The sequence below is a fragment of the Psychrobacter sp. JCM 18900 genome, from assembly GCF_904846625.1.
Classification (GTDB): domain Bacteria; phylum Pseudomonadota; class Gammaproteobacteria; order Pseudomonadales; family Moraxellaceae; genus Psychrobacter.
Map to the genome: position 1 here is coordinate 230,687 of NZ_CAJHBL010000001.1, position 57,671 is coordinate 288,357.

Consider the following 57,671-nt stretch of genomic DNA (forward strand, 5'->3'; position numbering starts at 1 on the left):
ATGCGATCAGACACGATAGACTGCACGCCAGCGGCAAGGCAGATACAAGCGGTAGGCGGGATTGGCTACTGTTATAATTAAAACATACAGATAGAATTAAAACGACGGAGGTCATGTGCAATATACCGCAATCATCAAAGACGGTGGTTTGTTTATCCCAAATGTATTTTCAGACCTAAACGATGGTGGCTCGTATATCGTACAAGTCGAGGTTGATATTGCAGAGGTGCGTCAGCAGTTAGGTGTGAATGAAGCACCAAAGACAACTGTCGCCAAAAAAAGTGTGACAAAAGCGGCCAAAAAACCAGTATCGAGAGCAGCTAAAAAAGACTTAAAAACAGCAGCGGAAGATTCTGATGTGAGCACCCTACGCAAAAGCGCACTTGATGAATTAGAAGCACTCGATGATAGTGAGCTGAGCGAGATATTCAAAGCCTATATGAACGATGGGCAAGAGTCATCACAGATATCACTAGAGAACCTCTAAGCTAAAACGCTATAATCCAAAAACGTGTCATAACCTCAAATCAAAACCAGTCACACCCCTATAAATTAATAACCGTATCAATTATAAAGGCAGTCCCATGACTTACTCGATTTTTTCTCAAACGCCAAACAATGCGCTAAAAGAGCCGATGTTCTTTGGTCAGCCCGTCAACGTGGCGCGCTATGACCAACAAAAACACCCTATCTTTGAGCAGTTGATTGAAAAGCAGCTATCGTTCTTTTGGCGTCCAGAAGAAGTCGATGTATCACGCGATCGTATCGACTTTAGCAATCTATCGTCGCATGAGCAGCACATATTTTTGAGCAACCTCAAGTACCAGACCCTACTCGATTCTATCCAAGGTCGTAGTCCAAACGTGGTGCTACTGCCGCTCGTGTCTATCCCTGAGCTTGAGACGTGGATTGAGACATGGTCGTTCTCTGAGACCATTCACTCACGCAGCTATACGCATATCATCCGTAATATCGTCAATGACCCAAATATTATCTTTGATGACATCATGCAAAACGAGCACATCTTGGGCCGTGCCTCTGATATCGCCCAGTACTATGATGAGCTGTACCGCAACTCGCAGCTATATAGCTTGTACGGTCCAGGTACGCATAATATCAATGGCGAGCAAGTGACGGTTGATTTAAGATCACTGAAAAAGCAGATGTATCTATGCATCATGGCGGTCAACGTCCTAGAAGCCATTCGTTTCTATGTATCTTTCGCTTGCTCGTTTGCGTTTGCTGAACGTAAATTAATGGAAGGTAATGCCAAAATCATTAAGCTAATCGCTCGTGATGAAGCACTGCATTTGACGGGCACGCAGCATATGCTAAACCTCATGCGTAATGGTCGTGACGATCCTGAGATGGTCGAGATTGCCGCAGAGTGTTATGAAGAAAGCATCGAAATCTTCCGCAAAGCTGCTGAGCAAGAAAAAGAATGGGCAGGCTACCTGTTCAAAGATGGCTCGATGATTGGTTTAAACAAAGATATCCTTTGCCAATATATCGAATACATCACTAACTTGCGTATGGAAACGGTCGGCTTGCCAGCGGCGTTCCCGAACTCAAAATCAAACCCAATCCCGTGGATCAACACGTGGTTGTCGTCTGACAATGTGCAAGTAGCACCGCAAGAGACTGAGATTAGCTCGTACTTGGTCGGTCAGATTGACTCTGACTTATCAGACAGTGATTTTGATGACTTTGAATTGTAAGAGCTTTGAGCTGTAAAAGTCTGAATTATAAGAGCTGAGTTGTAAGAGCTTTGAGGCAGAAAGACTTTGAATGATAAGGGCTTAAGCGGTAAAAATTTTAAATTATAAAATTTTTACCGCTGTAATCATCTTATGGGTTAATAGTAGGGATAGCAGTAGCACAGACATATCCCAATAGGATTCACGATGACTTGGGTAATGACCAGTAAAAAGCAGTTCTATCTACACGATGACGAGAGTCTGCTAGATGGATTGCTACGCACCGGACACGAGGTAAACTATCAATGCCGCGAAGGCTATTGTGGTAGTTGCCGAGTCAAGCGTATTGCTAGCTCGCATACAGTCGATTATCCATTTGACCCACTGGCGATGATTGAAGAAGATGAAATCCTGCCCTGCTGTTGCCGTGTACAAGGTGTCATCTACATCAATCATGATCCGATTGAAAAGTTATAGCAGGGTTATAGGCTTAATGACTATGAATAGAGGGTTATATATAGATAAAGATAGCCTTCTAGTTTCAGAAAAATCAGCTCCAACAAAAAGCGCGCTCCTTTAAATAAGGAGCGCGCTTTTTTATGCTATCAGCTAAATGCATGTACTGTCTCATACATACATTATGAGTCAGCACATAGTGGTAACAGTAACTACGACTTATTGCGACGCGGCATCTTGTTCAAACAGTTTCATCAGCTCCTCACGCATACGATCACGCTCTGCCTTTGACATCATCGGCGTTTCTTCATCGCCTTGAATGTTTGGTTGCTCCATTCCACCCATGCTCTCATTTTGTAGTACAACAGGACGCTCAAGTGGTTCTTGTGCTGGACGCTCTTCTAGCGTGATTTTTACTTGGGCGTTTTTACCTTGACGTAGTATCTGCGCATCCAGTTCAGTATTTGGTGGCTTACGAGCAACATACTGAATCAAGGTATTGGCATCTGTCATCTCGACATCGTCGATGGTTAGGACGATATCACCGACGCGTAGACCACTTTTTGCCGCTGGACTATTATCAATGACGTTTAGTACCTCTACGCCTGTTGATGTCTCTAGCTGCGTTGGATCACGTAGCTGTGACTGAATCTCGATACCCAACCAGCCACGACTGACACGGCCGTCTTTAATCAAGGCATTCATCACCTGCTCAACCAGTGCTGTTGGAATCGCAAAGCCAATACCCATCGAGCCACCAGAGCGCGAGAATATGACGGTGTTGATACCGACTAGCTCGCCATGAGCATCGACCAGTGCGCCGCCTGAGTTACCCGGATTAATCGCCGCATCAGTCTGGATAAAGTCTTCAAACTTATTAACGCCCAGTCCAGTACGACCAGTCGCTGAGATAATCCCCTGCGTCACTGTCTGACCTACGCCAAATGGATTACCAATTGCTAGCGCCAAATCGCCCACACGAATCGGATCTTCGCGGAAGCCAAGTGGCGTCAGCCCTGTCATATCGACCTTGATCACAGCTAGGTCACTATCAGGATCTGTGCCGATGATTCTAGCACGGCTCTTACGACCATCATTAAACGCGACTGTGATCTCATCGGCCTTTTCGATCACATGGGCATTGGTCACGATATAGCCATCTTCTGATACGATCACACCAGAGCCTAAATTGGTATTGCCCTGCTCTTGTGATGGGCCACCATGATATTCAAAAAACCGGCGCAGTACGGGATCATCCATATAAGGATGCTCGGTCATCGTTTGTGTCGTATAGATATTGACTACAGACTGCGACGCACGCGCCACCGCATTATGATAAGAAGAGATAGGCGCTGGCGTGTCCGACACTGGTTCTGCTGCTTGCTGCTCAGCAGGCGGGGTTCTCGGCGGCTCCCATGTGGCCTCCGACGTCGACTTCATACTCGTGAACAACCAGATAAACGCTGCCAACACTAGCAGCAATAAGACCCAAGGTAACCATTTTAATAAAGACGCCTTGTTATTGGTGTTCCGGGATGACGACATATAAAACCTCTATAAATTTATTGCAAACAGACAGTGAAAAACAAAGTGAGATAATAGCGACCGCTTAGCTAATATTGACTCATTCATCGGATGGTCGAATGCTATACAGCTAGGCAGACTCACGTGTATAAATTATAACCGCAATACCAGTAAATAGTAACGTATCGTGTACCATTTCAGTTATCTAGCTTGTCTGCTTGCTTACAACGGCATGTTAAAATAGCTTTTACGATACTCGACACTTCAGCATTTCGAGAATTGAACATAAAGTCAAAAGAGCAAAACCAAACACTCTCAAACATGACAGATAATACATAATTTTTGCTTAATTAATCTATAGCACCTTACGACATACATTTTATTGATGACAGGAAAACATAATGACTGCAAATCATACGACAGCTGAATCCAATACTCAAAGCATCAGCGCTCAGGCGTTGACACAGTTCTGTGACGACTACTTATCTACCAGCGCGTTTAAAGACTATGCGCCAAATGGCCTACAAGTCGATGGTGGACAACCGATTCAACGTATTGTCACTGGTGTCACTGCTTGTGAAGCCCTAATTGATGCTGCGATCGCTGACAATGCCGATGCGATTATGGTGCATCATGGATACTTCTGGAAAGGCGAACCTGCACCGCTCACTGGGATGAAAGGTCGACGCGTGCGCAAACTGATGCAACACGGTATCTCTATGATTGGTTATCATCTACCGCTTGATGCACACCCAATCTCTGGCAACAACGCAAAACTTGCTGACATGCTCGGCATGACGATTATTGGTGCGCTCTATCCTACCGAATCCCATCCTGTTGGCAATATCGCCACTTGCACACCGCAAACTGCTGACGATCTCATTGCAACCATTACTCAGGCCTTAGGTCGCGCGCCATTACATATCTCAGCTGAGTATCATGCAGACGCTTCTGCTCAGACGAGTAGCAGGTTGATCGAACGTGTGGGTATATGTACGGGCGGTGCGCAGGATATGATTGAGCAGGCTGCTACTATGGGCTGTGATGTGTTTATCTCAGGTGAGATATCTGAGCGTACTACGCATAGCGCGCGTGAGCTTGGGATTGACTATTTTGCTTGTGGTCATCATGCAACGGAGCGTGGCGGTATTCAAGCGTTAGGAGAGATAGTCGCTCAAAAATTTGGCCTACCAGTTACCTTTATCGATATCGAAAACCCAGCATAAAGTAGCTACTTAAAAAACTAGTTTAAATAATTGTCATTGATAGAGAAAAACTTGTAAAGAAAACGATAGTTTAAAAGCCAAACTAGACTTGTTAACAGCTATAGTCACACCATAAGCATAAAGTCTAGTTTGACTACTATTTGAACTTTGTTATTCTATTTTTGATTATTATGTACCAAATATCTGGAAAATTAACCGTTTATATCTCAATTGTTAAGTTTTATCGCTTTTTTCTTAACTCCACTTGAATAATGCAATTAGTAACCGCATATTACTACCCGTAAGAAAGAACGTTTTGTCATGAAACTTCCCATTATTACAGCTTCCGGTTATGGCACTAAAATAATGCTGGTAGTTGTTTAAGACTTTATCATGCTATATCAGCGATAAGATTTTAAGCCGCTACCCATTGAAATACTATGTTTGCACTATATATGTTAGCGATATGGTATTTTTTATTTTTGGTGTCGCGATGACGGTATGACATAGTCAGTTTGATAGACCGCTATAAACTATCAATCTTGGTTATTTTGCTTACCCTCATTGCTGGACAAACAACTTTAGTAGCCAGCTATCCTATTACTAGTAACTTAATATTAGTGATTCAAAGTATAGCCAGCCATCAAAGTTAGCATAGTTAAAACAGATGAATGTATTTGCCTCATTAGCAAAACCTTACATCAATGTTTCAAGCTATGTTTTTGTCTCAATAACTTAATCATGACCTTACCTATGTTTGATATATAGTTGTTTGGCCACTAGCCATATTTAGTTATCGATGAAGGAATCATCTGATTTATATCCTTCGCGTCGTTGTGCGTTCAGTATTTTAAACCAGTACTTATAAGCACGGTTTAGAACATTTTTATGACATATCGATAGCTGGCTGACGACAAACTATCCCACTAACTCTTAGAGAGAGTACGCTAGTGGCGCTATAATCAAACAAGATAGAGTGGCATTTATCCTATTAAAAATGCCGCTCTATTTAAGACACGATATCGATATATGTCAATATTATGCATATATATTTATACGTGTTTTTGCGGTAAGAAGGATGGCTAAAATCAGGAGACATCCATGCAGCGTATTACTTATCGTGTAAAAGTATCTGCGCAAGGGGCCAAACGCCGTATTTCTTATTTACTGCGTCCATCTAAACGCCTACTAAACACCAAAAGTAACATCGTTTCATCCGTTACCCCTATTGCGTTTAATCGTTTTGCCAGAACCAAGAAGCTGGCACAAATCTCTAGCATCGCTCTACTCTCGTTGCCCGCTGAGAGTTTGACGACCATGAACACATCGGTACCAGCCTATGACAATGTCATGCTGGAAAACACCTTGACCATTGCTGCGGTACCAGGCGATAGCACTTACTTTGCTACCGATGGCTTCCAACATGGTTTTGGGTTTGATCTGGTGCGCACTTATGCCGACGAGCTCGGTGTCGATATCAATCTAAAAGCCTACGCCAGTGAAGAAGCGGCGCTAAAAGCATTAAGAACCGGCAACGCTGACATGGCGTTGACTACGGCTAGCACCAAGCTAAAAAGCCAGCTGAACCTATCGTCTATCAATGTCAGCTGCGGTTATGACTCTAGTCTGACTAAAAATGGTCTACATCCTAAGGTAAGTTGGACGTTCAGCTCATCCAATGACCCACTATCAAGAAAGGCCAGTTACTTTTTGTGCGACAGCATCAAGCTACAAAACACACAGAAACTTGCCGCGTTCTACAATCAAAACTTGCTTAAAGATGCCTATAGTCAGGATCATTTCCAAAGAACGTTGACGGAAAAGTTACCGGACTATCAATCTTCATTTGAAGAGCAAGCACGCAATTATAATCATGATTGGGAACTATTGGTCGCGATGGGTTATCAAGAATCACATCTTGATGCCAACGCTGTCTCGCCGACTGGCGTACGCGGGTTAATGATGCTGACCAACAACACTGCAAAAGCGATGGGCGTCTCAGACCGTGTCGATCCTTACCAAAGCATTGGTGGCGGTGCACGCTATCTAGAGCAAGTGAAAGCGGACTTCTCTGACGTGCCAAAAACTGACCGTATCTGGTTTGCCCTTGCAGGTTATAACATGGGTCCCAATGCGGTAAAAAGAATCCAACGTGAACTACGAGCTCAAGGTATCGATGATAAGAGCTGGGCGAATGTCTATGCTTATTTAGCAGATAATAGAGCGTCGAATAGCCGTTATGGTCAAGCCATGCATTATGTCAGTAATATCAGAAGCTATCTTGAGACTATTAAAACTCAGACGGTCTAGTTTGTAGCTATTACTAGGCGGTTTGCAAGCTAAACCTTCACAGTTATTTATTCTTGTTAAATAAAAAAGCTGCTCTTATAAAGAGCAGCTTTTTTTGTGCGATACGATTAACAGTCAATATTAATGACGCCTTGTTTAAACGGTATCCATTAATATTTTATTCATTAGCGATTTGGAACTGTCAGACGCTGACCACGCTGCAACATCGTATCAGCGGCAATATTGTTCATATCAGCCAGCTCTTGTGTTGATACGCCATATTTACGTGCTAGACCAATCAAGCTATCGCCCGAACCAACCGTGTAGCTTACTGTCGCTTTTGGTACTTTAAGCGTTTGGCCGCGTTGTAGCTGAGCATTGGTCGCTAGATCATTGGTCGCTGCTAAGTCCTCTACTGAGATGCCAAACTGACGTGCTAAAGCAATTAAGCCATCACCAGATTTAACTTTGTAGTTTTCAGTATTACCTAATTTCGTACCACTGCTTGCTGAGCTACTACTGTTACTACTAGCAGAGCTGCTGCTTTGGCTGCTACTAGATGGACTTGCAACACTGCCGCTAGCAGGAATAGTGATAGTACGGCCCAGTATCAGATTCGAGTTGGTATTCAAGTTATTTGCTGATGCCAAATCACTTAAGCCAATATTGTAACGTTTGGCGACACCCGTTAATGTATCACCTGATTTTACTTTGTAGCTGACCGCTTTGTCATTCAACTGACGATCGACCAATTCTTTAGAAGCAGGTACTTTAATCGTTTGACCACGTTGCAAGCGAGCTTTTGCATCAAAGTTGCTATTTACTGCAGCCAGCTCCGTTGCACTCACTCCGATGCTGTTCGCAATACCAATCAGCGTATCACCTGACTTTACTTTGTAATTGGTGGTCGCGACTGAGCTTGAGCTGTTACTACTAGCACTTGTCGTGCTTGCAGCATCAAAATCAACACTGGCTGGCACTTTAAGCGTCTGACCAACATACAGCGAACTTGTGCTGTTAATACCATTTAGACTGGCTAAAGTATCTGTCGACACATTGAATTGACGTGCCAATGCAATTAAGCCATCTCCTGCTTTTACTTTATAGTTTTTGGTCGCAGTGCTTGATTTACTCGGCTTGGTAGAAGGCGCTGCAGGTGTCGTCGCCGGTGCAGTTACTTTACCCGGTATGAGCCATAATTTTTGACCTCTAAGCAGATCAGCACGGCTGCTCAGGTTATTATAACTGGCTAGCTGAGTGACCGATAAGCCAAAACGATTGGCCGTACCAATGAGCGTATCACCACCTTGTACAACATAACTATCAGGCTGACTAGCGGCGGCGTTGTTAGCAGTACTCAATGGCTCGATAGTCTTGGCATTATATAGATATAACGTACTGCCAGAGAGCAGATTGGCACTGGCATCTATCTGGTTCCATTCTGCGATATCACGCCAGCTGACCCCTGCTCGACTCGCAATGTTCGAAAGCGTATCGCCACGTTTTACCGTATAAGTGGTACGCGTGCCTTGTGGTTTTGGCTTACTTACCGAGGTTTTGGCAAAGCTAAGTTTTTTCTCTGCGCCGCTCGCTTCTAAGATAGACTGCTGCGTCTGTACGGCTGATAGATTAATGTTGCCATCAGCATTGATGACATTGGTCTCAGAAGTATTTCTACGGATTTGATTGGCGATGAAATCACGCTCTTCTTTGCTAAGCGGTGGCTCTTGGACAATCGTATTGTTCTGAGTAATCTGAGCTGAGGTGGTCGGTAAGCTGTTACTGCTCTTAAGCTCAGCATTGATTTTGTTAGTCTCTGCGGTGGTCAGCGGTGGCTCAGTACGAGCTGAGGAATTGCCGCTGTATACCGAACTGCTAGTCGGTGTCGCAGATGGTGAGATATAGCTTGTAGTCTGCTGCGGTACACTTGCGCTAGCGGCATAATCAGCCAATGCACTACCAGTCGATGGCAGAGATGAGGCAGTATATGGTTTGTTATTGTAACTTGGCGTAGTCGCTGTCGTACTTGAGCTACTTGCATTGTTTGAAGCGAGCACATTGCCTGTACCGTTACCTCTGAGCCCACTTAGTTTGGCATCGGCATTAAGGCTGACGTCGTTTGGAATGATGATACGCTGTGGACCTGAAGAATCAACACGGCCTGATGTCAGTGCAGTATTTAGACGCTCTAGCTCATCGTAGCTAACGCCAGTCAACTGCGATACTTCTGCCAAGCTCACACCATAGTTAACAGGTACACTGCGGAAATGCTGACGGTTAGCGATAGCTGGTAGATATACACCATACTGCTCAGGCTTAGCGACGATTTCGGCTACAGCTAAGAAACGCGGCACATAGTTCATCGTTTCAGTCGGTAATTGAAGTGACCAGTAATCTGTTGGTAGTCCGCGCGCTGCATTGGCATCGATTGCTTTCTGTACACGGCCAGGGCCAGCGTTATAAGCAGCCAATGCTAGCTCCCAACTACCAAACTGGTTGTGCAGTGCTGTCAAGAAGTCATAGGCAGCACGTGTCGATTCGATAACATCGCGGCGACCATCGTAAGTACTGCTTTGGTTCAAGCCGTAGATACGGCCTGTACTCGGGATAAACTGCCATAAGCCTGCAGCTGCCGCACTACTCGTACCACTTGGATCGTAAGAGCTTTCGATAACCGGTAGCAAGGCAAGCTCTGTTGGGATGTTGCGACGCTCTGCCTCTCGTACCGTATGATAGATATAACGACTGGCACGTGCAGTTAGGCGATTTAGATAATCCTGTCTACTGGTAAACCAACTTTTTTGACCTTCAATACGCTGATTATAGATTGGCTTACCACCATTCATGCGGTAGCCTGCGCGTAGACGATTCCACAAATCACCATATTGCTGAATAGCAAGTTGGTTACCTTCTACCATGGTCATGTCAGTGGCTTCTAACAAGTCAGCCAACTCATCCAAACTCTCTGCATCTAAAAACGCAGTTGAGTAGTCTGCACTACCTGTATTAGCCCCTTGATTGGCAGGACTTTTGGTGATGACAGATGAGCTATTGGTCGCACCTTTGTTTTTTACCGCTGATGTATTGCTACACGCACTAATCAGTAAAGTGGATACCGCAAGCGTCAATGGCAACGCAATAAATGAGCGAGAGTGTGATAGCACAGTAGACATGATATTGGAGGTTTCCTAACGACAGAAATTAATAAGATAAAGTTGATGGATAGTATAGTATGCAATGTAAAGCAAAGACTAGCCTAATATAAAAGATAATAATAGACGCTCAAGTAGCCTATAAAACTAAGTAATGACTATTATTATCCAGCTAAGACTTTTTATAGGTCAAAATCGCAGCTAGCTCAATCAGCTATTGTCTATGTTACCTATTGTATTTTGAGTCTTACTTGCTCGATGATGACTTAATTAATAGCCACCTGAGACACTGCACGCAAGAGCACTGCATTACCAGTAGATAAGGTCAAGGTCACACGAGATGTGGTGACAAATGATACTTGCTGACCATTTTTTACCCAGCTTTCATTGGTCGTCACATTGGCTTTGGCTTGTGAACCAGTAATAACCACGTTGTCTACCGAAATATCATAGCGATAATTAGACGTATCATTCCAACTGTTTTGCAGCAGCTTTAAATACGCATCTTTATCTAAACTGGTAGATTTACCTTTTCTAGATAAAGAAATAAGCGCGTCATCTGACACAAGGCGCGATACCTGATTGATACTTTGGCTATTCGCTGATGCTTTCATTGCGGCGGCATAGTTCTGTACCAAATCTTCGGTCATAGTAGCCGCTTGTGCATTGATACTGATGGTGCTGGCTACTGCTACAATTGCAGTGATGCTGGCGCTTTTCACCAATAGAGCTAATAGCCTATTTCCCAATAATTTTTTCATGATAATCCTTAGCGATATTTTTTTCGTTAGTGTCATATAGTGACGATTAACGCTCTTTTATCATTTATTTTGGCAGTGTATCTGTATAGATATATCTATATAAGTATACTCATATCATATGCCGAGCCTATCATCGAATTCTCACAGCCATGTGACACCCTGTGTAATTATTGCGAATAGAAACCCAAGCTATCAAATCAAATGTTCTTAACATTTTATGCTGTAAATTCTAGCTCAAACGGTTAGATGCTTTGTAGCTCTAGCTTGATAGTCAGCCCATAATGAGCTGACCATTTTTAAACCATCAATCTTTAGAACCGTCAATACTATGGTTAAGCTATCAACGCTAGAGTTTGGCTTCATTAGGGCATAGTTAAGGTTTCGTTAGGACTTAGGTTCACTGTTACTGTCTTCATACTGCTCATCATCGCTGAGCTTCATACCCAAACGCTCTACCCGTCTATCCATCATCTGACGAGCCAAGGCTTGCATGTCTTCGACGCGGTCTATCTCATCAACAATCTCAAGACCTAACAATGTCTCAAACACATCTTCTAACGTGACAAGCCCTTTAACTTCACCATATTCACCGACTGTAATCGCAATATGAATACGGTTTTTTAGCATCAACTCTAATAAATCAAACAGCTTCATTTTAGAGAAAACAAAGGTGATGTCGCGCTGAAATTGCGTCAACGGCTTGTGCATAGCATGGTTAACTTTAGCCAGTAGCATGTCCGTTTTTAGGACAAAGCCTGTAATGTTATCCAAATCACCATCATAGATTGGCAAGCGAGAAAACGTCAGCTTTGGACGATCAACCAATAGCTCAGCGACGGTTTTATTCTCTTCAAATGCGAGCATCACCGAGCGCGGTGTCATGATATCTTCGACTTTAATAGCGCCAAACGCGAGCAAGTTACGAATGATACGCGACTCTAGTGGGTCAATTTGACCTGACTCTTCGCCGATACTAGCAAGAGCAGCAAATTCGCGGCGGCTAAATGTTTGCGGTTCTTTACCACGAACCAATAGTTTCGTCAGACGCTCTGAGAACCAGATTAACGGGTATAGCAGCAGGATGATGCCACGAACGAAATAAGCAACCAAACCACTTAGCTGACGCCAGTAAACCGTACCCAAAGTTTTTGGGATAATCTCAGACAAGAATAAGATAGCAAGCGTCATGAGGGCAGAAAACAGACCAAACCACGCACTACCAAAGACGATCGTAGCCTGTGCACCCGCACCGATAGAGCCAAGTGTATGGGCAACGGTATTTAACGTTAAAATAGCAGCTAGCGACTGGTCAATATTGTCCACTTTGAGACTTTTAAGCATTTCTGCTTTTTTTGGACTGGTTTCTTGCACATCCGCAATAAACGATGGTGTCATGCTCAGTAAAACAGACTCTGCTAATGAACAGACAAAAGAGACACCAATGGCGAGTAAGACAAAAAATATCAATAAAGAAACGCTAAGCGCAGTTGGTGCTGCCGCCTCGCTGGATGTTGATACAGCACCAGCTGCCCACACTGCCTGCGGTAGCATAAGAATTGCTAATGCAGATAGTGCTGAAAAAGAAGTATAACCAAATCGAGAACTAGTCGTCATTCTCGGGGGAGGTTCTGCAGATGCGTCTTTACGATGAGCGCGCGGACGACATAAACGAGGTACAAACATAAAAGTGGTGAACAAGTTAGGTAACCTAAAAAGAGTAAAAGGAAGATAATGTCATGAGCAATTTATATTGATTTTCAGATTATCATTAACAAAATAATAAAAGATATCTGTCTATCGTATAAATAGTTACTCAAAGCTGATTTAATCGCTATTTCAAAGCCATACTATGCTTTAAAAAGCCGTAATATGGTTCAATATATAGCATACTAAATACAGGCAGTCATTGCCATTTGATAGTAGCATTGATGATACCATTTCACAATAAGTCGCCATTTTTAAGTTTTTGTTTTTTGATGACTTTTATTACCCTACTATTAACGGTTGTATGACGACATCTTTACTAGCCAATTCATGACAGTTATTTAGACTGAAGCTTTATATGGATTATCTGAATATAGTAAAAACATTGTTGTCCTATCCGTTGGCTGATAGTATGCCTTACGCTAAGAAAAACACGCTCAGCCTATGATTAACAGTTACCAAGTCTGGGATTTTTTGTTACTATGCGTCTAATTTTATTATTGTCTATGACTTATTGAGAGATATTATGAGCTTATTTATTCAAGCTGCCCATGCTGCGCCAGAGACTGCAGGTGCTGCAGGTCTATTCGGTCAGATTTTACTGCCTGTTGCGTTTTTTGCGATTTTTTACTTCTTGGTCATTCGCCCGCAGTCTAAGCGTACCAAAGAACACCGTGCCATGGTTAACGCATTAACCGTTGGTAGTGAAATCATTTTCGCTGGTGGTTTAATGGGTCGTATCAAAGCAATCGAAGGCGATTATGCCGTTGTGAGCCTAAACAACAATACTGACGTAAAAGTACAACGTGCTTCTGTTATTTCAGTATTACCTGCTGGCACGATCGAAAGCGTTTAATTAGAATGTTCACTGGTTTTTATTAGTGAAAATTTATTAGTGAACATTCGATAGTCGTCACATTAACGAATGTAATGACTAAAAAATGACCGTATATGATTTACGGTCATTTTTCGCTATTAACACAGTAAGGTAAAATTGCTATATAAATTAGGCTTACTGTTTAGATGTCCTATCTTTATCCAATCTAGCCATATGATTTTTGATGACCAGATAAACAGACATCTGTATTATTTGCTTTACTGTTTTATGCGTTACTATCATCGCGGATGATCGCAATGGTGCATGATGACGGCTGCTGAACATAGCACTCGACCGTTGCTATCGCTAACTTCCCATCTGCTAACTTGTGGCCTACGTCGCCAGTCGTTTATCAACTTAAAGAAGTGATTATGCAATATCCCGCTTGGAAATACTTACTAATTGCCGTCGTGCTACTCGTTGCCGGTCTATATGCTGCCCCCAACCTTTATCCTGACGAACCTGCTGTGCAGATTACGAGCGCAGCCGCAGGAACTCAGCTATCTGAAGGCATCTTGACCGAGTCTCAAAGCTTACTCGAAGAGGCAGGTCTAGATAACCACGATGGTACGTTTGAGGGCAACAGCGCGCTGGTACGCCTCAACAACCCAGTCGATCAGCTAAAAGCGCAAGAAGTGCTACGTCAAAACTTGGGCGAAGACTATGTCGTTGCCCTTAACCTAGCACAGACTACCCCGCAGTGGCTACGTGATATCGGTGCAAGACCGATGAAGCTTGGTCTCGATTTACGTGGTGGTGTACGCTTTGTACTCGAAGTCGATATGGACAAGGCGCTTGAACAGCGTTTGACCAGTGCCAGTCGTGATATGCGACGCGAGCTACGTGCTGAGCGAGTAGCAATCAAAGGTATCAAGACCGAAGATCGCGGCGTGGTATTGCATTTTGCTGATACTGATACTCGTAACCGTGCCCAAAACGTATTACAAGGCTCAATGAGCAATACGTTTAACTTGCAGTCTTCTATTGATGATCAAGGTCCTGCATTGGTCTTATCGTATAACGATGCGACACTTGACGAAATCAATAGCTACGCGGTCAACCAGAACTTGACGACTCTACGTAATCGTATTGCTGAGCTGGGTGTTACCGAAGCTTTGGTACAGTCGCAAGGCGCTAGCCGTATCGTCGTTGAGCTACCTGGTGTACAAGATACTGCTGAAGCAAAACGTGTACTTGGTCGTACTGCAAACCTTGAGTTCCGTATGGTGGCAGAAGACGCCGATACCTATACTGGCGGCATACCTCCAGCGGGCACAGAAGCATTCCCATTTGAGACACTTGATGGTCCGCCTGTATTGTTAGATCGTCAAGCGATCGTCACAGGCGACAAAGTAACCAACGCGCAAACTGGCCTAGATGAAAGCGGTCTACCTGAAGTAAGTATTACCTTGGACAGTGCTGGCGGCAAGCTCATGCAGAACGCCACTCGTACAGCGGTTGGTCAACAAATGGCAGTACTGTTCATTGAAAACAAACAAAGAATCACTTACGAAGAAGATCCGGCCACTGGTGAGACGACTGAAGTACGCACACCTTACGCTGAAACAAAGGTCATTAACCGCGCCAACATTCAAGCGGTATTAGGTTCATCATTCCGTATTACTGGTCTAGATAGTAGTGCTGAAGCAGCTGAGCTTGCGCTATTGCTACGCTCGGGCGCACTTGCTGCACCGATGTACTTCGTAGAAGAGCGCACTATTGGTCCATCACTCGGTCAAGAAAACATTGATAAAGGATTGTTTTCTACGCAGGTCGGCTATCTATTAGTCTTCGCGTTTATGATTATCTTCTATCGCCTGTTTGGTGTGATTGCCAACGTTGCGCTAGCCGTTAACGTTATTATTATCATTGCGATTATGTCAATTCTGGGTTCATCACTTACCCTACCGGGTATCGCAGGTATCGTCTTGACCATTGGTATGGCGGTTGATGCCAACGTACTGATTTTTGAGCGAATACGAGAAGAGATTGCCAATGGTGTCCGGCCAAAATCAGCCATTGTGGCAGGTTTCGATCGTGCATTTAGCAGTATTTTTGATGCCAACATTACAACCTTATTGGTCGCGTTTATCCTATTTGCGATTGGTACTGGTCCGATTAAAGGCTTTGCGATTACGCTAGCTATTGGTATTGTCAGCTCGCTATTCACCGCAATTTTGGTGACACGTGCACTGGTACAAATTGCTTATGGTAAGCGTAAATCCATCAAAAGTCTGAGCATCGGTTAGGAGAATATTATGGCGAGCGATAATAACAACCCTTTAGAACAGCAGAATAATCCTGATCGAAATGGCTCAAACGGTGAGACGACCAATGCAAGTACGCGTCGCCGTAACAAACCGCGTCGTGATGGTAAAGGTAGCAATACTAAAACCAATAACCCTACTACCGCAAAATCAGGTAAAAGCCCTAGTCGTCGCGGTGGTAAAGGTCAAAATGTCAAAGACAGTCAAGCACTGTCTACCGCTGTTGATTCTGACGTAATATCAGGTGACGCCGCTGATGATGCCGCAGCCGTCGCTGAAGGTGGCATCAAAGCGGTTGGCAACCAGCGTATCATTCCATTTATGAAGATAGAAAAGCCGATGGCACTACTATCTTTATTTATGGTGATCGGTAGTATCATTGCTATCGCGGTAAACGGTCTGAACTTAGGACTAGACTTTACTGGTGGTGTCTCTGCTGATGTGCGCTATGAGCAGCCTGTTGAGCAAGTTGCTGTTGTACAAGCACTAGCAGACAATGGCTTCGATGATGCGGTTGTACAGTATCTAGGTACTCGTGAAGAGCTATTGGTACGTCTACCCCCTCAGTCTGATAACGTCGATGGGCTAAGTGCAAATCTAACGCAAGCATTGGCATTACCTAACAATACCGCTACGATTAGCAACGTGAATATCATTGGTAGCCAAGTTGGTAATGAGGTTTATCTAAACTCAGTCATGGCATTGGTATTGGCACTGGTTTGTATGCTTGGCTATGTTGCCCTACGCTTTCAGTTCAAACTGTCTCTAGGTGCAGTACTGTCACTATTCCATGATGCCGTCGTAACCATCGGTGTGTTTGCACTATTCGGTTTCCCATTTGACTTAACAGTCTTGGCTGCGGTATTAGCATTGATTGGTTATTCATTGAACGATACCATCGTTGTCTATGACCGTATTCGTGAAAACTTCCGTCGTGTTCGCGGAATTACGCCAGAACAGACGATTGATTTGTCATTGACCGAAACGCTACGCCGTACGATTATGACCATTTCAACTGTTCTATTGGTCGTACTAGCCATGCTCTTCTTGGGCGGTGATGGATTATACTGGTTCTCAGTAGCTCTGTTTATTGGTTTGCTTGCAGGTACTTACTCATCGACTTATATTGCCAGCTCGATTCCGCTGCGCATGGGTCTATCACGTGATGACTTTATCGTAAAAGTAAAACCAGAATTTGAAGAAGAAATCGTTACTTTCAACGATCCAAAAATGTTTGAGCAAGACAACGTTTAGTAAGGTATATTAGATGGATTGATACGTTGAACTAGCGTGTTATCACACTTTATATAATTACTGATTGTACAGCTACAACGTTTAAATAAAAGCACCTGACTCATGAATAATGAGTCTAGGTGCTTTTGTCTTTATAGCTATTTTGTCTCTTATATTAAATGTACTGCCTTACAATTTTATTATCATTTAACGAACACACCTCTTTATCGTTCACGTATAAACGAGCTACCCATGTCAGCTAATTCAGCAACTTCTCAAGCGATGCCACCTATTGACACAAGCTATAAGCGTATTGTCGCGATTGCATTGCCTGTGCTACTCGCCAATTTGGCTATGCCATTGCAGAGCGTGATTGATACGGCCATTGTCGGCAATATGAATGACACAGCGAAACTTGCTGGTATGGGTTTAGCCATACAGCTGCTATCGCTATTGCTTGTTAGCTTTAACTTTTTGCAGTATGCATCATCTGGGCTTGCTGCGCAGGCATTGGGACAGCTGGCTAATAATACTAGCAATACATCGGCCGTATCAGTGCCCACGCCTTTGCTGTCTATCTTACAACGCGCGTTACTATTGGCGTTTGTTATTGGAGCAATATTACTACTCGCAAAACCATGGCTGATTGATTTTGGCTTAAAAGCACTGTCAGCCAATCCTGAAAGTGGACGCGCAGCAAAAACCTACTTAGACGTACGCTTTTGGGGCGTGATTGCGGAGCTGATGAATTTTGCATTTATTGGTTGGTTTGCAGGACAAGGCAAGACCCGTTATATGCTTTACCAGCAAGGCTTTATTGCTGTACTTAATATTGTACTGACTCTGTTTTTTGTATTTGCAATGCAAATGGGATTAGCTGGTGTTGCACTGGGAACGACTATTGCATTTTGGTTTGGAATACTGATGGCATTATGGTTGAGCCGCCAACATTTAAAAATATCGTGGTCTGTATTATTCAAAGCAGATCGTCAATACTTTACGAAAGAAAAGATGCTTAGGTTATTTTCTTTAAACAAAGATATCTTTGTACGTACCCTTATTTTAACGCTAAGCTTTGCTTGGATTACTCGACTTTCTGCCCAAAGCGGTGATGTCATACTGGCTGCCAATGCTATTTTATTGCAAGTATTAAGCATATCTGCTTTCGCTTTAGATGGCGTCGCTGTCTCTGCTGAAACATTGAGTGGACAAGCCGCAGGGCGACGTGACTGGCCACGTTTTCGTATTATTGTGAAGCGTACAGGCGTGGTTAGTTATGGCCTTGCTATCATGTTGAGCGCCATTTGGTGGCTTGCAATGCCTACGTATTTAGGATTTATGACCAATATTGAGTCAGTGTTTGCTCTCGCCTATGATTACCATTTATACGCTGTACTATTGCCTCTTGTCGGCGTCGGTGCCTATTGGCTGGATGGGATATTTTTCGGTTTGACGGCTGGTAGTGTGATTCGTAATGCGGCGCTGATACTGGCTGCGATTTTCTTCCCTTTGAGCTGGTTGCTCTATCAGCAATGGGATATGACAGGTATTTGGCTTAGCGTGTGGTGTCTATTATTATTGAGACTAGTCATCCTAGGTGGGTTTTTGTACCGTGCCAATCAGACTGGCAGTTATGAAAAACCACAACCTGAAACTTAGTTAATTTTATACTATGTTTGCTCTATCAATTTTCGATAAATCATTTTTATTAAGCACGTTTTTTACTTTTTAATTTTGCAGCAATACCGTTTGAATCAATAATTTTTATATCAATAGATTTATAAAAATATCATAAGAAAAATTTAGGATATCGTGTGAATACTCATTCAAATGAATTAAGCCATCAACATGAAAACCGCTACCACTGGGCTGAGGGCTTTAAAAAAAGCTTGCCAGTTGCTATGGGATATCTGCCTGCCGGTATTGCCTTTGGTGTACTCGCACAGGTAGCAGGTATCCCGATATGGGCAACGATTATGCTCAGTATCATTCTCTATGCTGGTGCAGCTCAGTATGCTTGTCTGCCAATGCTAAGCGCTGGCCTACCGATTGGCAATATCGCCACCAATATTGCCGCGATTAATCTACGCCATGTATTCTATGGCATGCCGTTATTACAGTATCTACCAAAAAATAAGCTGACCAAGACGTATTGTCTGTTTGCTTTGACTGATGAGACTTTTTCGATCATGACAAGCTTACCAAATGAGTCGCGACGAGCCCTGATACTTCCTATTAGCTTATTTAACCAAAGCTGGTGGGTACTGGCGAGTACGGTTGGCGTAATGATTGGTAGTACGCTCAGTGACTTGGTACCAAATTTAGATTTTGCGTTGGTTTGTCTGTTTGCGATTCTTGCTTATGAGCAATTTCAAAGTATCAAACGCTACTTCCCTATTGGTATTGCCGTGCTTGGCTTAATCATTGCTTCGCTATTTACCAGTGACTGGTTGCTACTAGTAGCCATCACTATCTGTATGTTTATGATTTTGGTACGTGGGTTTTGGATAGAGCGTCAAAAGACGGGAGACTCTTATGACCAGTAGTTATCTTATTTTTGCTACGCTTGCCATGGCAGCAGTGACCTTTATCACTCGTGCATTGCCAGCACTGATACCTAGAAAGCTACTCGATACACCTTGGCTACATCGATTAAATGAGAGCTTACCGTTGTCCGTGATGGTGCTGCTAATTTTGACTAGCCTTTCCTATCAGGACTTATCGATGACTGTTACTTTATATGACACCGAGTTGCATCTATTAATGGCACAAGTCGGTGCACTTATTTTGGTATTGTTTATTTATCATATCAGCCGTCAGCTTTTGGTCAGTATGGTTGTCGGTATCGCAGCAATCAATGGTCTGTTTTGGTTATTTAACAGCTTCTTAGGCTAAAACTGTTTTGACCATTTATATAAACGTCAGTACCCTTAGCGATACTTTAAACATAAAAAAGCTAGATTCTATTTAGAATCTAGCTTTTTGTTATCTGAAAACAATGGCTTTAGTTTAGCTTAAAGCTCTTCTACGCCCATCATATCAACTGGGGTATCAGCTACTATTTGTACGCCTTTTTTACCAGTTTTGGCAGTATCATTACGCTGCTCTTGCAGGTGATCAAGATACGCTTCATTGATCTGACCAGTGATATAGCAGCCGTTAAATACCGCACAATCAAAACCTTCCACTCGGCTATGCTTGGTATCTTTTACTGCGTCAATCAAATCATCCAAATCTTGGAAGATTAAACGATCTGCACCGATAATATCACGTACTTCTTCGACACTATTGCCTGAGGCAATAAGCTCGCTACGTACTGGCATATCAATGCCGTATACGTTTGGAAATTTCACTGGGGGCGCAGCACTGGCAAAAAACACCTTGTTAGCACCAGCATCTCGTGCCATTTGAATGATTTCATGACAAGTCGTACCACGAACGATAGAATCATCAACCAATAGGACGTTTTTGCCTTTGAATTCTAGTGGCACAGCGCTCAGCTTTTGGCGAACTGATTTTTTACGCTGCTGCTGACCTGGCATAATAAACGTACGACCGATGTAGCGGTTTTTCATAAACCCTTCACGGTACTTGACGTTCATTTTTAGCGCCAGCTCCATCGCTGAAGTACGCGACGTATCTGGAATTGGAATGACCACGTCGATATCATGATTCTCACCCCATTCAGCAAGGATTTTATCTGCCAGTTTTTCACCCATACGTAGGCGTGATTTATAAACTGAGATATTGTCCATAATTGAATCTGGACGAGCAAAGTAAACATATTCAAAGATACAAGGCGTGTATTCTTTTTGCTCGACGCACTGATGCGTATGTAGCTTATGGTTCAAATCAATAAAGATCGCTTCGCCTGGTTTTACATCACGAACGATAGTGAAGCCAGAACCTGTCAATGCAACTGATTCAGAGGCAACCATATACTCAGTGCCGCCATTCGGTGCCATACGCTTACCAAAGATAAGTGGACGGATACCGTTTGGATCACGGAATGCAAGCAAGCCATGACCCGTGATCAAAGCGACAACGCCGTAAGCACCTTCACAACGTTTATAGACAGCTTTTACTGCTTCAAAGATATCATCAGCAGTTGGATGGGTCTTGCCTAGATTCTGCATCTCATGTGCCAGTACGTTTAACAGTACTTCAGAATCTGAGTCAGTATTAAGGTGGCGGCGATCTTCGATGTACAAAGATTTGGCCAAACTCTCAGCATTGGTCAAGTTACCATTGTGCGCAAGGGTAATACCATATGGTGAGTTGACATAAAATGGCTGCGCTTCGGCGCTGCTAGAAGTACCAGCTGTCGGGTAACGAACGTGACCGATACCGAACTTACCAACCAGTTTCATCATATGACGATTCATAAATACGTCACGTACCATGCCATTTTCTTTACGTAGATAGAGTCGCCCATCTTGCAAAGTGACAATACCTGCTGCATCTTGCCCGCGATGCTGTAGCATCGTCAAACCGTCATAAAGAATCTGATTGACTGGTTCGTGAGCTGCAACTCCAATGACTCCACACATAATAGCTATATCCTATTTTGACTCATACATTAGTACGACAATAACGGCAAACTTAACGACAGTATATTGCTAAAACCATTCACTGTCGCACGCCGCTAACCTGATGATATTGTAAGAAACTTAACGAGATTTTTCGATAATCTATTTTTGATTATCAGTGAAACGTGCAAAAACTTAGAAGTATAGAAAGAAGTAAATAATGGACAGTTAGATAAAATAATAGGCAATTCAACAATTACGACTGATTGACCTGATCCCAAGCCATGCCTAATACATCTGATACTAACGCCTTGCCCATCGGTGCATATGGCATTAGCTCAGGCGCTAGTACGGAGGTTTGCCACTGCGGCATCTGTACTAGCAATGGCGCACTGACGCTCAGTACAACCAAGACCATTAGTACGTTTTTGGCAGCACCCAGTACGCCGCCCGCCATTTTATCCAAGACGCCCAAACGTAAGGTTTTGAGCACGCCTGAGAATACAAACGCCATCAGATGCATGATTGCCAATATGGCAATCACTACCAATAAAAAGGCCATGGCCATCTGTAGTACAGGGTTTTGTACGATACCCGTTAATTGGGGCGACACTACTCCTGCCAGCTTAGTAGCAGCGATAAGGGCGATAAACCAACCTACCAAGCCTATTGCTGTTTTAATCAGTCCTACTTGAAAGCCGCGCCATAAGCCAATCAAGACAACGATAGCAATCACAATATCTAAACCACTCATGCTTTACGCCTTATTACCTTATCTATTGGATTAGCTTTCCATGGCATCGTAATAGCCACCGATTGCCTGAATGCAAGACTGCACCAGCCCAGGACCACGATAAATAAGCCCCGTATAGAGCTGTACCATGTCTGCGCCTGCTTCAATTTTTTTGACGGCTTTGGCACCACTATCGATACCGCCCACGCCTATCAAAGCGACTTTACCATCTAACTGATCAGAGAACTGTTGCAAAATCTGGGTACTAATATGACTCACAGGACGACCGGATAGACCACCCATTTGATCACCATCACGCAAGTCTTCGACACCTACGCGGCTCAATGTTGTATTGGTGGCTATCAAACCATCAATTTCAAAGTCTATTAATTGCTGCGAGATATAATCAACTTGTAATGGCTCTAAATCTGGAGCAACCTTAAGCACTAATGGGACATAAAAACCATATTCAGTAGCCAACTGACTGTGACGGTTTTTGATCGTATCCATCAGCTGAGTTAGTGCTTCACCACTTTGCAAATCACGTAAGTTTTTGGTGTTTGGCGATGAGATGTTGACCGTAATGTATGAGGCATGCGGATACACACGCTCTAAGCAATACACATAATCATCAGCGGCTTGCTCTACCGGCGTATCGGCATTTTTACCAATATTGATACCGATATTGCCTTTATATTTACAGCGTTTGACATTGTCGATTAGATAATCAACGCCTTCATTGTTAAAGCCCATACGATTGATAATCGCGTCTGCTTGCTTGATTCTAAACAGTCTTGGCTTGTCGTTGCCTACTTGCGGTCTTGGCGTGACGGTTCCTACTTCTATAAAACCAAATCCTAATTCAGCCAGCGCGTCAATATAATCGCCGTTTTTGTCCAAGCCTGCTGCCAGACCAACTGGGTTAGAGAACTGCAAACCCATACAGTCTGTTGGTTGCATTGACTGACCATACGCCAAGCCTAAAACACGCGCTTTATGCGCTTTATCCAATAAAGATAGTGTCATCTCATGGGCGTGTTCGGGATCCATATTAAACAAAAAAGGACGAAGTAAGGCATAAGACATAGTGATGGCAGACCCTGCTTGGAAGAAATAGTGAATAAAAAATGCGAATGAAATCGGGCGCAGCGATTATATCAGCTTAACAGAAATAAGAGCAAAGTTTCAGTCGCTAAATTTCTACATTTAAGCAGTAACCAATACTGATGAGTCTCTGCTACATAACGATGAATTGTCGTTTTCTAAGTTAAAGACATAGCACGAAGGTACTCTTAAACATCTACGGTACTGGACGCCCATCAGTCAACGCAATCCAACCACGTATAATGCGATATAAATGCCAGATAAAGGTAAAGGTCATAATCAGCAAACCAAGACCAGCCAATAATATTGAGCCAATAGCGATATTGCCACTATCCGCCAATACGCTAACGCCAAAGCCGCCTAATGCAAAGGTAATCAAAATAATGCCAATGACGAACCAAACAACACTGTACCAAAAGGTCTTGATTTGCCAATCGAAATGCGTGGCCAACCATGATCCATTAGCATCATGGCGCTTGGCATAGTTCATGGCAATCGGCACAATCCACAGCAGACCTGCAGTAAAGTAGCTGATCACATATAAGAAATAAGTGATATGGTTATAAGTAATTAAAGAACGGCGCTTATCATTGCTCATACTGTCCCGCATTATGTGAGGTTTTCCTTACTGGTAATATTTTTATTCAATAGTCATATGATTAACTATTTAATGGAGCCGGATAAATGGCTTTTCAATGATACCACCGATAAAGCATTATTTTGCTGTCGAGGATTGAGTGTCGAGTACTAGACACACAGTGTTATAAGTATCTAAAATTTCTATCACAGTCTGACGCGTTTTAAGAAGTGACCGTTGCTTGTACCTGAATAGATTTATTGGTCAGGTCTTGCTGCATAGATAGCTGTGTAAATTGCCAACCTTGCTGTTCAAGCTTACCCAGTGCAGTGCTGACGACCGCTTGACTAGGATGCGTAAAGCTCAATTGCACTGCATCGCCAGTCGCAACCACCTGGGCACCTGCTATACCTGAGTTATTGAGCAGCGCGTTAATACGACTAGCAGGCGGCATATCAGCCTCTCCAGTAGCGTTGTTACCAGCATTCAATGCACTACTATCAATATTACCTGCTTGAGCACGCAACCAAAAATAATCCGCCACTTGTTCCTGATAGTCACTCTTACTATCGCTCGCTGCTTGATGAACGCTATAGCCACCATAGCCGCCTATAAACAACAGTAAAAATATAGACAATATAGCTAATGCTAGCTGATCACGGGGAGGTAATGCTTGCCAGCGCGTCGTTAGTACATTTTGATAATTATTCATACGCTCTGACAATACATGAGCCTTAGTACTGGTTGCAGAGACCGCTGCATGACGTTTGGTACGGCGTTGTAATCGTTTCATGTTGTGACCTTTGTTACCAATACCTTGATGAGTTACGACGCTGCCGCATTATTTGCCATGTCGCTGCTTTCTACAATATTATTTTCTATCACATTGACAGTGACTTGACCACTAAACTGACCTTGGTCATTACTATTCACTTGCGCAAGTTTGGCATTCAAGCCTTGCGCTACCAGTGTGCTTGTGAATTTATCAAGGCTACCGCGATCTGGAGCAATCAAGGTAAAACTGAGCGCTGATGGTTGCATTACCAGTGACTGTGCATGCAATGAGGACTGCTTAATTAATGGTGATATGCGTGACAGTGCGGCCACATGTGATGCAGGTGCTTGGCTATCGCTACGCAGTTTTGGTTGCAGCTGTACTTGCAATTTGGTGCGCGTACTCAGTGGCTCATCGGCGAACCAAGATTGATACTGTGCCGCAATTGCCGTCTTGATTGCTGCGGTCGCTTCATTATACTTATACCACTGCACACCATCGGTTGCCATTTGCAGCACTAACGCTGATAGCGCAACCATCATCGCCACTCGCAAATATGGTGATAATTGTGAGTCAGTAGATTTCATAAAGAAATTAAGCGCATGACGTTCGGGATTGTCAATTGGCTTAGGTACTGTAGGCAGGGTCGTCAGTAGCAGGTGATGATCGGCGATCAACGCTTTAGTTTGCGCCACTAAATTCGTGGGTGATGAGGAATCTAATGAGTCGACCGATGCTTCTATAGATGCCTCAATAGACGGCTGTACCATTACTTCACTCAAATGCGGGAAACGCTCAAACATTAGCGGTAAATAGCTGACGGCCATACCCTGACGCAATGATTGGCGCAGCAGCATAGTCTGCGAATCTTGATAGAGGATCACTTGCTGACCTGCGCCCTCTTCTGGCGGTGGCAACAATAAAAAGTCTGGCAGTAACGCTACTATATTCATACCGGCTAGCTGCGCGCTTTGTTGCCAGGATTCAATATCGTTTTGTGCCAGTGCGTACAGTTGCGTCGTATCAGCATGGCTCAATTGACGGATGTTCAATTGCTCAATAGGCGTTAATGACGTTTCTTCAAATAAGTACTGCTTGCCGCTATTACCAAGCTGTTTGAGCTGAGCAGCATTGAGCGCCGTGTCCACTTGCAATGCGTGACTTGAGGGAAAATATAGACAAAGCGCCTTTGGGCTACTGGACTTATAGTTACCATAAATTGTTTGCAACTGTTGCCAACCGTCAACCATTTGCCATTGCTGTACATCTTCGTGCCAGACAGCTAGCGGGCTATGCTGCGCTCGTAACCAAACATGTAACACTGAACGTGTCCTCAATTATTGCTGCGGTTATCAAAATATCTTTAAGAATTGATGCGGTTTTTGAAAGTATTGGATGATTTTATATGATTGATAAAGGGCTGAACTTTGTACCAATACCATTTTAAATCCGTCATATCTAATCAATTCTGCTCTAGCAAATCGTTTCTAAGCAAAATATTAGAATGTCTAGTCTAATAAGGCTGGTCAGGAACAAAACGATCAACTTCCGTTGCCATGCCAGTCATCACAAATTCCATATCAAACACTCTGGCTTCCGCTAGAGAGAACGACTCTGGATAATCGCCTGTAAGCAATCCCGCGATATAGGCGACGATAGACATATGACAAACAACGACCAAACACTCAGCTTCAATATTGGCAATATCTATCAGAGCTTGGCGAGCATCATCAGAGGGCGTTATATTGTCCTGCACAGATGAGACTACTTGCGGCGCTCGCGACTGGAACGCAGATAAAGTCTGCTGCGCTCTAGTATAAGGGCTGACCACAAAACGATCTGGGCTATAGTGAGTGTTCACATACTCTGCCGTTTGCGCTGCCTGCTGCTGACCAAAGTCCGTCAGCTGACGTGCACTATCTGGACGTGTCTCGTCTTCTGCTTGACCATGACGTACTAATATAATTTTCATAACCTTCCTTGGAGCGCTAAGTTCGACTTTCTTAATACTGATTTTTAACGGTGTGTCTTACTTATCAGCATCGCCGTCTTTGCTTTTGGTATTGCTACCAGAGGTTTTCATATGAGCCGTAAGTGCTGCATTGCTATGATCATGCGCCATGACAAACTCAACATCGCTACGGAACCCAGCTTCCATCAGATGTAGCGCAACGCCTAGAGCAGCTTTGTCTTCATAAATGACTGCATAGAGCGCATGAGTAATTGGCATATAGATACCCGCTTTGGTCGCCTTTTCATGTACTTGCTGAATGGTATTTACTCCTTCAGCAGTTTGGCCAAGCTTTTTGACTGCAGCATCAATACTCATACCGCGACCAAGCATATTACCGATACGATAGTTACGACTTAGCTCTGAGCTACAAGTGGCGTATAAATCGCCTACGCCAGATAAGCCCAAGAAAGTGAGCGGATTGGCACCTTCTTCAACGCCAAAACGACTCATTTCTGCCAAAGCACGAGTAAGAATCATCGCCTTCGTATTCTCACCTACTTCATAAGCGGCCGCCATACCCATAGCAATTGCGTAGATATTTTTTAGCGCGCCGCCAAGCTCGACGCCGCGTATATCATCACTAGCAAATACTCTAAAGAAGGCACTATGTAATGCTGCTTGTACAGCATGACGCAATGGCTCTGACTCACTTGCAATAACCGTAGCAGACGGCATATTTTTCATGATTTCGATAGCGAGGTTAGGCCCCGACATGACACCAAAGTTCACTTCTGGCAGCACTTCTTTGATGATATCGCTCATCATCGCAAAGGTGTCTTTTTCCATACCTTTGGTCAACGATACAATAGACTGACCGCTGATAAAAGGTGCAATGTTTTTTAGCGTTTCGCGAAAGGCTAAACCTGGTACAGCGATAAAAATAATGTCTTTGTCTTTGACACTTGCCGCCAAATCATGGCTGTATTTTAGTCGATCATCAAGCTTATAGCCTGGTAGATACTTTTTATTGGTCTGTGTTTTGGCCATCGCTTTTACCGTACGCTTATTACGTACCCACAGCGTAGTATCACAGCCATTACGGGCAGCTAAATTTGCCATTGCCGTACCGAAGCTACCACCACCTAAAAACGCCAAACGCAGCTTGGTAGGATTGCTATGAATGTCGGCCATATCCTTTGCCACAGCTGATTCAACAGGGCTAGGATTTGACTTTTTACGGCCGAGACCTGACTTGGTTGCTCGCTCAAAAATACCTGCAAGCATACCATTCTGCTTTTCAGACGACTCTTTGTCCGTTTCATTATTAGCACTGCTGTTGTTTTTATTACTATTGTTAGGGCTTGTCATGTTCTTTTATCCGTGTTGACTGACGTATTATCAATAGAATCTATCGTGCTCAGCTACTGGCCTTATTATCTTTGAATTACAACTTTGTGAAATTATAATCTTATTAATAGACAGTACTAAGCTACATTACGACTCGAAGCGAACTAGCGGTTCGATATCAATAGGTTTGCGTTTGGACTCATCCTTGGGACTTGTGCCAGTATAAACAAAAGCGGTCACATAATCATCTGTGCCTACACCGAAATACGCTTTTACTGCAGGCTCATTACATAGCAGCCCAGTGCGCCAAACGGTACTAAATCCTTGGGCCTTTAATGCCAAGATTAGATTTTGTACAGCAGCACCCGCACTGAGCATCTGCTCAAAGGGTGGCACTTTTTTGTGTTCTTGCATTTGAGTCACAGCTGTTATGATCAGCGGCGCTCGCAGCGGCATATTTTGAGTTTTAGTGATGGTCTTTTCAGACAACTCTTCGCCATCTTGTAGCGCTTTTGCTTGGGCTGCTTCGAGCAAGGCACGGCCTAACTCATGGCGCGCCTCACCTTGCGTAACTATGAAGCGCCACGGACGCAATTTTTTATGATCTGGCGCAGTTGCCGCACACTCAATGGCAGCCTCAATCTGCGCACGCGTCGGGGCTGGCTCATCTAGATTGCCCATGCTGCGTCTTGAATTGATCCAACCTATTAGCTCATCACTGGTAGATGAGATATCATTCACCGCTACGTTCTTCACAGACAGTTTTTTGTCTTCTATCTCTTGGCTTTCATTATCAGCATTGTCAGTTGTAGTCATTGTTTTATCCTTATTTATTATTATCTATCACTACTTGTCATTTATAATATCTTTTTCTTATTTTCTAACAATTATAGAGCAGTTGAGAGCGACACATAGGCAGTCTCAACTCAGCAATAAACTATGCAACATCTTCGACTCGGTGGTCCATGCGTAGATAGTCCTCTGACTGCATCTCAAGCAAGCGTGAGCGAGTACGTTCAATCTCAAACGCCAACTTCTCTCCTTGGTACAAGTCTAGAATAGGCTGCTCTGCCCGTACCAATAATTTTACACGGCGATCATAAAACTCATCGACAAGGTAAACAAAACGTCGCGTTGGATCACGTAAGTCGTCATCTAGCGCTGGCACAGAGTCAACTAAAACAGTGCTAAATCGTTTGGCAAGCTCAATAAAATCAGCGGCTGATCGCGGTGCCATACAAAGATGACGGAAATCACAGAATAAGATATCTTCGGTACAAGCGTTGATTTTTACTTCTCGTCCATTGATAGTAATGGGCTCTTTACTGATTTTCTGATTATTTGACAAGCTCGCAAAACGGTTGGCTAGCCAATGATAGTTCGCCTTAGTAAGTGGTGCTTCGTATAGCTCAGCTTGCTGCAATACGCGCAGACGATAATCAATTCCCGAGTCAATATTCATGACCGTGGTATGACGCTCAACTTCCGCAATGGCAGGCATAAAACGGTCACGATGTAAGCCATCTTTATACAATCCAGCTGGTTCAATGTTTGAGGTGGCAACCAAAGTAATACCGCGATTGAACAGCATAGTGAACAAATCACCCAATATCATGGCATCAGAGACATTAGAAACAAAAAACTCATCAAAACAGATGATAACCGCTTCTTTATAAATAATATCGGCGACTTTTTCGAGTGGATCGCTCTCACCTTGTAGTTTGTTAAGCTCTCTATGGACACGCTGCATAAAATGATGGAAATGTAGACGCATCTTGCGCTCGATGGTCAACGAGTCATAAAACATGTCCATCATCCACGTTTTACCACGGCCGACACCGCCCCACATATAAAGACCCGTTGGTGCGGCAGGTTTGGATTTTAAAAATCCAAAAAAACCTTTCTTTTGCGGTGCGCTATTGATGAGCTGATGGTATATCTCATCAAGATAGCTCATGGCCTGAAATTGCTGCTCATCCCGAGTAAACTCATCTGTACTGACGGCTTTCTCGTAACGTTGCAATGGAGATAAACTCATAATACGACTCATCGTTGAATTAAATAAATATCAAAATAGTAGGATAATTTAGCATAATGCTGGTGCTACCAAGCAAGCCATGCCAAAACATCTCAAAACGAGAACCATCAAGCTAAGTTAGCTATGAATAAACTTAGCTGTCCTACCCAAAGCTATGTTTGTCTAATAAACCTTTGAGCTCTGATAAGCGACCATGGAAAAAGTGACCCGCACCATCAACCACACTAACTTCAATGCCTAATCGGTCTGCAAATGCCTGCATATTGTCAGGTTCGATCACTTCATCCGCATTACCATAAATCTCAAAGGTTTTGTCCGCAGGCAGGTTAATATCACTGCTGTCATTTTTTTCGACTGACGGCGCGATAAGAGCGATTTTTGTTACTTCAAAGTCACCCAGCCCCCATATATGTGCGGCCTCAAGCACTTGTTCAGCCACGCGTGCAGTAACATAGCCACCAAAAGAAAAACCACCCAGCCATAGCTTTCGAGCATTGGTTTGTTCAGCAATCCATTGTAGCACGGTCATTGCATCGACCACTTCACCTTCCGCATAATCATGCTCGCCTGTCGATTGACCAACGCCGCGAAAGTTAAAGCGCACCACATGCATACCATTATCACGGGCAAAGCGATACATGGTGGTGACCACTTTGTTATTCATCGTACCATCAAACAACGGATTGGGATGGCATAGCAGCGCCACAGTGTCTGTATTTGGATCATTAGGATTGTCATTTTGCCACAGTGCGTCAACCTCGAGCACACCAGCAGGAGCAGGAATCAATTGCATAGTATTACTTATTAATAAAAAATGAATGGCTCAATTATCCTAGATACAATTTATATTTCAAGTGATTTGCTGTGTACGGATGCGACTTGTTTTATTTTTGGTCAATAACGGTTGTCTGTAGTTTTGCAATATTGCTATTCTTAAGGTTTTAAACTGGTTTATATCTAGTGCTAGGTTCATCGGCAATATACCGGTAATACAGCACACAATAACTGTCTAGACAGGTAATATCTAGATAAGCTACATTCATAAAGCTTTGCCTATAGCTGAGACGTTCTGCTTATATAAATCAGGAATTATTTATGAATACTTTTAATAAAACTGCCAGTTTGACGGCTACGTTAGTGGCTGCACTTGCTTTGAGCGCCTGTCAGAGTACGCCTTCTTCACCCGTGATTCAGCGTGCCAACTCTATCTATGAGACAACCGGTATCGCTGATACCAAGGTCAAAGCACAACAAAATGCGATCGATAGTGCTCAAAAAACTTGTCGAAGCAAGCAAGTAATTATCGTGGATGACAACGTAAAATATAATGGTATTTTAAACGAACGTACTGGCCGTATGGTTGGCCAAGTAGGAGCTGTCGTTGGCTCAATATTTGGCACAGGTACACCAGATTTGTCACGTAGCGATGATTATGAATACACCATTAACTTCCGTTGCCAATAAATATCGTCCATATCATATAAATCAGATACAGTGTCAGGCTCACTCAGCCTACTATTTGTAGCACTTTCACTTGCCTTCCTAGTATCTAAATTATCTTGAACCGACTATACCTAGCTAAAACATTCCTTTACTTTTCTCTACACAACAACTTCTTTTAGACGGAAACAGGTTTATGATCTAACCGCTAACATTAAGTGACATACAATTCTTCTCTGATTCAACAGCCAACAAACTGCGATATAGATAATATATCAATCAAAGCTTGTTGGCTTCGCTTTTTGTGCTCTCCTTTTTAAGTTAAACTATCCGCTATCGTATTCAGCACATCCTCGTCAGTCTTTATATTTTCATTATCTTTGGTCTAATATTATGCGCAAACCCAATCTTTCAAATATTAAACAGGCCAAAGTATTAGCACCTGCCAAAGATTTGGCCACTCTAGAGGCGGAACTCGCTGAGCAGGAAGACCATCTAGAAGATACGGTCCTACGCTTAAGTGATTATTTATCAGCGGTTGAGATGGTCATCAAACAAACTTTTGACCACCGTGTCTGGGTAAAAGCCGAAATTCGTAATCTGTCGAGTAAAGGTGGTCACTATTATTTTGAATTGGCAGAAAAAGATGATGATGGCAAAGTGGTCGCCAGTTGCCGCGGCAATCTATGGCGTTTTAAAGCGGCTCGTGTGTTATCCAAGTTTGAGCGCGCAACGGGTATGCCGCTTGAGCGTGACTTGACCGTACTCCTCAAAGTATCGGCAGGATTTCATGCCCAGTATGGCTTCTCAATCACGATTGAAGATATCGATCCCAGCTATACGCTAGGCGACTTAGCACGGCAATATGCAGAAATGGTCGACCGCCTAACAGGTGAAGGGCTATTACATCTCAATCAACAGCTACCTGCTCCTTTTGATATTGAGCATGTGCTGGTCATCGCGCCTGAAAAGGCAGCAGGATTGGGAGATTTTCAAGCAGATGCCGATCGCTTAGCCAGTACAGGTGCGTGTCACTTCCACTACCATAATGCAACCTTTCAGGGCAATCATGCACCCGCTGAAATCCGTCAAGCCATCGTTAGCGCCCAGCAGCAGTTTTACGATACTTATCAACGCCTACCAGACTTACTAGTCATCATTCGCGGCGGCGGTGCGGTTGGTGATTTGGCTTATCTCAATGATTATGAGTTGGCAGCTTTGGTTGCTGAGCAGCCTGTCCCTGTCTGGGTGGGTATCGGTCATGAACGTGACAAAGTCATCTTAGATGAAGTCGCTCATACTAGCTTTGATACACCCTCAAAGGTGATTGCTGCTATCCATAACCACTTGGCCCAGCTCGTCACTCAGACGCTACAATATCAGGCACAAATCAAGCAAGCGGCTCAGCGTCAATTGAATACTGCTGAGCAACAAACTGCGCGACAGTTAAGTCAAATACAATCGCAAACGATTGGGCAGCTCACCGCTCTACGAAAAGACAGTGACTATGCATGGCGCAGTATTCAACAAAGTGCCCAGCGCCAAGTAAAGCAAGCCGTCAGACTGACGGCTGAGCGATACACACAAACGCAAACCTTGGCGCATCAACAGCTCGCAAAAGCCGCTACCAATAGCAAAAGTCATCAAGAGTCAATCATGCAAAACGCGCAACAGCAAATTGTGCAAGCACAGCGTGATAGTGAACATCTACGTGATATTGTGCTATTACATCGACCGTCTCGCGTGCTCAAGCAAGGCTATACCATGCTAATGGATGCTCAAAACAAGCAGACGCTCACTAGTAGTACCCAACTCTATCCTGAGCAAACTGTCAATATCATTTTAAAAGATGGCAACGCAAAAGCGCAGATTATCGATGTCACTATGGATAAAGAAGCGACGGAAACCTCAGGCGCTCTAACTTAACCACATAATAATATCTACAGATTACTCACCGACTTACCTTTAACAATTAGGAAATTTTATGACAACCCCTACTCGCCGACGCAAAAAAGCCGCCCCAAAAACCTTTAAAGCGGCTTACGATATTTTAAAAACCAATGCGGCTGAACTACAGCAACAGGATGAGCCTGATATTGATAATCTAATGACAACGGTCGAAGAATCTATTGCCGCTTATCGTGTTTGCGAGACTCGTATCAATGCTGTACAGCAAGCATTGGATGCGGCCTTTGCCGAAGAAAAATCCACCAGTAGTGTTGATAGTTAAACAAAAAACAGCCACTAGATAGCAGCTGTTTAGTCAAGCCAAGCGCATCAATCTCATTTGGCAACGCAACAGTTTGATATTCGGTTTACTCTGGTTCATCAACTTCAAAAACTTGGCGAAGATAGGCAAGATACGTGTCATTATTGATCATGGTCTTGCCTGGGCTGTCAGACAGCTTGGCGACTGGCTGACCATTGCACTCTACCAATTTAAGCACGATATTAATCGGCGTAATGCCCATATCATTGGTCAGATTGGTGCCAATGCCAAAGCTCGTTCTAATGCGCCCTTTAAAGTATTGATGCAGCTCCCACGCCTTCCCTAAATCCAACCCATCGCTAAAAGTTAGAATCTTAGTTTTTGGGTCTATTTTTAACTTCTCATAATGGGCAATTGCCTTGTCGCCCCAGATGTAAGGGTCACCGCTATCATGACGCAGACCGTCGAATAGCTTAGCAAAATACAAGTCGAAATCACGTAAGAACGCATCCATGCCGACTACGTCTGTCAATGCAATACCCAAGTCGCCACGATACTCATGCACCCACGCTTCAAGTGCGGCCTTTTGTGAGTCACGCAGACGCACATCTAATGCCTGAAACGCCTGCATAAACTCATGTGCCATGGTACCTATTGGCGTCATTCCTAACTGCTTGGCCAAATACACGTTTGATGTACCACCAACTATCTTTGACTCGGCTTTATGTAACGTCTCCACTACGTGTGCCTGCCAGCGTCGACTAAAACGTCTACGCGTGCCAAAATCAGCGACGATAAATGGTGGTGTATCCTGACCGTACTGGGTTTGCTCTTCGGCATACTGATGTAATAGCGCTACTTTTGCATCGAGGCGACGTTGCCCTTCTTCTATCACGCTGTCATTAGATAGCGCATTAAAATACAGCTCATTGACAATAGCCAGTACAAATACTTCAAAGAACATCGCTTGAATCATTGGCCCTTCGATATCGATAAACAGGCGACCTTTATCGTCTGTACTTACCGTAATAAAGCGGCGTTTTAGCTTGAATAATTCTAGATAATCAACGAAATCTGAGCGAATAAAGCGTAAGCTACGCAAGTACTCGAGCTCATCTGGCAAAAAGCGCAATTCACATAAACTGTCTAGTTGCTGCTCTAGATCTTTTCGGATATCAGCCAATGGATAGGCTGCATCTTTATTATTACGGCAGCGAAAGCGATAAACACCATGGGTTTGCGGGAACTGATGCAGCATGGCTTGTAACATCGTAAATTTGTACAAATCATTATCAAGCAATGAAGTAATAATAGGTGCATAAGAAACGGTCATGCTATGGCCTTAAAAGTGCAAAATAAGAAACAAACGTCATTTGATAGACAAAGCGACATCATATGTGGACGATAAACAATACACGCTCATTCATTATGAGCCATCGATAAACCGTTCAGTATAACGAAGTTTGGTATTTATTTCAGAGTTCACTTTTGATTACCGTAAAATGACAGTGAAAAGCCAGTAAAACGATTGCGATTATTTAAACCATTCATAAAAACATCGTATAAGTCTATCCAGACAACCTATTCATGGATGGTTAACACGGCTTACGCTTTCGCACTCATAAACTGCTCCACATAATCATCAGCAGGATTATGCCGCAACTCGCTTGGCGTCCCCGTTTGTATGAGTCGACCGCCATTTAGCATACTGATACGCTGACCTACTTTGACAGCTTCATCGATATCATGGGTAATAAATACAATGGTTTTGTTCAATCGATCTTGTAATTCGAGTAGTTGATCTTGCAGCTGAGCGCGAATGAGCGGATCAAGTGCAGAGAACGCTTCATCCATTAGCAAAATTGGGTTATCCGTTGCCAAAGCACGAGCCAGACCAACGCGCTGCTGCATACCCCCTGACAACTCGTCAGGGTAGCTGTTTTCCAGATTTGATAGCCCTACTTCATTGAGCCAATATCGCGCCGTTTCATGTCGCTCGTTTGCGCTCATCTTTCGGACACGCAGCCCATAAGCGACGTTTTGTATGACCGTCATGTGTGGCACTAAGCCGAAATGCTGAAAAACCATACTGACGGTCTGCTGACGATAATACTGCAACTGCTTATCGTTGAGCGCTAAAATATTAATAGCCGTAGCAGAACTCTCTTCTACTACCGTACTTGTATTATCTGTCGCTGATTGCCTACCAGTCATTGTATGACTCGCATGCTCTCTATTCAGAACAGTATCTACCCATATCTCGCCACTGGTTGGATCTATCAAGCGGTTAATATGACGTATCAGCGTTGACTTGCCAGAGCCTGATAGCCCCATAATACAATGCAACTCGCCTACCTTGATATCTAGATTGATATCATAAAGACCAACTGAATAGCCCGTTTGCTCTTTTACTTTGATGCTATCCATACCCTCAGCCAGCAATGCCAATGCAGACTGTGCCTGCGTGCTATTGGCATTATAAATCTTACTGATATTTTTTAATTGAATATGATTCATCGGTGCTCTCACTATTCACGTGGTTTTTATTATCAGGGCTTCGGTCAATTACCATGGGTTCAATCGTATACCACTAAACGACTTTTTATCCAATCGGACGTCTGCCTGCTTCGATGGTTTTTTGACGGGTACGCTTACCTTGACCAAATGCTTGCGTAATACGGTCAATGATAATGGCAACGATAACGATGGCCGTACCTGCTTGTAGGCCCTGACCAATATTGAGCGTTTGGATAGACTGCAATACATCTTCACCCAGCCCAGGAGCACCAATCATTGAGGCCAATACCACCATGGCAAGTGACATCATCACAGCCTGATTGATACCTGCCATAATACTAGGCAACGCTTGTGGCAATTTAATCCAGAGAAGTAGCTGTAAATGGGTACTACCAAAAGATCGTCCTGCCTCAACCATTTCATGATTGACTTGTGTAATCCCTAACGTCGTCAGACGAATCAAGGGCGGCAACGCATAAATCACGGTCGCGAATAACGCAGGCACTTTACCAATACCAAACAGCATCAGCACTGGTATGAGATATACAAAACTCGGCATGGTCTGCATGATATCTAGCACTGGCGTCACTATCTTGCGTAGCAGTTTGCTACCTGACATAGCGATACCAATAGGAATACCAATCACTACCGTGACCAGTACCGATACGATAAGCAGCGCTAGAGTGTCAATTAATGCGCCCCATAAGCCAAAAGCACCAATCAAAAACAGCCCTGCACCACATGCCAGCGCAAACCAAATCTTGCGAACACCAAACCAGCCAAGCACAGTCACAAATGCAATAATCAACCAAGGTGAGATAACCGTTAATAATCGTTCAATAGGTAATAGCAAATAAGTAAGCGCCATCATGCTAATAGTACGGAATACATCACCATAATTTTGAACAACGTTTGCTAAAGCGTTATTGAGAGGGGTCTCAAGTGACCATGAAGGAAAGCTTGAGGCGAGCGCTGACGCATTGATACTAGATGCAGTTGCTTCTGTAGAGATAGCACCCGTTGAGCTAAGGCCTAACTTGGTAGCGAGATTGGTAGCGGCCTCATCGGATAACCATGCTTGCCAAACCTCTGGGTTGTCACGCAAAAACACCATGGCTTGCTCATCGCCAGTGCGTTTACTTTCGCTCATCTCCAAGATAGCACCGTTTAGCTCATCAGAGGTAAATTGCACCTTTTCAAAGACAGCTGCTAGTTCGGGATTGGATTCGACAAACGGAGTAGAAACGGCAATACCTAATGGCGATACTGGGAATCCTGACACGCAGTCCATCTTACCATCAACGAGCAAAAGGTTTTGCCAACAAGCATCCTTATAAGCTGGGAATTCTAACGGCGCAAGGTCATATTTTGCCATTAGCCCAGTAGGCTGCCAGTAGTAAAACAACAGTGGCTTATGCTGCTCGAAAGCGGAGGCAATTTCAGCATCGAGAGCAGCACCTGTACCAGGGTGTGCATTGTTAAAGAGACTGTCTAAACCGGTAGTTTTTAGCAAACGTGTGTTAAAAATCTCACACGTCCAACCAGAAGGGCAGTTCATAAAGCGAGATTTACCAGGATCTTCAGGGTCTTTAAATAGCTCAGTATATTTAGGCAAATCTTGATAGCTGCGTAGTCCTGGATTCTCTTCCAAGACGTATCGCGGGACATACCAGCCTTGAGTTGCACCGCCCTTTAGCGTATCGCCGATGATGGCCACTTTATTTTGCTCAATGGCTTTTTCCATGATTGGCGAACGGCCAACCCACTGCTCCCCGATGACCTGAATATCATTCTGTGATAGTGCCGTATCAAGTGCAGGCCCTGCTCCTGGCACTTCTTCTACCGTACAACCATATCCATCTTCTACGATATGTCTGAGTACGCCGGAGGTAAATTGCCCACTCTCCCAGGTTAGTGCCCCAAATTTAATCGGCGAGTTGCAGGCTGCAGACGCCGATACAGGCAATAGTATCGCGCTCATCCACAATAAGCTTAATGCAATCCATTGGCGCATACTCTTTCCTATTATTATGTTGTATCGGCATGAAATCACTATTAGAACAATAGAACTAAAAATCAGCTGAAAGGTCTATATCATGTTTACCAATGCTGGCTCTAGACCATTCAGCTACTATCTACTGTTGTTTAGACTTACTACAAAGTGTAGCGATTTATAGAAGTGATGACAAACGCTTATTTGTCGATTAACGCATTAGATAAATTTACGATAATTTTGATAAAACTCTTATGATAAGTCGCTCTTAATTTTAGAAATCTATATTTGAGAAGTCATATTTTAGACAAAAAAATAGCACCTATCTGGATAGGTGCTATTGGTTATGATATCGATTAAAAAGGTCACTATTACTTTCTATAGCTACTATAAAACGTCTACTTCAAAAATAGTTATTTTAAAGACAACTCTTTTAAGAGCGGTTATTTTAAAGACCTTTATTTCAAGAACAGTTATTTTAAAAACAGCGCCATCGCCTTTTTAAACAGTCCACCATACGGCGGCAATAGTAAATTCAGGCCATTGAGCTTGGTTTGTACAAAAATCGGTTTCATATGGCTGAGGCGTTCAAAGCCAGCCTTACCATGGTACGCGCCAGTACCAGAGTCACCCACACCACCAAATGGCAAGTCATGCTGGGCAACATGTATCAGAACTTCGTTGATACACAGACCACCTGAGACCGTATTATTACGCACGTTTTCGATACTGCTGTAGTTGTCACTAAACACATATAGCGCCAATGGGCGTGGACGCGAGTTTACAAAATAAATGGCATCATCAAGCGTCTCATAATGCATCAGCGGCAAAATCGGGGCAAAAATCTCGTTTTGCATAAGGTCACTGTCAGGCGCAGGCTCGCTGACGATGACTGGTGGCATTAGACGGGTTTCTATATTAGGCTCAACGGTAGTTAACGCATGTACCTCCCCGCCTGTTAACGCATCTAGATAGCCTTTTACCCGTTTGAACTGCTCAACATTAATAATGCGAGAGTAATCTGGGTTTTCTTCGATATCAGGATAATGCTTGGTCATCCACTCTTTTGCAAGTTGGATGAACTGGTCATGGTATTGGCGCTGAATCAAGACATAATCTGGCGCAATACACGTCTGCCCAGCATTTAGTGTCTTACCCATCATCACTCGATTGACGACAGACTCTAGATTGACATCATCCAGTACAATCACTGGTGATTTGCCACCAAGCTCAAGCGTTACTGGTGTTAGATTTGGTGCAGCGGCAGCCATTACTTTTTTGCCCACCGCAGTCGATCCGGTATATAGCAGATGGTCAAATGGTAGCTCACTAAAGGCGGCAGCAATCTCAACTTCACCGAGCACCACACAGATCATATCTGGCGAAAAATAACGAGCAATGGCATCAGCAAACGTCTGAGCAAATTGTGGCGCGGCTTCACTCATCTTAACCATAATGCGGTTACCCGCGGTGAGTGCATCAATCATCGGGCCAATTGCTAAAAATAACGGATAGTTCCAAGGCACCATGATACCGACCACACCCAATGGCTGCGGTTGGATTTCATTATGGGCTGGCATATACAGCGCTGAAATAGGCGCACGATGTGCTTTCATCCATTTTTTGCCGTGTTTTTTGGCGTGGCTAATACCGGTAAAGCTAGGAAATAACTCAGCAAACTGCGTCTCTGACTGGCTACGATAGCCAAAGTCTGCACTAATCGCCTTTGCAAAACTCTCTTGGTTGTCACTCAGCATCACTTCTAGATTATCTAGCTGCGTCGTACGAGTGCCCCAATCATTAATTGGCTGGGTACGGCTTAACATTTGTAAGCGTGAAAATTGCGCTTTCATCTCATCGATAGTCGTCGCCGTACTTAGGGCTTCAGGCACACGCTGCAGCGCAAAACCGGTCTCGGTCACTGCCTGCTCATAGGTGCTTTGGTTGCTATCTGTCATTTGTCTTCCTTGTCATAATCATAGTAATAGTCATAAGGTTTGTAGTCACTACATTATATTGGGTTAGAGGCTCTATCTTTCTAGTCAGGTGCACTCTTTGATAACCTACTCTGACTATAAATTTCATCAGATTCCATTCATTACACTTTAATGTAGCGCATCGACTGAGCAATGAACAGCACCTTTGGTTGACTACTGCGTCTGTACTAGCAGTACCTTTATAAGCGACCTACCACTGTTCTATACCTATTATTTCGTCAGCCATTGCTAGCTGTTTTCTATTAGTATTTACGCCACTTACAGACATTGCGACAGTATATATCTTTGGGCGATAGTCGCCAAAACTGCTACACTACCGATGAGCATTATTTATTTTAAACTTGATAATAATAAGACAGATACTCTCATGCAAAATGATACACAACCCCTCAATAATACGCTTGTCAGCAAATCTCTCTCAGCGGCCGATTATGTCCCTACTCTCGATGCGATGCTGGCACGCACCCTCGAACGTATCGATCTAAAGAAACGACAAGGACTGCATACGCCTGATGAACTGTGGATTGTTGATCATAACGATGTCTACACGCTTGGACAGGCAGGCAAAGAAGAGCATATATTACAGCGTACTGACACGCCTATCATCAAGACCGATCGCGGTGGTCAGGTGACATGGCACGGTCATGGGCAGTTGGTGATCTATTGGTTGTTTGACTTGGACAGTCTCAAATGGAGTGTGCGCAATCTTGTCTCCCATGCTGAGCAAGCGATAGAAGACGTCATCAATGACTGTTTGCGTAGCTCACCATCTAGTAGCGACAATATCAGTGCTCATGCACGCCGCGATGCCCCTGGTGTCTACTTATATGCAGATACTGGTGCAACAGATGACAGCACCTCTACAGATGACAACTCTCTTGATAATAAAATTATGCTTGGCAAAATGGCCTCGCTAGGCTTTAAGATTAAGCATGGCTTTAGCTACCATGGCATTGCGATTAATTTAAATTGTGACCTATCTTCATTTAACGCTATCAATCCTTGTGGCTATGCCGGCATGCAAATGTTGCGATTGTCTGATTTTGTAGCCATGCAGACAGATTCAGAGCAAACAGAGCCAGAGGCGCAAACCGAGCAGCAAATGAGCGATTCATTCAGCTATGAGACAGTCACTCAAAAACTTATTGATAACATCGCCAAGCGTCATGCTGGACTGATTGAGTTGCGAGCTATCGCGCCCAAGTAAATTTTGAGTCCGTTTTTGCATAATCTTTTTTTGCATAATATCTTGCACGCTTAGACTTAAGCATTAAGAGAAAATTCAGTACAAACTTGCTATAATCGCATGCAGTACAAATCGGACGCAGCAACTATCCTTGCTGTATCCCTAGCTCAACCCCTTATTCAAACATTTAAAACAAAAGCAAATTGGAGCATTTTATGGCAGATTTTAACAAAATTTTGGACGCAGGCGACGTAGACGGCGGCATCATCAACGTAGTAGTAGAGATCCCAGCTGGTAGCAGCCATAAAATTGAGTGGAATCGCGAATTAGCAGTATTTGAGCTTGACCGTATTGACCCACAGATTTTTGCCAAACCTTGTAACTATGGTTTCATCCCACAAACACTTGACGAAGACGGCGATGAGCTTGACGTATTGCTATTGACTGAACAGCCATTACCGACTGGTATTTTCTTAAAAGCCAAAGTTATCGGCGTGATGAAGTTTGTTGATGATGGCGAAGTAGATGACAAAATCGTTGTTGTCCCTGCTGATGACCGTGACACAGGCAATGCTTACAACAGCTTAGAAGACCTACCAAAGCAGTTGATCAACCAATTAGAGTTCCATTTCAGCCATTATAAAGACCTGAAAAAAGCTGGTACGACGGTTGTTGAATCTTGGGGTGATGTTGCAGAAGCGAAAGAAGTTATCAAAGAGTCTATCCAACGTTGGAAAGATCTATAATTATCAAATATTGGCAAAAATGCCAATAACGATAAATAATAAAATACCGCAGTCACCATAGTGGCCGCGGTATTTTTCTGCTTGAACATTGCTTATCTAACATGGTTATAATGAGCATATAACTCATTCACACTTATACGCCGTAATAAGGACAGTCATGTTTAACCCCGACCCTAGCGCAAAACCGGTCAATACCAAGTTGCCAAGAGACGTCATTATGATGGTCGAAAAAAACAACCTAGTAATGGCTATTAAAACTTTGGCGGCAGACGAAAACATCAGTATGGATGAAGCCAAAAGTAGAATTGATGCTTACGAGACCCAGCTGAAAGTAAAGCAACAACAGAAGCTCAATACCATTGCTAGTAAACAAGGCATTCCAAATCAAGCCATTAGCTTTGATAGAGAGCAAGAGGAAGACGAGCCTGGGCCATTGGTAAAAAATCGTGTTAAAACGACTAAACAGAGTCAAGGGTTTAAGGGGCTACAAGATGGTGTCGATAGTCAGTTGAATGACTTAGGCTATAAGAAACCTCTACTACCTTATTGGCTAAAACGACTGCTCGTGATTGCTGTCTTGATGATAGGAATGTTTTGGATATTGTGGCGAGTATTTGGTTAAGTGATTTAGCTAAATAAGAAACTGGCTCGACATATTCCCCATACAGCCACATACCGACTAGCTATAATTTAAGAATGTAGCTAGCCAGTATGCTAATAGAACACCTGCTTCTAAAGTATCTTGTCGTATCTACTAATCTCAAACTACTTAGAGTAATCCTTTATATAAAAAGTAACAGCCTACGACGGTCAACAGTACTGCAAAGCATTTTTTTAGCAACTGTGGCGATAATGCGTGAGCGACTTTTGCGCCTAGCTTGGCGGTAAAGAAGCTCATAATGCTAATGCCTAAAAAAGCATAGATGTGAACAAAGCCAATCGTATTGGGCACGTCGACTTGCGCCTGCATGCCAAAGAATATAAACCCTAGCGCGCCTGCAATGGCGATAGGCAATCCACATGCGGCTGAGGTTCCAACTGCTTTTTGCATAACCACACCGTAACGTGTGAGATAAGGTACGGTTAAGCTACCACCGCCAATCCCAAAAATAGCAGAAGCGATACCGATACCCGCCCCTGCTGCTAGTTGCTTAGGCTTTGAAGGCAAAGCTATATGAATATTACCAGCATCGCTATCTGCTTTCTTTTTACCACCCATAAACATTTTATAAGCAACCCAAAGCAAAAACACACCAACAATCAACTGGAGATATAACCCAGATATCTGTCCTGCTATCCCTGCCCCTAAAAAGCAGCCTATTACTAAGCCTGGCGTCAGGTTTTTAAAGACAGGCCACATGACTGCGCCTTTTTTGTTATGCGCCATGAGCGAGCTTATAGACGTGACAATAATGGTTGCCAGTGAAGTACCCAAGGCCAAGTGCATAATAGTGTCAGGACTGTAACCCATTTGCGTAAAGACGATAAATAGCAGTGGTACGATAATAGTGCCACCGCCTACTCCAAATAGCCCCGCAGCAAATCCTGCTAGCGCCCCTATTATTAAAAAAGTTATTAATTCCACAGGATAGTTACTTCTTATTTAGATTTAATGAGATGATAATTATAGTTAAACGACTGCTTAATGTTGAACGAGCAATAGCCCATAGGCTCAGGGGTTGGACTATAAATACTGGATTAAATAAGTTCCACTTGCCCTACTCTAGAGTAGGCACGATTGAAGTAAACCAACCCTTCATCAGTTCCGCCTTGTGGCTCAGCCTGATTGATGGCGACAACGCGGCACATAAAGACGCTATGTGTGCCGACTTCTTGAATTTGTTCAATCTCACAATCAAAGCTGACCAAGGCATCCTCCAACACAGGAGCGCCTGTTTGTAATTGTATCCAAGAACCATATTCAAACCGTTCTTCTGAACACAGCTTAGAGGCAAAAGCATTGGACAGCTGCTCATGTTGCGCGCCTAACACATTGACACTTAAAATCTTATTTTCCAGAAAGTAGCCATGTGACCGAGACGTTTGATTCATACAGACAAGCAAGGTCGGCGGTGTGTCTGTGACACTACATACTGCCGATGCTGTAAACCCATGTACGCCCGTTGGCCCTGCTGTGGTCACCACATTGACCGCAGTCGTTAGCAAAGACATGGCATCTCTAAAGTCGGTCGCGTCAATCCTATCTTTAATCATTGCTTCAATCCTGAGAAACGTTAAAAAATAACGTTAAAAAATTGTGCTTCAATTTTAGTTTTGCAAAGGAAATTCTTTAAATAGAATTTCCTAAACGGCTAAACTCTAAGCAGTCAGTTCTTGACGAACGATTTGAGCACCAGCGCTTAAGGCTGCGAGCTTACCACGTGCGACTTGGCGAGACAAAGGTGCCATGCCGCAGTTGGTCGCAGGATACAGCTTATCAGCATCGACAAATTGTAGCGCTTTGCGTAACGTATCTGCCACTTCTTCTGGTGTCTCAATAGTGTTGGTTGCCACATCAATGGCACCGACCATCACTTTTTTACCACGAATCAATTCAATCAGATCCATAGGTACACGTGAGTTTTGACACTCCAGTGAGATGATATCGATTTTTGATTGTTGCAGTTTAGGAAATGCTTTTTCGTATTCGCGCCACTCTGAGCCCAGTGTCTTTTTCCAATCGGTATTGGCTTTGATGCCATAGCCGTAGCAAATATGCACAGCTGTCTCACATTTTAGGCCTTCAATGGCACGCTCTAAAGTTGCAATACCCCATTCGTTTACATCATCAAAGAACACATTAAATGCAGGCTCATCAAACTGGATAATATCGACGCCAGCCGCTTCTAATTCTTTTGCTTCTTGATTCAGGATTTTAGCAAAGTCCCAAGCCAATTTTTCACGGCTTTTATAATGACCGTCATATAACGTATCAATCATCGTCATCGGCCCTGGCAGCGCCCATTTAATTGGCTGATCGGTTTGCTGACGTAAAAACTTGGCATCATCAACGAATACGGACTTTGGACGGCTCACCGCACCAACGACTGAGGGCACGCTCGCATCATAGCGATTGCGGATTTTGACCGTTTCACGCTTCTCAAAGTCAACACCATCAAGGTGCTCGATGAACGTAGTTACAAAGTGCTGACGGGTCTGCTCGCCATCACTGACAATATCAATCCCTGCGTGCTGTTGCTCTTGCAATGATATGCGTAGCGCATCTTGCTTGGCTTCAAGCAACTGCTCGCCCTCTAACGCCCAAGGTGACCAGATTTTCTCTGGTTCTGCTAGCCAAGACGGTTTTGGTAAGCTGCCAGCGGTAGACGTCGGTAATAGTAGTTTCATACGAGTTATCTTCTAATTAATTAATTTATTTTTTATTATGTTGATGAGTGATGCTCAGTTAAGCGGCTTGCTTCCTAGCCGTTTCTTTATCAGCAGCTTCTTTTTGAGCAGTATCGCCTGTTACATCATAGCTTGTAGCCCATTCCTCAAGGATTGTTTGATACGGCTTAATAAAATGTGTCTCAGTAAATCTGCCTTGGGTCACTGCCATCTGACTACGTTCGGCACGGTCATAGACCACTTGAGTCAATGAATAGTCTTGGTAGTTCAGGCTAGGTTGATACACTTGTCCAGCGCTTGAGTTGGCGTTGTAAATCTCAGGACGGTAAATCTTCTGAAAGGTCTCCATAGTACTGATAGCACTAATCAGCTCAAGATCGGTGTAATCACTGAGCAAGTCCCCTGCAAAATAAAATGCTAATGGCGCGGCGCTTCCTTCAGGCTTAAAATAACGTACCGTTAAGCCCATTTTATGAAAATAGTCGTCGGTCAACGAGTATTCATCTTGCTTGTACTCAATGCCCAATACAGGATGCTGATTGACAGTACGGTAGTAAGTCTTGCTGGTTGAAACGCTCAGGCAAATCACAGGTTTTTTGTGAAAATGAGCATTGTAAGCTTCTGAATTCAATAAGTATTGAAACAGCTTGCCGTGCAACTCACCAAAATTATCTGGTGTTATGGATGCTAGGTTTTTGTCGCGATGCTCTGGTAACACAATACTAAAATCATAATCACGTACGTAAGATGAGAAACTGTTACCAACCATGCCGTCGATACGCTTGTTTTCTTTGTGATCCACAATCGTGGTTTTTAGCGTTTCGATAATAGGAAACGTCTGTCCATTGCCTTTAACATCTAGATCGACAGAGATGATATCAACTTCAACAGAATAACGATCTGCTGTCAGATTATCCCAATGCGCCAATGCATTGAATCGATTATTAATCATGGTTAACGTTTTGCGTAAGTTCTCTTGGCGGTGCTCGCCGCGTGCCAAATTTGCAAAGTTAGTCGTCAAACGCGTGCTATCTGCAGGCTGATAGTTTTCGTCAAAACGAATGTGCTTAATTGAACAATTGAATTCTTTACTCATGGTGATCCGCTACCTTATTTATCTGAGATAAAACCAAATCTGTGTATGAGATGAATCATACATAAATCTAAACATGAATAAAAACGATACTATCTAAACATAAGATGAATTTTATTCATCTTACTGAAACTTAGATATATAAAGGAAATTTAACAGCGGAATTTTTAAGGATTTATTTATCGTATAATTAAGCCCTTCAAATACAAACGGCGAAGAAGGTTCTTATACTGTTTAAGCATATTTTTAAGGCATAAAAAAAGGATACCGTAGTATCCTTCTTATTCAAACTCGAGCCTGATAACAAATCGATTCTAGTGATGTTCACCAGGAAGGATTTTGGCAAAGGCACGCTGAGCAAGGTTAGGCTTGCTATCAGTCGTTTGCGCAGCGGTCGAACTTGGGAAAATGCGATAACCAATGGACTGGACGCCAACGTTAAAGGCTGGTACTAGTGAATAAGTCGCCGAGGCAAATTTACCCATATTACTAGCAATGCTATTTGGCTTATGAACGATGGCTTTTGCGACCATCATCGCTGCTTCGTCTGGCATCAGCGCTGGCATGTAGCGATATAGCTTGGTTGGCGCAATCATCGGGGTACGCACAAGTGGCATAAAGATATTGGTTACTTTGATGTTATCGCCTTTGACTTCAGCAGCCAAACAGCGACTAAATGCATCTAAAGCCGCCTTTGACGCGACATACGCTGAAAAGCGAGGGCTGTTTGCCAATACCCCAATTGATGAGATATTCACGATTTGACCAGTTTGACGACCAATCATCGTTGGCAAGAAACCAAGAATGATTTTGACCGCGCCAAAATAGTTAATCTCCATGGTGCGTTCAAAATCATGAAAACGGTTGACCGACTCATGCACTGAACGGCGAATCGAACGTCCTGCATTGTTGACTAGTACATCGACATGCTTAAAATCAGCCAAAATCTTTTCACTGGTTTTTTCAATCTCATCCATATTGGTCAGATCGCATGGATAGTAACTGGCCGCGCCGCCAAGTGTTTCGATATTTTCCTTGACCATTTTTAGCTTATCTTCAGTACGGGCCAGCAAAATAACATGCGCACCACATTCACTGAGCAAAAAAGCCGTACGCTCGCCGATACCACTTGAAGCGCCTGTGATGATAATATTCTTGCCTTTGACGGCTTTGGTGATTGCTTTTTTCGAGAGATTGGCCATAAAAAGTCCTTTTCGTTTATTCTATAGTTATTGGTATTCGGTTATAGCATAGCAAAAAATGTCGTATGGAGTGAACAAAACCATAGTGGGCGTTAGCTAACGGGACTTTTACAAATTTCGTCGACATAAATATTTATAAATATATTTTTAGCTTGTTGTTAACTACTAAGTGCTAAGCTTTTTTCTGATCAATTATGAGGGGTACCTGCTTTGATAGACACACTAACTCACTATATCGACTTAATTGCCAAAATGATCGAAGTCATTGGCGTCCTCATTATGTTTTTTGGGCTATTTCTTGCTTTATATAGAGCTTTTCGAGCGTCTGGCCATTTCAATAATGATACTTACGTCGAGATCAGACAGACCGTAGGCAAGTCTATATTGTTGGGGTTAGAAGTACTGATTGCCGCTGATATCGTGGCTACTGTCGTCACCGAGCCATCGCTACGTAGCGTACTGGTGCTAGGTTTTATCGTACTGATTCGAACCTTTTTAAGCTTATCGCTACAGGTTGAACTAGAAGGTCGATTCCCTTGGCAAAATAGAAAACCTGCGCCTGATAAGCAGCCTGATACTGATACTGTGCCAATTGATAAAGCATAGCTGTTAGATAAAAGAGCTATCAAAATGCAAGACGTAAAAAGCACTATTAAAAGTAATTAGCACTGGTTCATAAAACAAGATTTAAGCAATTGCTACTCATGTGCCTGCAAAAAAGTCTCGACTACCTTAAATTGTCCAGCGGTACTTTCTTCACCATACATTGCCTGTCTAAAGGCGTTAGAGTTTGGAATACCTGTCGTATACCATGCAATATGTTTGCGAGCGATACGGCAGCCTGAGTACTCCCCATAAAAATCATAAAGCTCTTGCAAATGGGCCAGTACGATCTCTTTTATCTCACTAACACTCGGTGCCTCTAGACGCTCGCCAGTACGCAAGAAATGCTCAATATCGCGAAATATCCATGGTTGACCTTGTGCAGCACGCCCAATCATCACCGCATCACAGCCTGTCATCTCATAGACGTGTTGGGCTTTTTGTGCGCTATCGATATCACCGTTAGCAATGACAGGAATACTGATGCTTTCTTTGACTTCGCGTATTAGCTCATAGCGTGCATTGCCTGTGTACATGTCTTCACGCGTACGTCCATGAATAGCAATCGCTGCAATGCCTGCCTGCTCAGCACGCTTGGCGACTCGTAAGATGTTTTCACGACCGTTTTCAAAACCTAGACGTGTCTTTAGTGTGACAGGCGCATCAACGGCATTGACCGTTGCATCTAGCAATCGCGCGACCAAATCCTCATCTTGCAACAATGCAGAGCCTGCCAGCTTACGACAGACTTTTTTGGCCGGACAGCCCATATTGATATCGATAATCTGTGCGCCATTATCAATTTGATAACGAGCCGCTTCAGCCAGTTTGTCCGGCTCAGCACCTGCTATCTGCGCCGAAATAGGCGCAATCTCATTGTCAAAATTGGCACGGTACAGAGATTTTTTGCGTGCATAAAGCGCCGTGTCAGCGATGATCATTTCACTGACCGCATGGCCTGCGCCAAATGATTTGCATAATCGGCGAAAGGGATTGTCTGTCACGCCTGCCATCGGTGCGACCATCAAACGGTTTTCAATCGTCAGGCCACCGATATTTAGTGGCTGTAATAACGGATGATCAGACAAAGTCGAGGACGAAGGTAAAATGGGAGAATCAATAGACATAAAAAACGGCTTGATTTGTAAGGAAAACAAGCCGTTATTCTAAGGATTCGTGCACATAATGCAAGCTATTCACGTGAATAACTTGCATAAGCATTGGTCATTTTTGATACATTTCATACATTATTTATCGAGCACACTGCCCTGCTCTAGCGTGATGTCATCATCATGCTCCTGCATGCGCCACGGCAGGCTATCAGGCGACACATTGAGGAAATGTAAATACTTCTCAAACTGATCGATGATGTCATTAATCACTGATTCAGATTTGTAGCCGTATAAGTCATAGGTCTGACCACCACGGCGTAGATACACCTCAGCGCGATGATGATGCTCTTGTGGCAAGGTATCCGCACTGTCTTCAGTATAATAATCAGGCGCATCATGCTCAGATAAGCGCACCTCATACCAAAATTCAACATCGTCACCGCGCTGTAGCTCTAATACGGCTCGGTTATTAACCGCGTCATAGTTGACCTCAGTCGTCCAACCAGTTTCTGCAAATTTAGACGACACCTCCATCATCGAAGGCATAACCACTTCTTTGATATAACTTAAGACCTTTTCACGCGTTGGCTTATCGGTCATATAGTCAATACGCTCGCGCCATGCAGACGGTTTGAGTAGATGCGGCGGCAGTCTGTTGTCATTACCAAGGCTTTGATTACGATGTCCTTCGATACGCAGCGCACGCCACATGCCAAACATTGAAATAAGAATAATAATCGCAAATGGTAACGCACTAACGATAGCCGCTGTTTGTAGGGCTTCTAAACCACCTGCAAGTAGCAATACTGCTGCGACAGCACCTTCAGTTACTACCCAAAAGCTACGCTGCCACCATGGTGTATCACTGCGACCACCTGCCGCTAGCGAGTCGATTACCAATGAGCCAGAATCCGAAGACGTCACAAAAAAGGTAATAATCAATAAAATGGTCAACGACGACACAAATTCAGTAAACGGTAGATTCTCTAACAGTTTAAACAAAGCAATCGCTTGGTTGTTTTGTACTTCACTGATTAATGAGGTATAACCATCGACCATAATCATGTGTAGCGCGGTATCACCAAACACCGAAAACCAGAAGAACGTAAAGAAAGTCGGTACCAGCATCACACCCAATACAAACTCACGAATAGTACGACCACGGCTAATCTTGGCGATAAACAGACCTACAAAAGGTGCCCATGCAATCGTCCATGCAAAAATAAATAAAGTCCAGCTGCCGATCCAATTGCTATTCTCGTATGCTTGCAAGCTAAAGGTACGTTCAACGATATTACCCAAATAGCTACCCGTATTTTCCATAAAGGCGTTCAAGATAAAAATGGTCGGACCGACAACAAATACGAACAGCATCAACGCAGTTGCCAGTAGCATATTTAAAATAGATAAGCGTTTTACACCCTTATCCATCCCTGCTAATACCGATACCAATGCTGCGGCGGTCACCAAGGCAATGGCAATCACCTGTACGGTCGTATTCACTGGAATGATATCTGGCAATAGATAATTGAGTCCCGCATTAATTTGCGACACCGACAAGCCAAGACTGGTCGCAATACCGAACATCGTACCCAATATCGCAAACACATCAACCGTATGACCGATAGGGCCATGAATCCTGTCACCAATAATCGGATACAGCGTCGAGCGTATTGATAGTGGTAGACCATGACGAAACGCAAAATAAGCTAGTGATAAACCAACGACACCATAAATTGCCCAAATATGAAAACCCCAGTGAAAATACGCTATTTGCATCGCCTCTTTTGCCGCGGCGATAGTCTGCGGATCCGACATTGGCGGACTAGAAAAGTGCATCACTGGTTCCGCTACCCCATAAAACAGTAACGCAATCCCGTAACCTGCCGAAAACAGCATGGCAAACCATTCAAGGAATCCGTACTCCGCCTCAGCATGATCAGGGCCTAGCTTGATACTGCCATAAGACGAAAACGCCAGTACAATAATGAACATCAAAAACAGTGCCACTGCCAGCATATAAAACCAGCCGAATGTCTCAGTCGTAAAACTAAGCACATCACTAAACAGAGCACCCGCTGCTTCAGGATTAATAGCCGTACCAATGACCAATAGCAGCATAATAATTGCTGCAGGTACAAAGACTGGTAATAAAATAGTCGAACGAGGTAATTTACTCATGAAAGATAATATCCTCAAAAGTTGACGATGCCTTTTTATGAAAATTTTTAATTAAGGCAAAGATTAGAAAATGTGTGTGAATGGTCATAATAATTATCACACTCTTTTCCAAAACCCTAGACAAGCGTTCAACTCGTAACATGACTTTAACGAATGTTACATGACTATTACCAAGAAAATAAAAAAGGCAGCTTGCTAGCTGCCTTTTGATTGTATATGTATTTTTTTAGTGATTTATAACCTATAAATGCTCGCTAATTCGTAAATACCAATATTTTTTGTACCTAAACAGAAGCACTCTGTTTCCTAACTAGGCATCAATCACTGCCGCCAACTTCTGCGCAATATCTGCCAAATCATTGTTGTCGGCTTGGGTCACTGCATGACGACCCAATTCATGGATACTTGATGGAATGAGATGCACATGATAATGAAAGACTGTTTGACCTGCTTGTGAGCCATTTAATTGCATTTGGATAACGCCTTCACGCTCGAACACTTGACGTTGGGCTTGCATAACCTTTTTAGACGTCATTAATACCGCAGCGGCGTACTCTGGCTCAAGATCGGTCAAATCTACCGCTTTTTGCTTCGGTATCACCAATACGTGGCCTTCTGCTTGCGGCATGATATCCATAAAGGCGAGCGTTTTATCATCTTCATATACTTTATAATACGGAATATCACCATCTAACATTTTGGCAAAAATGTTATTGTTGTCATAAGCAGTCTGTTGATTCACGTCAGTCATTACTTTTCCTTTAAGAGTTTTATTATCAGTTAATTAATAGCTCAATAGCTATCCAAGATAGATAAAAGCGTCTGTCATATAGTGGACGAAATATGACTTTAGTACAAGTCAGTATGACAATCGAATTTGAAAAATATCAAGCCATATTCCAACCATACTAGCTCACTAATTTATTGGCAGGCCGTACCCTTAAAATGTTATATTAACTCTCTATTTTAATAACGCTATGTTTATGGATTTGCCTACTTTGCCGACCAATACATCAGATAACTCAAATAGCCCAAACAACCTAGACAGCTTAGATAACAACACTGACGCTGTGCGCGATGACGCGGACCAAGTGTCTGGAGCGACTCTAGTTTTTGGAGAAGGTCTCTCTGTGTCTAACAGCATTGCTTCAGAACACCCTGACTCAGCGCAACCTCATATTGAGTCTACAAACACTACTCAAGCCATCGATCCAAGCGCTATCATATTAGCAGAAGCATTGACTGATAAAGCCATCAGCTGGCAGATACATAATTGTAAAATTATAAAGAAGACTGTCACGCAAGATTTGCCACTGCCCTTTTTGTATCACTATGACAGTTTAGATGATGCGATCAAACAGACGCACCCGCTTACTCCTGAGCTACTGCTTCAATTCAATACACCCATGTCGGCTCATGAGGCTGCCAAATTAATTGGCATTGACGAGGAGCTGCTGACCAGTCCTTGGCATGTAAAAATTATCGGCTCGTTGGTAGTCTTTAGTGAGGCATTGCAGTTGGCTGTACGGCTACACTGGACCAATACGGGTAAAGAGACGCAGCAGGTATATACTAAGAATGCTGCCGACGCTATTATTGCCGCTTTTAAAGACTGGCAGTTTTTTGGTCGTGTAGACGTCCTTTATAAAAACAATAAGCAAATATTAATTAGTATTGACGAGCTAAACTCTAACACACAAGCACTACCTGCCGAGTCACTGTTGACGATTGACGCTAGTGGCGATTATCAACAGCTACTGGCTACTCATGCGCTTGCAGCCATTTTGAAATTAGAAGCAGACAAAGCCGACCTTCCTTGGTTTGACAAAGCCATATTAGAACGTATCGAATAGCTATTTTGAATAACTGTTTTTTTGCTCATCGCTTTTGATTATTAATTCGTTATTATTAATTCACTGTTATTAGCATAATGTTTTTAGTTATTCATATCTAATGGTATGGTAACGAATTAGTATTATTCACTAGTACTCACTCTCTATAAAAAGCACACTATCCCTATTAAAACTGAGGGTGCACATTTTAACAACCCCGCCTATTTGTAAGGAATATCACATGGATTATCGCTCAAAAACTTCTACCGGCGGTCGTAATATGGCAGGCGCGCGCGCATTATGGCGTGCAACCGGCATGACTGACGGCGACTTTGGCAAGCCAATCATTGCAATTGCTAACTCTTTTACCCAGTTTGTACCCGGCCATGTGCATCTAAAAGACCTTGGACAACTGGTCGCCCGTGAGATTGAGCAAGCAGGCGGCGTTGCAAAAGAGTTCAATACCATTGCGGTCGATGATGGTATTGCGATGGGCCATAGCGGTATGTTGTACTCGCTACCAAGCCGCGATTTGATCGCTGACTCTGTCGAGTATATGGTCAATGCTCACTGTGCAGATGCACTAGTTTGTATCTCTAACTGTGACAAAATCACTCCGGGTATGCTGATGGCCGCCATGCGCCTTAACATTCCAGTGGTATTTATCTCAGGTGGTCCAATGGAAGCGGGCAAAATCTTAGCCAGTACCGTTGGTAAGAGCCATAATACTGATAGTAGTGACAGCAGTGCCGTTCGCAAACTTGACCTTGTCGATGCGATGATGGACGCTGCTGATGATAGCATCAGTGATGAAGACGTCGCTGCTATCGAAGCTTCAGCCTGCCCTACTTGTGGTTCATGCTCTGGTATGTTTACCGCCAACTCGATGAACTGCTTGACCGAAGCTTTAGGCCTAGCCTTACCAGGCAACGGCTCACTGCTAGCTACTCATTCATTGCGCCGCGAGCTATTCTTAGAAGCGGGTCGTACCATTGTGTCGCTTGCTAAGCGTCGTTATGAGCAAGATGATGACTCTGTATTACCACGCTCTATCGCTACCAAGGCTGCTTTTGAAAATGCCATGAGCTTAGATATCGCTATGGGCGGCTCAACCAATACCATCTTGCATCTACTTGCAGCTGCCAACGAAGCAGAGATCGACTTTAAAATGGCTGATATTGACCGTTTGAGTCGCGGTGTGCCTTGTCTGGCAAAAGTAGCACCTGCCTCACAAAAATACCATATGGAAGACGTGCATCGTGCTGGCGGTGTCTTTGCATTACTTGCTGAACTTGATCGCGCTGAGTTACTAAAGACTGACGTGCCAACTATCCATAGCGCAACGATGAAAGAAGCGATCGACAAGTGGGACATCATGAACCCTGACAATCATGAGGCACGCGCACGCTTCCTTGCAGCACCTGGTGGCGTACGTACCACAGAAGCATTCTCACAATCAAAAGAGTGGTCAAACCTCGACGTCAACCGTGAGTCAGGCTGTATCCGTAGTGCCAAACACGCCTACTCTACAGATGGCGGCTTAGCCGTACTATATGGCAATATCGCCGAGCGCGGCTGCGTGGTCAAAACCGCAGGCGTCGACGAAAGCATCTTGACCTTTACTGGTCGCGCGCGACTATTTGAATCACAAGACGATGCGGTTGCTGCGGTATTGGCTGATCAAATCGTTGCAGGCGATGTTGTTATCATTCGCTACGAAGGCCCTAAAGGCGGCCCTGGTATGCAAGAGATGCTGTACCCAACGACTTATCTGAAGTCAAAAGGATTGGGTAAAGAATGCGCCCTACTGACTGATGGTCGCTTCTCTGGTGGTACATCAGGTCTATCAATTGGCCATGCTAGCCCAGAAGCTGCTGAAGGCGGGGCGATTGGTTTGGTTGAAGAAGGCGATAGTATTCATATCGATATCCCAAATCGTACCATCAACATGCAAGTGAGTGATGCAGACCTAGCTGCTCGCCGAGAAGCTATGGAAGCGCGTGGTCGTGATGCATGGAAGCCTGTCAACCGTGACCGTCATGTCTCGCCAGCATTACGTGCTTACGCTGCTATGACTACCAGCGCTGATACTGGTGCCGTCCGTGACGTGAGCCAAGTGGAGCGCTAGTCTGTAAGCTATCAACGCTTCAAACATACTGATAAAAACATATTAAGCCTGCGCAATGCAGGCTTTTTTTTCACCAAAAAACAACGTAGCGGTCGTTTTGATAACTATTTTTTGCGGTAATTATTTTATTTTGACGTCATGATAAAGAGTATCCGTGACTGACTATCAACTATTGCTGTTAATTGTCATCAATACCTAAAATTACCCTTTTAAAATTGACCCTTAAAACATAACGACGTGCGTAAACCTTATGATTGAAAAATACAACTTATTCTTATTAATCTGCGGGATTGCCTTTTTACTCGGGGCCTTGTTTCCTGTTATTTTTAAGCGCACCTCTATCTCATTACCGATGCTCCAAGTCAGCTTCGGTCTGATGATGGGCTACTGGTGGACGTCTTTATCCTTTTTAGACCCACTTGATAACGGTTTACTCATCGAGAAGCTGACTGAGATTGTTGTATTGGTCTCATTGGTTGGTGCTGGTATTAAAATCGACACTGAGTTGTCTTGGCGATTGTGGCGACCAACTGTAAGACTGCTACTCATTACCATGCCTATTGGTATTTTTGCGATGGCAGTCTTGGGGTATTACGCGTTTGGTTTGAGCCTTGGTGCAGCTATTTTATTGGGCGCCGTACTTGCCCCAACTGATCCCGTGTTAGCGTCGAGCATTCAGGTGGGACCTCCCAATACAGGAGGAGAAGACACACCGCGCTTTACCTTAACATCAGAGGCCGGGTTGAACGACGGTTTGGCTTTTCCGTTTGTGTACCTAGCGATTAAGATTGCAGAAGCGTTCAGTGAAGGCAAAGCCTTTACCTACGAGATGCTATGGTCGTGGTTTACTCATGATGTCTTATGGAAGATTGGCGCAGGTGTAGTGGTAGGTGTATTGGTTGGTAAAGTATTGGCCAAAGTCGTGTTTTCTAAACATACCCGTGAGACGACCATCTCGCAAGGCTATGTGGTTATTGCATTGACGCTACTAGCCTATGGACTTGCAGAGTATGTACACAGTTATGGCTTTATCGCTGTATTCGTGGCCGCATTTGCGTTTCGTCGCTCGGAGTGTGAGCATACTTATCATCAAAAACTGCATGATTTCGCTGAGCAATCAGAAGGCTTACTGATGTCATTGGTGCTCGTTATCTTCGGTATGTTCCTTGGTCAAGGATTGCAGGCAGGTGTCGAGTTGACATGGCGCGTCTATATCGTCAGCTTTACCTTCTTACTACTTATACGTCCGATTGGTGGATTTATTGCCTTATCAGGATTGAACTTACCTCATACCGAAAAATATGCGATATCGGCTTTGGGTATTCGCGGTATCGGTACTTTGTATTATCTGTCCTATGCGCTCAATCAAGGTTTCTTCGCGGATGAAGATGCGCTTAAACTGTGGATTGTTTGTTCGATTGTCATTTTGACTTCTATCTTTATCCATGGTCTTAGCGCATCAAGATTGCTTAAAATGACACCAAAAAAGCAGCATTAACATTAATGCTGCTTATATTTGAAACAGAATCAATTCGCGATTAAAACTAGCATTGTTAAAATATCTCTTCTATCCAGCTCAAGACGGCTTCTGTCAATGCAAACTGACGAACGTCATTGAGCATAGTGGTATCAAAATTATGAATAAAAGCAAATGACAATTGGCGCTCAGGGTCACACCAAGCAACCGAGCCGTTATATCCCATATGCCCAAATCCTGATAATGCAGGACTCATTCTCTTATCCGTATCATCGTTGTTAGCATACAAGCTGAATAATCTATGGTAGCCCAATCGCCATTTCATAGCCGCTGGCATAACCGCATCTAAACCCTCAACCTGCGGAGTAGATAACTGCTCAAAAGT

Annotated in this window: 50 protein-coding genes (2 of these 50 running past the window's edge); 22 read left to right on the plus strand and 28 right to left on the minus strand. The window is 43.6% G+C overall.

Annotated features, from left to right (window positions below; genetic code table 11):
- From JMX96_RS13660 to yfaE, 4 genes are all read left to right on the plus strand, one after another.
- Positions 1–81, plus strand: partial view of a hypothetical protein gene (locus tag JMX96_RS13660; RefSeq protein ID WP_261862785.1) — the 3' portion only. The gene continues 45 nt to the left of window position 1, outside the view; only the last 81 of its 126 coding nucleotides appear in the window; its start codon lies off the left edge, out of view; the stop codon is at positions 79–81.
- 34 nt (positions 82–115) lie between these two features.
- Positions 116–487 (plus strand): hypothetical protein, encoded by a 372-nt coding sequence (locus tag JMX96_RS00910; RefSeq protein ID WP_201566685.1) that lies wholly within the window; start codon positions 116–118, stop codon positions 485–487.
- Positions 488–584: 97 nt separating this feature from the next.
- Positions 585–1,718 carry a class Ia ribonucleoside-diphosphate reductase subunit beta gene (gene nrdB, locus JMX96_RS00915; RefSeq protein ID WP_057759544.1) on the plus strand — a complete coding sequence of 378 codons (1,134 nt, stop codon included), beginning with the start codon at positions 585–587 and terminating at the stop codon, positions 1,716–1,718.
- A 186-nt stretch (positions 1,719–1,904) separates the two neighbouring features.
- Positions 1,905–2,174, plus strand: coding sequence for a class I ribonucleotide reductase maintenance protein YfaE (gene yfaE / locus JMX96_RS00920; protein ID WP_101205363.1), 270 nt, complete (start codon positions 1,905–1,907; stop codon positions 2,172–2,174).
- A gap of 198 nt (positions 2,175–2,372) precedes the next feature.
- Here the strand turns inward: yfaE and JMX96_RS00925 are convergent, their stop codons facing one another.
- Positions 2,373–3,698, minus strand: a complete 1,326-nt coding sequence (locus JMX96_RS00925) for a S1C family serine protease (RefSeq protein WP_201566687.1) — start codon at positions 3,696–3,698, stop codon at positions 2,373–2,375.
- Between the two features lie 380 nt (positions 3,699–4,078).
- Between JMX96_RS00925 and JMX96_RS00930 the strand changes: the two genes are divergently transcribed.
- Together JMX96_RS00930 and JMX96_RS00935 are read left to right on the plus strand one after the other, a co-directional pair.
- Positions 4,079–4,903: a Nif3-like dinuclear metal center hexameric protein gene (locus JMX96_RS00930; protein ID WP_201566701.1), complete on the plus strand. Its 825-nt coding sequence runs from the start codon at positions 4,079–4,081 to the stop codon at positions 4,901–4,903.
- A gap of 1,080 nt (positions 4,904–5,983) precedes the next feature.
- Complete coding sequence (locus JMX96_RS00935; RefSeq protein WP_201566704.1) at positions 5,984–7,192, plus strand: transglycosylase SLT domain-containing protein; 1,209 nt, start codon at positions 5,984–5,986, stop codon at positions 7,190–7,192.
- 164 nt (positions 7,193–7,356) lie between these two features.
- Here JMX96_RS00935 and JMX96_RS00940 read toward each other — a convergent pair whose 3' ends face one another.
- The 3 genes from JMX96_RS00940 to JMX96_RS00950 all read right to left on the minus strand — a co-directional run bounded on the left by JMX96_RS00940 (position 7,357) and on the right by JMX96_RS00950 (position 12,767).
- A complete protein-coding gene (locus JMX96_RS00940; protein WP_201566707.1) occupies positions 7,357–10,344 on the minus strand; it encodes a LysM peptidoglycan-binding domain-containing protein in 2,988 nt (995 codons plus the stop codon).
- Between the two features lie 245 nt (positions 10,345–10,589).
- Complete coding sequence (locus tag JMX96_RS00945; protein WP_101205368.1) at positions 10,590–11,084, minus strand: hypothetical protein; 495 nt, start codon at positions 11,082–11,084, stop codon at positions 10,590–10,592.
- 384 nt (positions 11,085–11,468) lie between these two features.
- A complete protein-coding gene (locus JMX96_RS00950) occupies positions 11,469–12,767 on the minus strand; it encodes a CNNM domain-containing protein (protein ID WP_179797489.1) in 1,299 nt (432 codons plus the stop codon).
- Positions 12,768–13,314: 547 nt separating this feature from the next.
- On the opposite strand from JMX96_RS00950, the gene yajC reads away from it, so the two are divergent.
- The 6 genes from yajC (at position 13,315) to JMX96_RS00980 (ending at position 20,060) form a co-directional block, all read left to right on the plus strand.
- Positions 13,315–13,644, plus strand: coding sequence for a preprotein translocase subunit YajC (gene yajC / locus JMX96_RS00955; protein ID WP_057759529.1), 330 nt, complete (start codon positions 13,315–13,317; stop codon positions 13,642–13,644).
- A gap of 392 nt (positions 13,645–14,036) precedes the next feature.
- On the plus strand, positions 14,037–15,914 hold the full coding sequence (gene secD, locus JMX96_RS00960; protein WP_101205370.1) for a protein translocase subunit SecD: 1,878 nt from the start codon (positions 14,037–14,039) through the stop codon (positions 15,912–15,914).
- A gap of 9 nt (positions 15,915–15,923) precedes the next feature.
- Entirely contained in the window at positions 15,924–17,186 is a 1,263-nt protein-coding gene (gene secF / locus JMX96_RS00965) for a protein translocase subunit SecF (RefSeq protein WP_201566710.1), read from the plus strand.
- Between the two features lie 231 nt (positions 17,187–17,417).
- The gene (locus JMX96_RS00970; protein ID WP_201566713.1) at positions 17,418–18,824 is read left to right on the plus strand and encodes an MATE family efflux transporter; all 1,407 of its coding nucleotides are present in this window, start codon (positions 17,418–17,420) and stop codon (positions 18,822–18,824) included.
- A 155-nt stretch (positions 18,825–18,979) separates the two neighbouring features.
- On the plus strand, positions 18,980–19,711 hold the full coding sequence (locus JMX96_RS00975; RefSeq protein WP_227676840.1) for an AzlC family ABC transporter permease: 732 nt from the start codon (positions 18,980–18,982) through the stop codon (positions 19,709–19,711).
- Positions 19,701–20,060 carry an AzlD domain-containing protein gene (locus tag JMX96_RS00980; protein WP_201566716.1) on the plus strand — a complete coding sequence of 120 codons (360 nt, stop codon included), beginning with the start codon at positions 19,701–19,703 and terminating at the stop codon, positions 20,058–20,060. The genes JMX96_RS00975 and JMX96_RS00980 overlap by 11 nt, the downstream gene beginning before the upstream one ends.
- 119 nt (positions 20,061–20,179) lie before the next feature.
- Here JMX96_RS00980 and purF read toward each other — a convergent pair whose 3' ends face one another.
- The 11 genes from purF to JMX96_RS01035 all read right to left on the minus strand — a co-directional run bounded on the left by purF (position 20,180) and on the right by JMX96_RS01035 (position 31,015).
- Positions 20,180–21,715 carry an amidophosphoribosyltransferase gene (gene purF / locus JMX96_RS00985; RefSeq protein ID WP_201566719.1) on the minus strand — a complete coding sequence of 512 codons (1,536 nt, stop codon included), beginning with the start codon at positions 21,713–21,715 and terminating at the stop codon, positions 20,180–20,182.
- A gap of 235 nt (positions 21,716–21,950) precedes the next feature.
- Entirely contained in the window at positions 21,951–22,448 is a 498-nt protein-coding gene (locus tag JMX96_RS00990) for a CvpA family protein (protein ID WP_201566722.1), read from the minus strand.
- 30 nt (positions 22,449–22,478) lie between these two features.
- Positions 22,479–23,513, minus strand: a complete 1,035-nt coding sequence (locus JMX96_RS00995) for a quinone-dependent dihydroorotate dehydrogenase (RefSeq protein ID WP_057759514.1) — start codon at positions 23,511–23,513, stop codon at positions 22,479–22,481.
- A gap of 214 nt (positions 23,514–23,727) precedes the next feature.
- Positions 23,728–24,129, minus strand: a complete 402-nt coding sequence (locus JMX96_RS01000; RefSeq protein ID WP_227676841.1) for a DUF4870 family protein — start codon at positions 24,127–24,129, stop codon at positions 23,728–23,730.
- A 202-nt stretch (positions 24,130–24,331) separates the two neighbouring features.
- Entirely contained in the window at positions 24,332–24,901 is a 570-nt protein-coding gene (gspM, locus tag JMX96_RS01005) for a type II secretion system protein GspM (protein ID WP_201566727.1), read from the minus strand.
- A 32-nt stretch (positions 24,902–24,933) separates the two neighbouring features.
- Entirely contained in the window at positions 24,934–26,205 is a 1,272-nt protein-coding gene (gene gspL, locus JMX96_RS01010; protein WP_201566730.1) for a type II secretion system protein GspL, read from the minus strand.
- 191 nt (positions 26,206–26,396) lie between these two features.
- Positions 26,397–26,855, minus strand: a complete 459-nt coding sequence (locus tag JMX96_RS01015) for a SixA phosphatase family protein (RefSeq protein WP_201566732.1) — start codon at positions 26,853–26,855, stop codon at positions 26,397–26,399.
- A gap of 57 nt (positions 26,856–26,912) precedes the next feature.
- Entirely contained in the window at positions 26,913–28,205 is a 1,293-nt protein-coding gene (locus JMX96_RS01020) for an NAD(P)H-dependent glycerol-3-phosphate dehydrogenase (RefSeq protein WP_201566735.1), read from the minus strand.
- A gap of 126 nt (positions 28,206–28,331) precedes the next feature.
- On the minus strand, positions 28,332–29,000 hold the full coding sequence (locus JMX96_RS01025; protein ID WP_201566737.1) for a nitroreductase: 669 nt from the start codon (positions 28,998–29,000) through the stop codon (positions 28,332–28,334).
- 121 nt (positions 29,001–29,121) lie between these two features.
- Entirely contained in the window at positions 29,122–30,222 is a 1,101-nt protein-coding gene (gene zapE / locus JMX96_RS01030; protein WP_201566739.1) for a cell division protein ZapE, read from the minus strand.
- Between the two features lie 142 nt (positions 30,223–30,364).
- Complete coding sequence (locus JMX96_RS01035) at positions 30,365–31,015, minus strand: alpha/beta hydrolase (protein ID WP_201566741.1); 651 nt, start codon at positions 31,013–31,015, stop codon at positions 30,365–30,367.
- A 302-nt stretch (positions 31,016–31,317) separates the two neighbouring features.
- On the opposite strand from JMX96_RS01035, the gene JMX96_RS01040 reads away from it, so the two are divergent.
- The 3 genes from JMX96_RS01040 (at position 31,318) to xseB (ending at position 33,892) form a co-directional block, all read left to right on the plus strand.
- The gene (locus JMX96_RS01040) at positions 31,318–31,686 is read left to right on the plus strand and encodes a hypothetical protein (RefSeq protein WP_102090963.1); all 369 of its coding nucleotides are present in this window, start codon (positions 31,318–31,320) and stop codon (positions 31,684–31,686) included.
- Between the two features lie 369 nt (positions 31,687–32,055).
- Positions 32,056–33,588: an exodeoxyribonuclease VII large subunit gene (gene xseA / locus JMX96_RS01045; RefSeq protein WP_201566744.1), complete on the plus strand. Its 1,533-nt coding sequence runs from the start codon at positions 32,056–32,058 to the stop codon at positions 33,586–33,588.
- Positions 33,589–33,646: 58 nt separating this feature from the next.
- Complete coding sequence (xseB, locus tag JMX96_RS01050) at positions 33,647–33,892, plus strand: exodeoxyribonuclease VII small subunit (protein ID WP_101205385.1); 246 nt, start codon at positions 33,647–33,649, stop codon at positions 33,890–33,892.
- Between the two features lie 85 nt (positions 33,893–33,977).
- Here xseB and pncB read toward each other — a convergent pair whose 3' ends face one another.
- From pncB to JMX96_RS01070, 4 genes are all read right to left on the minus strand, one after another.
- Positions 33,978–35,204 carry a nicotinate phosphoribosyltransferase gene (gene pncB, locus JMX96_RS01055; RefSeq protein WP_201566746.1) on the minus strand — a complete coding sequence of 409 codons (1,227 nt, stop codon included), beginning with the start codon at positions 35,202–35,204 and terminating at the stop codon, positions 33,978–33,980.
- A 272-nt stretch (positions 35,205–35,476) separates the two neighbouring features.
- Positions 35,477–36,388 (minus strand): ATP-binding cassette domain-containing protein, encoded by a 912-nt coding sequence (locus tag JMX96_RS01060; RefSeq protein WP_201566749.1) that lies wholly within the window; start codon positions 36,386–36,388, stop codon positions 35,477–35,479.
- An 85-nt stretch (positions 36,389–36,473) separates the two neighbouring features.
- The gene (locus JMX96_RS01065; RefSeq protein ID WP_201566751.1) at positions 36,474–38,402 is read right to left on the minus strand and encodes a glycine betaine ABC transporter substrate-binding protein; all 1,929 of its coding nucleotides are present in this window, start codon (positions 38,400–38,402) and stop codon (positions 36,474–36,476) included.
- Positions 38,403–38,854: 452 nt separating this feature from the next.
- Complete coding sequence (locus JMX96_RS01070; RefSeq protein ID WP_201566754.1) at positions 38,855–40,339, minus strand: coniferyl aldehyde dehydrogenase; 1,485 nt, start codon at positions 40,337–40,339, stop codon at positions 38,855–38,857.
- A gap of 406 nt (positions 40,340–40,745) precedes the next feature.
- Here JMX96_RS01070 and lipB point away from each other — a divergent pair, with 406 nt between their 5' ends.
- From lipB to JMX96_RS01085, 3 genes are all read left to right on the plus strand, one after another.
- The gene (gene lipB, locus JMX96_RS01075) at positions 40,746–41,585 is read left to right on the plus strand and encodes a lipoyl(octanoyl) transferase LipB (protein ID WP_201566756.1); all 840 of its coding nucleotides are present in this window, start codon (positions 40,746–40,748) and stop codon (positions 41,583–41,585) included.
- Positions 41,586–41,779: 194 nt separating this feature from the next.
- Complete coding sequence (locus JMX96_RS01080; RefSeq protein ID WP_057759479.1) at positions 41,780–42,310, plus strand: inorganic diphosphatase; 531 nt, start codon at positions 41,780–41,782, stop codon at positions 42,308–42,310.
- Between the two features lie 157 nt (positions 42,311–42,467).
- Entirely contained in the window at positions 42,468–42,932 is a 465-nt protein-coding gene (locus JMX96_RS01085; protein WP_201566758.1) for a hypothetical protein, read from the plus strand.
- Positions 42,933–43,079: 147 nt separating this feature from the next.
- Here the strand turns inward: JMX96_RS01085 and JMX96_RS01090 are convergent, their stop codons facing one another.
- The 5 genes from JMX96_RS01090 to JMX96_RS01110 form a co-directional block, all read right to left on the minus strand.
- Positions 43,080–43,895, minus strand: coding sequence for a sulfite exporter TauE/SafE family protein (locus JMX96_RS01090; protein WP_201566760.1), 816 nt, complete (start codon positions 43,893–43,895; stop codon positions 43,080–43,082).
- A 113-nt stretch (positions 43,896–44,008) separates the two neighbouring features.
- Positions 44,009–44,524, minus strand: coding sequence for a flavin reductase (locus JMX96_RS01095; protein WP_201566762.1), 516 nt, complete (start codon positions 44,522–44,524; stop codon positions 44,009–44,011).
- Between the two features lie 105 nt (positions 44,525–44,629).
- A complete protein-coding gene (locus JMX96_RS01100) occupies positions 44,630–45,658 on the minus strand; it encodes a methionine synthase (protein ID WP_201566764.1) in 1,029 nt (342 codons plus the stop codon).
- A 58-nt stretch (positions 45,659–45,716) separates the two neighbouring features.
- Entirely contained in the window at positions 45,717–46,754 is a 1,038-nt protein-coding gene (locus JMX96_RS01105) for a DUF1852 domain-containing protein (protein ID WP_201566766.1), read from the minus strand.
- 311 nt (positions 46,755–47,065) lie between these two features.
- Positions 47,066–47,953, minus strand: a complete 888-nt coding sequence (locus JMX96_RS01110; protein WP_057759469.1) for an SDR family NAD(P)-dependent oxidoreductase — start codon at positions 47,951–47,953, stop codon at positions 47,066–47,068.
- A gap of 210 nt (positions 47,954–48,163) precedes the next feature.
- Here JMX96_RS01110 and JMX96_RS01115 point away from each other — a divergent pair, with 210 nt between their 5' ends.
- The gene (locus JMX96_RS01115) at positions 48,164–48,559 is read left to right on the plus strand and encodes a DUF1622 domain-containing protein (RefSeq protein WP_082624578.1); all 396 of its coding nucleotides are present in this window, start codon (positions 48,164–48,166) and stop codon (positions 48,557–48,559) included.
- Between the two features lie 92 nt (positions 48,560–48,651).
- Here JMX96_RS01115 and dusB read toward each other — a convergent pair whose 3' ends face one another.
- From dusB to JMX96_RS01130, 3 genes are all read right to left on the minus strand, one after another.
- On the minus strand, positions 48,652–49,683 hold the full coding sequence (gene dusB / locus JMX96_RS01120; protein WP_201547384.1) for a tRNA dihydrouridine synthase DusB: 1,032 nt from the start codon (positions 49,681–49,683) through the stop codon (positions 48,652–48,654).
- A gap of 120 nt (positions 49,684–49,803) precedes the next feature.
- The gene (locus JMX96_RS01125; RefSeq protein ID WP_191115093.1) at positions 49,804–51,849 is read right to left on the minus strand and encodes a BCCT family transporter; all 2,046 of its coding nucleotides are present in this window, start codon (positions 51,847–51,849) and stop codon (positions 49,804–49,806) included.
- Between the two features lie 310 nt (positions 51,850–52,159).
- Positions 52,160–52,600, minus strand: a complete 441-nt coding sequence (locus tag JMX96_RS01130) for an HIT family protein (RefSeq protein ID WP_201566767.1) — start codon at positions 52,598–52,600, stop codon at positions 52,160–52,162.
- A gap of 232 nt (positions 52,601–52,832) precedes the next feature.
- Between JMX96_RS01130 and JMX96_RS01135 the strand changes: the two genes are divergently transcribed.
- The 3 genes from JMX96_RS01135 (at position 52,833) to JMX96_RS01145 (ending at position 57,307) form a co-directional block, all read left to right on the plus strand.
- Positions 52,833–53,702 (plus strand): hypothetical protein, encoded by an 870-nt coding sequence (locus JMX96_RS01135; protein ID WP_201566768.1) that lies wholly within the window; start codon positions 52,833–52,835, stop codon positions 53,700–53,702.
- A gap of 220 nt (positions 53,703–53,922) precedes the next feature.
- Positions 53,923–55,809 (plus strand): dihydroxy-acid dehydratase, encoded by a 1,887-nt coding sequence (gene ilvD, locus JMX96_RS01140; RefSeq protein ID WP_057759459.1) that lies wholly within the window; start codon positions 53,923–53,925, stop codon positions 55,807–55,809.
- A gap of 250 nt (positions 55,810–56,059) precedes the next feature.
- Positions 56,060–57,307, plus strand: coding sequence for a cation:proton antiporter (locus JMX96_RS01145; RefSeq protein WP_201566769.1), 1,248 nt, complete (start codon positions 56,060–56,062; stop codon positions 57,305–57,307).
- 55 nt (positions 57,308–57,362) lie between these two features.
- Here the strand turns inward: JMX96_RS01145 and JMX96_RS01150 are convergent, their stop codons facing one another.
- A protein-coding gene (locus tag JMX96_RS01150; RefSeq protein ID WP_201566770.1) for a serine hydrolase domain-containing protein crosses the window boundary here: on the minus strand, positions 57,363–57,671 show its 3' end. Its footprint extends 1,128 nt past the window's final position; only the last 309 of its 1,437 coding nucleotides appear in the window; the start codon falls outside the window, past its right edge; the stop codon is at positions 57,363–57,365.

Coding starts and splice junctions, on each gene's coding strand:
- JMX96_RS01105 (WP_201566766.1), bottom strand. CDS start 46,754: ATGAGTAAAGAATTCAATTGTTCAATTAAGCACATTCGTTTTGACGAA.
- JMX96_RS00940 (WP_201566707.1), bottom strand. CDS start 10,344: ATGTCTACTGTGCTATCACACTCTCGCTCATTTATTGCGTTGCCATTG.
- ilvD (WP_057759459.1), top strand. CDS start 53,923: ATGGATTATCGCTCAAAAACTTCTACCGGCGGTCGTAATATGGCAGGC.
- JMX96_RS00980 (WP_201566716.1), top strand. CDS start 19,701: ATGACCAGTAGTTATCTTATTTTTGCTACGCTTGCCATGGCAGCAGTG.
- JMX96_RS00950 (WP_179797489.1), bottom strand. CDS start 12,767: ATGTTTGTACCTCGTTTATGTCGTCCGCGCGCTCATCGTAAAGACGCA.
- JMX96_RS01070 (WP_201566754.1), bottom strand. CDS start 40,339: ATGACAGATAGCAACCAAAGCACCTATGAGCAGGCAGTGACCGAGACC.
- yajC (WP_057759529.1), top strand. CDS start 13,315: ATGAGCTTATTTATTCAAGCTGCCCATGCTGCGCCAGAGACTGCAGGT.
- secF (WP_201566710.1), top strand. CDS start 15,924: ATGGCGAGCGATAATAACAACCCTTTAGAACAGCAGAATAATCCTGAT.
- xseB (WP_101205385.1), top strand. CDS start 33,647: ATGACAACCCCTACTCGCCGACGCAAAAAAGCCGCCCCAAAAACCTTT.
- JMX96_RS01060 (WP_201566749.1), bottom strand. CDS start 36,388: ATGAATCATATTCAATTAAAAAATATCAGTAAGATTTATAATGCCAAT.
- JMX96_RS01110 (WP_057759469.1), bottom strand. CDS start 47,953: ATGGCCAATCTCTCGAAAAAAGCAATCACCAAAGCCGTCAAAGGCAAG.
- JMX96_RS01085 (WP_201566758.1), top strand. CDS start 42,468: ATGTTTAACCCCGACCCTAGCGCAAAACCGGTCAATACCAAGTTGCCA.
- JMX96_RS01125 (WP_191115093.1), bottom strand. CDS start 51,849: ATGAGTAAATTACCTCGTTCGACTATTTTATTACCAGTCTTTGTACCT.
- JMX96_RS01135 (WP_201566768.1), top strand. CDS start 52,833: ATGGATTTGCCTACTTTGCCGACCAATACATCAGATAACTCAAATAGC.
- dusB (WP_201547384.1), bottom strand. CDS start 49,683: ATGTCTATTGATTCTCCCATTTTACCTTCGTCCTCGACTTTGTCTGAT.
- JMX96_RS01130 (WP_201566767.1), bottom strand. CDS start 52,600: ATGACTGACGTGAATCAACAGACTGCTTATGACAACAATAACATTTTT.
- JMX96_RS01145 (WP_201566769.1), top strand. CDS start 56,060: ATGATTGAAAAATACAACTTATTCTTATTAATCTGCGGGATTGCCTTT.
- JMX96_RS00990 (WP_201566722.1), bottom strand. CDS start 22,448: ATGAGTGGTTTAGATATTGTGATTGCTATCGTTGTCTTGATTGGCTTA.
- JMX96_RS01025 (WP_201566737.1), bottom strand. CDS start 29,000: ATGACTACAACTGACAATGCTGATAATGAAAGCCAAGAGATAGAAGAC.
- nrdB (WP_057759544.1), top strand. CDS start 585: ATGACTTACTCGATTTTTTCTCAAACGCCAAACAATGCGCTAAAAGAG.
- secD (WP_101205370.1), top strand. CDS start 14,037: ATGCAATATCCCGCTTGGAAATACTTACTAATTGCCGTCGTGCTACTC.
- lipB (WP_201566756.1), top strand. CDS start 40,746: ATGCAAAATGATACACAACCCCTCAATAATACGCTTGTCAGCAAATCT.
- JMX96_RS00970 (WP_201566713.1), top strand. CDS start 17,418: ATGTCAGCTAATTCAGCAACTTCTCAAGCGATGCCACCTATTGACACA.
- JMX96_RS01035 (WP_201566741.1), bottom strand. CDS start 31,015: ATGCAATTGATTCCTGCTCCTGCTGGTGTGCTCGAGGTTGACGCACTG.
- JMX96_RS01095 (WP_201566762.1), bottom strand. CDS start 44,524: ATGATTAAAGATAGGATTGACGCGACCGACTTTAGAGATGCCATGTCT.
- JMX96_RS01080 (WP_057759479.1), top strand. CDS start 41,780: ATGGCAGATTTTAACAAAATTTTGGACGCAGGCGACGTAGACGGCGGC.
- JMX96_RS00935 (WP_201566704.1), top strand. CDS start 5,984: ATGCAGCGTATTACTTATCGTGTAAAAGTATCTGCGCAAGGGGCCAAA.
- JMX96_RS01065 (WP_201566751.1), bottom strand. CDS start 38,402: ATGCGCCAATGGATTGCATTAAGCTTATTGTGGATGAGCGCGATACTA.
- gspM (WP_201566727.1), bottom strand. CDS start 24,901: ATGAAACGATTACAACGCCGTACCAAACGTCATGCAGCGGTCTCTGCA.
- pncB (WP_201566746.1), bottom strand. CDS start 35,204: ATGACCGTTTCTTATGCACCTATTATTACTTCATTGCTTGATAATGAT.
- JMX96_RS01000 (WP_227676841.1), bottom strand. CDS start 24,129: ATGAGCAATGATAAGCGCCGTTCTTTAATTACTTATAACCATATCACT.
- JMX96_RS00995 (WP_057759514.1), bottom strand. CDS start 23,513: ATGTCTTATGCCTTACTTCGTCCTTTTTTGTTTAATATGGATCCCGAA.
- JMX96_RS01020 (WP_201566735.1), bottom strand. CDS start 28,205: ATGACAAGCCCTAACAATAGTAATAAAAACAACAGCAGTGCTAATAAT.
- JMX96_RS00945 (WP_101205368.1), bottom strand. CDS start 11,084: ATGAAAAAATTATTGGGAAATAGGCTATTAGCTCTATTGGTGAAAAGC.
- JMX96_RS01040 (WP_102090963.1), top strand. CDS start 31,318: ATGAATACTTTTAATAAAACTGCCAGTTTGACGGCTACGTTAGTGGCT.
- JMX96_RS01100 (WP_201566764.1), bottom strand. CDS start 45,658: ATGAAACTACTATTACCGACGTCTACCGCTGGCAGCTTACCAAAACCG.
- xseA (WP_201566744.1), top strand. CDS start 32,056: ATGCGCAAACCCAATCTTTCAAATATTAAACAGGCCAAAGTATTAGCA.
- JMX96_RS00930 (WP_201566701.1), top strand. CDS start 4,079: ATGACTGCAAATCATACGACAGCTGAATCCAATACTCAAAGCATCAGC.
- zapE (WP_201566739.1), bottom strand. CDS start 30,222: ATGAGTTTATCTCCATTGCAACGTTACGAGAAAGCCGTCAGTACAGAT.
- JMX96_RS00925 (WP_201566687.1), bottom strand. CDS start 3,698: ATGTCGTCATCCCGGAACACCAATAACAAGGCGTCTTTATTAAAATGG.
- yfaE (WP_101205363.1), top strand. CDS start 1,905: ATGACTTGGGTAATGACCAGTAAAAAGCAGTTCTATCTACACGATGAC.
- JMX96_RS01015 (WP_201566732.1), bottom strand. CDS start 26,855: ATGAAAATTATATTAGTACGTCATGGTCAAGCAGAAGACGAGACACGT.
- purF (WP_201566719.1), bottom strand. CDS start 21,715: ATGTGTGGAGTCATTGGAGTTGCAGCTCACGAACCAGTCAATCAGATT.